This window comes from Thioalkalivibrio sp. ALD1 (genome assembly GCF_000381245.1).
GTDB lineage: Bacteria > Pseudomonadota > Gammaproteobacteria > Ectothiorhodospirales > Ectothiorhodospiraceae > Thioalkalivibrio.
Genome location: NZ_KB906243.1, coordinates 224,213 through 273,055 on the forward strand (window position 1 = coordinate 224,213; position 48,843 = coordinate 273,055).

Annotated in this window: 58 protein-coding genes (1 of these 58 running past the window's edge); 11 read left to right on the top strand and 47 right to left on the bottom strand. The window is 66.3% G+C overall.

The window, feature by feature from the left end:
- Positions 1-833 carry the 5' portion of an LPS export ABC transporter permease LptF gene (gene lptF, locus F623_RS0108435; RefSeq protein WP_018862081.1) on the bottom strand. It extends 283 nt beyond the left edge of the window, so the window shows 833 of its 1,116 coding nt (coding positions 1-833); it begins with the start codon at positions 831-833; the stop codon falls past the left edge of the window.
- Positions 834-922: 89 nt separating this feature from the next.
- On the opposite strand from lptF, the gene F623_RS0108440 reads away from it, so the two are divergent.
- Together F623_RS0108440 and F623_RS0108445 are read left to right on the top strand one after the other, a co-directional pair.
- On the top strand, positions 923-2,401 hold the full coding sequence (locus tag F623_RS0108440; protein ID WP_018868391.1) for a leucyl aminopeptidase: 1,479 nt from the start codon (positions 923-925) through the stop codon (positions 2,399-2,401).
- Between the two features lie 16 nt (positions 2,402-2,417).
- Entirely contained in the window at positions 2,418-2,837 is a 420-nt protein-coding gene (locus F623_RS0108445; RefSeq protein ID WP_018868390.1) for a DNA polymerase III subunit chi, read from the top strand.
- Between the two features lie 30 nt (positions 2,838-2,867).
- Here F623_RS0108445 and F623_RS0108450 read toward each other — a convergent pair whose 3' ends face one another.
- On the bottom strand, positions 2,868-3,467 hold the full coding sequence (locus F623_RS0108450) for a DUF938 domain-containing protein (protein ID WP_018868389.1): 600 nt from the start codon (positions 3,465-3,467) through the stop codon (positions 2,868-2,870).
- 90 nt (positions 3,468-3,557) lie between these two features.
- Between F623_RS0108450 and F623_RS0108455 the strand changes: the two genes are divergently transcribed.
- Entirely contained in the window at positions 3,558-4,412 is an 855-nt protein-coding gene (locus F623_RS0108455) for a bifunctional nuclease domain-containing protein (protein ID WP_018862085.1), read from the top strand.
- Positions 4,413-4,433: 21 nt separating this feature from the next.
- Here the strand turns inward: F623_RS0108455 and pgi are convergent, their stop codons facing one another.
- Entirely contained in the window at positions 4,434-6,092 is a 1,659-nt protein-coding gene (gene pgi / locus F623_RS0108460; protein WP_018868388.1) for a glucose-6-phosphate isomerase, read from the bottom strand.
- A 168-nt stretch (positions 6,093-6,260) separates the two neighbouring features.
- Between pgi and glgA the strand changes: the two genes are divergently transcribed.
- From glgA to F623_RS0108485, 5 genes are all read left to right on the top strand, one after another.
- Positions 6,261-7,736: a glycogen synthase GlgA gene (glgA, locus tag F623_RS0108465; RefSeq protein WP_018868387.1), complete on the top strand. Its 1,476-nt coding sequence runs from the start codon at positions 6,261-6,263 to the stop codon at positions 7,734-7,736.
- Between the two features lie 96 nt (positions 7,737-7,832).
- Positions 7,833-10,673: a phosphoenolpyruvate carboxylase gene (gene ppc, locus F623_RS0108470; RefSeq protein WP_018868386.1), complete on the top strand. Its 2,841-nt coding sequence runs from the start codon at positions 7,833-7,835 to the stop codon at positions 10,671-10,673.
- A gap of 65 nt (positions 10,674-10,738) precedes the next feature.
- A complete protein-coding gene (locus tag F623_RS0108475; RefSeq protein ID WP_018862089.1) occupies positions 10,739-11,020 on the top strand; it encodes a PP0621 family protein in 282 nt (93 codons plus the stop codon).
- A 21-nt stretch (positions 11,021-11,041) separates the two neighbouring features.
- On the top strand, positions 11,042-12,691 hold the full coding sequence (locus tag F623_RS0108480) for a PAS domain-containing sensor histidine kinase (protein ID WP_018862090.1): 1,650 nt from the start codon (positions 11,042-11,044) through the stop codon (positions 12,689-12,691).
- The gene (locus F623_RS0108485) at positions 12,688-14,112 is read left to right on the top strand and encodes a sigma-54 dependent transcriptional regulator (protein ID WP_018868385.1); all 1,425 of its coding nucleotides are present in this window, start codon (positions 12,688-12,690) and stop codon (positions 14,110-14,112) included. The genes F623_RS0108480 and F623_RS0108485 overlap by 4 nt, the downstream gene beginning before the upstream one ends.
- 10 nt (positions 14,113-14,122) lie before the next feature.
- Here the strand turns inward: F623_RS0108485 and F623_RS0108490 are convergent, their stop codons facing one another.
- The 8 genes from F623_RS0108490 to leuS form a co-directional block, all read right to left on the bottom strand.
- Positions 14,123-14,716 (bottom strand): nucleoside triphosphate pyrophosphatase, encoded by a 594-nt coding sequence (locus F623_RS0108490; RefSeq protein ID WP_018868384.1) that lies wholly within the window; start codon positions 14,714-14,716, stop codon positions 14,123-14,125.
- The gene (rlmH, locus tag F623_RS0108495; RefSeq protein WP_018862093.1) at positions 14,716-15,186 is read right to left on the bottom strand and encodes a 23S rRNA (pseudouridine(1915)-N(3))-methyltransferase RlmH; all 471 of its coding nucleotides are present in this window, start codon (positions 15,184-15,186) and stop codon (positions 14,716-14,718) included. The genes F623_RS0108490 and rlmH overlap by 1 nt, the downstream gene beginning before the upstream one ends.
- Positions 15,187-15,201: 15 nt before the next feature.
- Entirely contained in the window at positions 15,202-15,594 is a 393-nt protein-coding gene (gene rsfS, locus F623_RS0108500; RefSeq protein ID WP_018862094.1) for a ribosome silencing factor, read from the bottom strand.
- A 7-nt stretch (positions 15,595-15,601) separates the two neighbouring features.
- Positions 15,602-16,252: a nicotinate-nucleotide adenylyltransferase gene (gene nadD, locus F623_RS0108505; protein WP_018868383.1), complete on the bottom strand. Its 651-nt coding sequence runs from the start codon at positions 16,250-16,252 to the stop codon at positions 15,602-15,604.
- Between the two features lie 69 nt (positions 16,253-16,321).
- On the bottom strand, positions 16,322-17,626 hold the full coding sequence (locus F623_RS0108510) for a glutamate-5-semialdehyde dehydrogenase (RefSeq protein WP_018868382.1): 1,305 nt from the start codon (positions 17,624-17,626) through the stop codon (positions 16,322-16,324).
- A gap of 4 nt (positions 17,627-17,630) precedes the next feature.
- Positions 17,631-18,668, bottom strand: a complete 1,038-nt coding sequence (holA, locus tag F623_RS0108515; RefSeq protein WP_018868381.1) for a DNA polymerase III subunit delta — start codon at positions 18,666-18,668, stop codon at positions 17,631-17,633.
- Positions 18,668-19,234, bottom strand: a complete 567-nt coding sequence (lptE, locus tag F623_RS0108520) for an LPS assembly lipoprotein LptE (RefSeq protein ID WP_018862098.1) — start codon at positions 19,232-19,234, stop codon at positions 18,668-18,670. Before lptE ends, holA begins: the two co-directional genes overlap by 1 nt.
- Positions 19,231-21,822 carry a leucine--tRNA ligase gene (gene leuS, locus F623_RS0108525; RefSeq protein WP_018868380.1) on the bottom strand — a complete coding sequence of 864 codons (2,592 nt, stop codon included), beginning with the start codon at positions 21,820-21,822 and terminating at the stop codon, positions 19,231-19,233. Before leuS ends, lptE begins: the two co-directional genes overlap by 4 nt.
- 205 nt (positions 21,823-22,027) lie before the next feature.
- Between leuS and F623_RS0108530 the strand changes: the two genes are divergently transcribed.
- Both F623_RS0108530 and F623_RS0108535 read left to right on the top strand, forming a co-directional pair.
- A complete protein-coding gene (locus F623_RS0108530) occupies positions 22,028-22,882 on the top strand; it encodes a DUF2189 domain-containing protein (protein WP_018862100.1) in 855 nt (284 codons plus the stop codon).
- A gap of 61 nt (positions 22,883-22,943) precedes the next feature.
- Positions 22,944-23,489: a zinc ribbon-containing protein gene (locus F623_RS0108535; protein ID WP_018862101.1), complete on the top strand. Its 546-nt coding sequence runs from the start codon at positions 22,944-22,946 to the stop codon at positions 23,487-23,489.
- Between the two features lie 16 nt (positions 23,490-23,505).
- Here the strand turns inward: F623_RS0108535 and lnt are convergent, their stop codons facing one another.
- The 7 genes from lnt to F623_RS0108570 form a co-directional block, all read right to left on the bottom strand.
- Positions 23,506-25,008: an apolipoprotein N-acyltransferase gene (gene lnt, locus F623_RS0108540; protein WP_018862102.1), complete on the bottom strand. Its 1,503-nt coding sequence runs from the start codon at positions 25,006-25,008 to the stop codon at positions 23,506-23,508.
- Positions 25,008-25,940 (bottom strand): HlyC/CorC family transporter, encoded by a 933-nt coding sequence (locus tag F623_RS0108545; RefSeq protein ID WP_018868379.1) that lies wholly within the window; start codon positions 25,938-25,940, stop codon positions 25,008-25,010. The genes lnt and F623_RS0108545 overlap by 1 nt, the downstream gene beginning before the upstream one ends.
- Positions 25,933-26,448, bottom strand: a complete 516-nt coding sequence (ybeY, locus tag F623_RS0108550; RefSeq protein ID WP_018868378.1) for an rRNA maturation RNase YbeY — start codon at positions 26,446-26,448, stop codon at positions 25,933-25,935. The genes F623_RS0108545 and ybeY overlap by 8 nt, the downstream gene beginning before the upstream one ends.
- On the bottom strand, positions 26,435-27,430 hold the full coding sequence (locus tag F623_RS0108555; RefSeq protein ID WP_018868377.1) for a PhoH family protein: 996 nt from the start codon (positions 27,428-27,430) through the stop codon (positions 26,435-26,437). The genes ybeY and F623_RS0108555 overlap by 14 nt, the downstream gene beginning before the upstream one ends.
- 3 nt (positions 27,431-27,433) lie before the next feature.
- Positions 27,434-28,786, bottom strand: coding sequence for a tRNA (N6-isopentenyl adenosine(37)-C2)-methylthiotransferase MiaB (miaB, locus tag F623_RS0108560; protein ID WP_018868376.1), 1,353 nt, complete (start codon positions 28,784-28,786; stop codon positions 27,434-27,436).
- Positions 28,787-28,833: 47 nt separating this feature from the next.
- A complete protein-coding gene (gene ssb, locus F623_RS0108565; RefSeq protein ID WP_018868375.1) occupies positions 28,834-29,298 on the bottom strand; it encodes a single-stranded DNA-binding protein in 465 nt (154 codons plus the stop codon).
- A 406-nt stretch (positions 29,299-29,704) separates the two neighbouring features.
- The gene (locus F623_RS0108570) at positions 29,705-31,093 is read right to left on the bottom strand and encodes an MFS transporter (RefSeq protein WP_018868374.1); all 1,389 of its coding nucleotides are present in this window, start codon (positions 31,091-31,093) and stop codon (positions 29,705-29,707) included.
- A 169-nt stretch (positions 31,094-31,262) separates the two neighbouring features.
- Between F623_RS0108570 and uvrA the strand changes: the two genes are divergently transcribed.
- A complete protein-coding gene (gene uvrA / locus F623_RS0108575; protein WP_018868373.1) occupies positions 31,263-34,112 on the top strand; it encodes an excinuclease ABC subunit UvrA in 2,850 nt (949 codons plus the stop codon).
- Between the two features lie 87 nt (positions 34,113-34,199).
- Here the strand turns inward: uvrA and rplQ are convergent, their stop codons facing one another.
- The 29 genes from rplQ to tuf all read right to left on the bottom strand — a co-directional run.
- The gene (gene rplQ, locus F623_RS0108580) at positions 34,200-34,595 is read right to left on the bottom strand and encodes a 50S ribosomal protein L17 (protein ID WP_018862110.1); all 396 of its coding nucleotides are present in this window, start codon (positions 34,593-34,595) and stop codon (positions 34,200-34,202) included.
- Positions 34,596-34,637: 42 nt separating this feature from the next.
- The gene (rpoA, locus tag F623_RS0108585; RefSeq protein WP_018862111.1) at positions 34,638-35,624 is read right to left on the bottom strand and encodes a DNA-directed RNA polymerase subunit alpha; all 987 of its coding nucleotides are present in this window, start codon (positions 35,622-35,624) and stop codon (positions 34,638-34,640) included.
- 30 nt (positions 35,625-35,654) lie between these two features.
- Positions 35,655-36,275 (bottom strand): 30S ribosomal protein S4, encoded by a 621-nt coding sequence (gene rpsD / locus F623_RS0108590; RefSeq protein WP_012983508.1) that lies wholly within the window; start codon positions 36,273-36,275, stop codon positions 35,655-35,657.
- 15 nt (positions 36,276-36,290) lie between these two features.
- Complete coding sequence (gene rpsK, locus F623_RS0108595) at positions 36,291-36,680, bottom strand: 30S ribosomal protein S11 (protein WP_018862112.1); 390 nt, start codon at positions 36,678-36,680, stop codon at positions 36,291-36,293.
- A gap of 21 nt (positions 36,681-36,701) precedes the next feature.
- The gene (gene rpsM / locus F623_RS0108600; protein WP_012983510.1) at positions 36,702-37,058 is read right to left on the bottom strand and encodes a 30S ribosomal protein S13; all 357 of its coding nucleotides are present in this window, start codon (positions 37,056-37,058) and stop codon (positions 36,702-36,704) included.
- 66 nt (positions 37,059-37,124) lie between these two features.
- On the bottom strand, positions 37,125-37,238 hold the full coding sequence (gene rpmJ, locus F623_RS0108605; protein ID WP_012983511.1) for a 50S ribosomal protein L36: 114 nt from the start codon (positions 37,236-37,238) through the stop codon (positions 37,125-37,127).
- 15 nt (positions 37,239-37,253) lie between these two features.
- Positions 37,254-38,600, bottom strand: a complete 1,347-nt coding sequence (gene secY / locus F623_RS0108610; protein WP_012983512.1) for a preprotein translocase subunit SecY — start codon at positions 38,598-38,600, stop codon at positions 37,254-37,256.
- Positions 38,600-39,034 carry a 50S ribosomal protein L15 gene (gene rplO, locus F623_RS0108615; RefSeq protein WP_018862114.1) on the bottom strand — a complete coding sequence of 145 codons (435 nt, stop codon included), beginning with the start codon at positions 39,032-39,034 and terminating at the stop codon, positions 38,600-38,602. The genes secY and rplO overlap by 1 nt, the downstream gene beginning before the upstream one ends.
- A 3-nt stretch (positions 39,035-39,037) precedes the next feature.
- Positions 39,038-39,217 carry a 50S ribosomal protein L30 gene (gene rpmD / locus F623_RS0108620; protein WP_018138193.1) on the bottom strand — a complete coding sequence of 60 codons (180 nt, stop codon included), beginning with the start codon at positions 39,215-39,217 and terminating at the stop codon, positions 39,038-39,040.
- Between the two features lie 2 nt (positions 39,218-39,219).
- Positions 39,220-39,726, bottom strand: coding sequence for a 30S ribosomal protein S5 (gene rpsE / locus F623_RS0108625; protein WP_018862115.1), 507 nt, complete (start codon positions 39,724-39,726; stop codon positions 39,220-39,222).
- Positions 39,727-39,753: 27 nt separating this feature from the next.
- Positions 39,754-40,104, bottom strand: a complete 351-nt coding sequence (gene rplR / locus F623_RS0108630; protein ID WP_018862116.1) for a 50S ribosomal protein L18 — start codon at positions 40,102-40,104, stop codon at positions 39,754-39,756.
- Positions 40,105-40,114: 10 nt separating this feature from the next.
- A complete protein-coding gene (rplF, locus tag F623_RS0108635; RefSeq protein ID WP_018862117.1) occupies positions 40,115-40,645 on the bottom strand; it encodes a 50S ribosomal protein L6 in 531 nt (176 codons plus the stop codon).
- Between the two features lie 10 nt (positions 40,646-40,655).
- Positions 40,656-41,048, bottom strand: coding sequence for a 30S ribosomal protein S8 (rpsH, locus tag F623_RS0108640; RefSeq protein WP_018868372.1), 393 nt, complete (start codon positions 41,046-41,048; stop codon positions 40,656-40,658).
- 13 nt (positions 41,049-41,061) lie between these two features.
- Positions 41,062-41,367, bottom strand: a complete 306-nt coding sequence (gene rpsN, locus F623_RS0108645; RefSeq protein WP_026278735.1) for a 30S ribosomal protein S14 — start codon at positions 41,365-41,367, stop codon at positions 41,062-41,064.
- A 13-nt stretch (positions 41,368-41,380) separates the two neighbouring features.
- Entirely contained in the window at positions 41,381-41,920 is a 540-nt protein-coding gene (gene rplE, locus F623_RS0108650) for a 50S ribosomal protein L5 (protein WP_018862120.1), read from the bottom strand.
- 16 nt (positions 41,921-41,936) lie between these two features.
- A complete protein-coding gene (rplX, locus tag F623_RS0108655; protein ID WP_018138199.1) occupies positions 41,937-42,251 on the bottom strand; it encodes a 50S ribosomal protein L24 in 315 nt (104 codons plus the stop codon).
- A gap of 7 nt (positions 42,252-42,258) precedes the next feature.
- The gene (gene rplN, locus F623_RS0108660) at positions 42,259-42,627 is read right to left on the bottom strand and encodes a 50S ribosomal protein L14 (protein ID WP_018862121.1); all 369 of its coding nucleotides are present in this window, start codon (positions 42,625-42,627) and stop codon (positions 42,259-42,261) included.
- A gap of 21 nt (positions 42,628-42,648) precedes the next feature.
- Positions 42,649-42,915: a 30S ribosomal protein S17 gene (gene rpsQ, locus F623_RS0108665; protein WP_018138200.1), complete on the bottom strand. Its 267-nt coding sequence runs from the start codon at positions 42,913-42,915 to the stop codon at positions 42,649-42,651.
- A gap of 4 nt (positions 42,916-42,919) precedes the next feature.
- Positions 42,920-43,111, bottom strand: a complete 192-nt coding sequence (rpmC, locus tag F623_RS0108670; RefSeq protein ID WP_017926380.1) for a 50S ribosomal protein L29 — start codon at positions 43,109-43,111, stop codon at positions 42,920-42,922.
- Positions 43,111-43,524 (bottom strand): 50S ribosomal protein L16, encoded by a 414-nt coding sequence (gene rplP, locus F623_RS0108675; RefSeq protein WP_018862122.1) that lies wholly within the window; start codon positions 43,522-43,524, stop codon positions 43,111-43,113. Before rplP ends, rpmC begins: the two co-directional genes overlap by 1 nt.
- Positions 43,525-43,536: 12 nt before the next feature.
- Positions 43,537-44,217 (bottom strand): 30S ribosomal protein S3, encoded by a 681-nt coding sequence (rpsC, locus tag F623_RS0108680; RefSeq protein ID WP_018862123.1) that lies wholly within the window; start codon positions 44,215-44,217, stop codon positions 43,537-43,539.
- A 2-nt stretch (positions 44,218-44,219) separates the two neighbouring features.
- Positions 44,220-44,558, bottom strand: coding sequence for a 50S ribosomal protein L22 (gene rplV / locus F623_RS0108685; RefSeq protein WP_018868371.1), 339 nt, complete (start codon positions 44,556-44,558; stop codon positions 44,220-44,222).
- A 9-nt stretch (positions 44,559-44,567) separates the two neighbouring features.
- The gene (rpsS, locus tag F623_RS0108690; protein ID WP_018862125.1) at positions 44,568-44,840 is read right to left on the bottom strand and encodes a 30S ribosomal protein S19; all 273 of its coding nucleotides are present in this window, start codon (positions 44,838-44,840) and stop codon (positions 44,568-44,570) included.
- 12 nt (positions 44,841-44,852) lie between these two features.
- Positions 44,853-45,674, bottom strand: a complete 822-nt coding sequence (gene rplB, locus F623_RS0108695; RefSeq protein ID WP_018862126.1) for a 50S ribosomal protein L2 — start codon at positions 45,672-45,674, stop codon at positions 44,853-44,855.
- A gap of 2 nt (positions 45,675-45,676) precedes the next feature.
- On the bottom strand, positions 45,677-45,973 hold the full coding sequence (gene rplW, locus F623_RS0108700) for a 50S ribosomal protein L23 (RefSeq protein WP_018862127.1): 297 nt from the start codon (positions 45,971-45,973) through the stop codon (positions 45,677-45,679).
- Complete coding sequence (rplD, locus tag F623_RS0108705; RefSeq protein ID WP_018862128.1) at positions 45,970-46,575, bottom strand: 50S ribosomal protein L4; 606 nt, start codon at positions 46,573-46,575, stop codon at positions 45,970-45,972. The genes rplW and rplD overlap by 4 nt, the downstream gene beginning before the upstream one ends.
- A 5-nt stretch (positions 46,576-46,580) precedes the next feature.
- Positions 46,581-47,225: a 50S ribosomal protein L3 gene (gene rplC, locus F623_RS0108710; RefSeq protein ID WP_018862129.1), complete on the bottom strand. Its 645-nt coding sequence runs from the start codon at positions 47,223-47,225 to the stop codon at positions 46,581-46,583.
- Between the two features lie 111 nt (positions 47,226-47,336).
- On the bottom strand, positions 47,337-47,648 hold the full coding sequence (gene rpsJ / locus F623_RS0108715; protein ID WP_012983533.1) for a 30S ribosomal protein S10: 312 nt from the start codon (positions 47,646-47,648) through the stop codon (positions 47,337-47,339).
- Positions 47,649-47,653: 5 nt separating this feature from the next.
- Positions 47,654-48,843, bottom strand: a 1,190-nt coding sequence (gene tuf, locus F623_RS0108720) for an elongation factor Tu (RefSeq protein WP_018862130.1), incomplete at its 5' end; no start/stop codon positions are given.

The window sequence follows — 48,843 nt, forward strand, 5'->3', positions numbered from 1 at the left end:
GAAAGCGGCATCGCCAGACGCCATTCCAGCTCGGCGCGCGCCTCGGGATCGTCGCGCTGCGCCCACAGCGCGGAGGTCGGCAGCGCATCCAGGCTGGCGCGCCGCGTGGTTGGGTCGGGCTCGGTAATCTGGGTGCGCAGGCGCTCGAACTCCAGCATGCGGAAGCTCGCGGTACCCGGCTCGCCGACATAGCGATAGCCGTTCTCCAGCATGAGGAAGCCGCTACCCTCGGCGTCGGGATCCGGTACCGCGCGCTCGGCCACGGTAATCTGCGACTCGCCATCCACCTCGCGATAGATGAAGACCTCCAGCAAGGCCTCGCGGTCCGCACTCATGCGCTCGGCGAAAAAGACCTGATCCCCCACCCGCGAGCGCAGGAACCGGCCCGGGGCAACCCCCACCAGGTCGGAACGCTGCTCGGCCAGGTCGCGCAACTGGTCGATCTGCGCCTCGGTGCGGGGCACGACCATGGTCATCAGCACCAGCAACAGGATCGCGGCCGGCGCAGCCACCCAGAACAGCGCACGGTAAAGGGCCGCGAACGACATCCCGCTGGCCTGCAGCGCGGTCATCTCGCTGTCGCGCTGCATGCGCCCGAAGACCAGCATGAACGCCAGAAACAGGGCGACCGGCCAGAGGAAGACGATGCCCTTGAACGCCCCGAACGCAACCATGCCGGGGAGGAAATCGACCGGCAGGCTGCCCTCAGCGACATCGCGCAGCACCCGCGCCAGCACGCCGCCGATAATGACCAGCAGCAGCACCACACTGACCGCGGCCTGGGTCAGCCACAGCTCGCGGGCAATGAAGCGCTCGGCGCGACGCAGGATCACGCGCGCATCACCCCGCGCCGGACGCGACGCGTGGTCGGGCGCCGCTCGGCGCTGGTAACATGATCGGACTCATTTTCGGGAGGCATTTGATGCAATTCTCCGTCACCACCTCGACCCTCGACAAACCCCGCGTCGGCATCCGCGCCGCCGGGATCGCCCACAAGCGCAAGCCGGCCGCGGGCGCCAGCGCCCTGGATGCCGCGCGCGACGGCGAGATCGCGGCCCTGCTGAAGGCCGGCGAGATGGATGGCGAGGCCGGCAGCCGGCTGTTGCTGCCAGGCGGTGGAACCAAGGGTAGCGCACTCCTGATCGGCCTGGGGGCGAAGAAGGACTTCGACGCCCGTGCCGCGCGCAAGGCGGCGCAGGCCCTGGCCGCCGCACTGGTCGAGCGCCCGGCCACCAGCGCCGCGATCGCGGTCGCCGACTTCCAGCCGCGCGGCAAGGACATCGCCTGGGTGGTGCACACCCTGGTCGCGGCGATCTCGGATGCCGCCTACCGCTTCACCCCGTTCAAGGGCAAGGAGAAGACCACCCCGGTGAAGCTGGACAAAATCCAGCTGTGCGTAGAGCGCAAGGACGCCGAGGCCGCGAAGAAGGCCTGCACCGAGGCCGCGGCGATCGCCACCGGCGTGAACCGCGCGAAGGACCTGGGCAACACCCCGCCGAATGTCTGCTACCCGGAGAGCCTGGCCGACACCGCCCGCGAGATGGCGAAACAGCACAAGAAGCTGAAGGCCACGGTGCTGGACGAGAAGGACCTGGAGAAGCTCGGCGCCGGGGCCATCCTGGCGGTAGGCAAGGGTTCCGAGCGCCCGCCGCGCCTGATCGCGATGGAATACTCCGGCGGCAAGAAGGGCGACGCCCCGGTGGTGCTGGTCGGCAAGGGCATCACCTTCGACACCGGCGGGATCTCGCTGAAGCCCGGCGCCGAGATGGACGAGATGAAGTACGACATGTGCGGGGCCGCCAGCGTGTTCGGGGTCATCGAGGCCTGCTGCGAACTGGGGCTGCCGATTAACGTGGTCGGCGTGGTCACCAGTGCCGAGAACATGCCCGACGGCCGCGCGACCCGCCCCGGCGACATCGTCACCACGCTGTCCGGGCAGACGGTAGAGATCCTGAACACCGACGCCGAAGGCCGCCTGGTGCTGGCCGATGCGCTGACCTGGGTCGAGCGCTACAAACCAAAGGCAGTGATCGATATCGCCACCCTGACCGGGGCCTGCATCGTCGCACTGGGCCATCAGGGCGCGGCGATCCTGGGCAACAACGAGCGCCTGGCGAAGAGCCTGCTGGCTGCCGGCGAGGAGACCGGCGACCGCGGCTGGCAGCTCCCCCTGTGGCCGGAGTATCAGGAACAGCTGAAGAGCAATTTCGCCGACATGGCCAATATCGGCGGGCGCCCGGCCGGCACGATCACCGCCGCCTGCTTCCTGTCGCGCTATACCGAGGACTACACCTGGGCGCATGTCGACATCGCCGGCGTGGCCTGGAAGAGCGGCAAGGAAAAGGGCGCGACCGGCCGCCCGGTGCCGATGCTGATGCGCTACCTGCTCGACCAGGCCTGACCCGGGTCGGGCGCGGATGACCCACGTCAGCTTCTACCTGCTGCAGGACCCGGCCCCGGAGGCACGCCTGCGCTTCACCTGCCGCCTGGCGAAGAAGGCCAGCGGCCAGGGCCATCGCGTGCACATCCACACCGGCTCGCCGGAGCTGACGCGGACCCTGGACGAGTGGCTGTGGACCTTCGAGGACACCGCCTTCCTGCCGCACAGCACCGACGTACGCGATGCGGACGTCCCGGTCTCCCTGCACGAGGCCCACGCCCCGTCGGATCGCTGCGACGTGCTGATCAACCTGGCGCCGGAGGTGCCGGAATACTGTGGACGCTTCGAGCGCGTCGCGGATATCGTCGGTGGGGAGGAATCGGAACGCGAGGCGGGCCGCGCCCGCTATCGCTACTTCAAGGAACGCGGCTACCCGCTTGAGCACCACAACATCTGACACGCACCACGCCAGGGAAACACGGACTCTTCAGGCCTTGTGCCAGATCAGCACCTGATTGTTGACCGGCATCTCCACCACCTCGGCCCGGCCAAGTCCATGCTGCCCGGCCAGCGCGTCCAGATCGGCGCGGTCGCGCACACCCATGCCCAGTTTCTGCTGACGCAGCATCGCGTCGAAGCGCGCATTCGACGGCGCCGTGTGCGCGCCATCATGTGCGAACGGGCCGTACAGCGCGAATAACCCGCCTGGCGCCAGCACCCGCCCCACACCCGCGAAAAAGGCCTCGACCGCCAGCCAGCGCATGATGTGCACGGTATTCGCGCTGTAGACATAGTCGAACGGCCCCTCGGGCCAGCGGTCGCTCAGCACGTCCAGCGCCACCGCTGCCCGCAGGTTCGGCAGCGCCGCGTCCCTGCGCCAGGCCTCCACCCCCGGGAGATTCTCCGCAACATCGCTCGGAAGCCAGTCGAGGTGTGGCAGGGCACCGGCGAAATACACCGCGTGCTGTCCCGTGCCCGCCCCGACCTCCAATACCCGGCCGGGTGCGGCAAAACGCTCGCGCAGCACGGACAGGATGGGGTCGCGATTCTCCTCCGCGGCCGAGGCGTGGGGCTTGTGGCGCGACATAATCTCTCCTGCACCTGAATTCGGGTCATTCTGGACGCACCTGGAGCGGACTGCCATGATCGAGGGACACCCCGAACACAGGCCCACCCCATGTCGCATCGCCACCGGTTTGCCTGGCCCCTGGTCCTGGCACTCACCCTGGTGCTCGCCGCCAGTGACGCCCTCGCCCGCGAAGTCGACCCGGAGGCGCTGGAGCGCGTGCTACCGGTGGAACTGGCAACCGTTGGCATGGATGCCCAGACCGGCGCCCCGATCGCCCTTTTACGCGACCCCGACTCCCGCGAGGTGGTCCCGATCGTGATTGGCCCCGATCAAGCGCAGTCCATCCTGCTGGCGATGCACGACGTTCAGCTGTCGCGCCCCCAGACGCACGACTTGATGATCAACCTACTGGACGAACTGGATGCAACTCTGGAACGCGTGATCGTCGACGGCCTGGTCGACGGCACGTACCTCGGCTGGCTGGAGCTGCGCGTGGAGGGCGAGGACGAGCCGCGCTACATCGACACCCGCCCCAGCGACGGTCTGGCTCTGGCTGTGCGCACCGGCGCCACGATTGCGGTCTCGCCCGACGTCCTCGAGGCCGATGTGCCGTTCGAATACAGCCCGCCCGGCGACGACGAGGTGGTGACCGCGCTCGGCATCACCGTAATCGCGGTGCGCGACGACCTGCGCGAGGCGCTGGAACTGCCGGACGAACCCGGCGTGCTGGTGAGCCGCGCTGAGGGCGCGGCCGCAGCCGCCGGCCTGGCGCAGGGCGCGCTGATCCTGGAGGTGAACGGGCAAACTCCCGAGACCCCGATCGAGTTCCTGGATGCAGTCTCCGAGACCCCGGATGGCGAAGAGGCGGAGATCCGCTTCTGGCTGGACGGCGAGGAACAGACCATCACCCTGCCCACCGACGTCCCGCAGATCGAGGAATCGGACGACGCCCTGGCCGTGTAGCGGATCGGACCAGGAACGGACTCAGTCGGCAGTCGGCAGCCGCGGGCGCAGCCAGTCCAGCGTCGCGGCCGTGGCCGCATCCGGCTGTCCACCCTCGCCGCGCAGGGCCTGCAGGGCCTCGCCGGCCAGCTGCTTGCCAAGCTCCACACCCCACTGGTCGAAAGCATTGATGCCCCAGAGCGTCGCGAGCACATAGATTTTGTGCTCGTACAGCGCGATCAGGGCCCCCAGCGTGGCCGGATCGAGCTGCTCCAGCAGGATTACGGTGCTGGGCCGGTTGCCCGGGAAGGTGCGGTGCGGGGCCAGGGCATCGATCTGCTCGGGCGCGATACCGGCCGCAGCCATCTCCGCGCGCACCGTCCCTTCGTCCTTGCCCAGCGCCAGGGCCTGTGCCTGCGCCACTAGATTCGCCAGCAGCAGCGGGTGCTGGGCCGGGAGGTCGTGCTCCGGCCGGGCCACGCCGATGAATTCCGCCGGGATCACCCGCGTGCCCTGATGCAGCAGCTGGAAGAACGCGTGCTGGCCATCGGTGCCGACGGCCCCCCAGACGATGCTGCCGGTATCCTCGTCCACCGGGCGGCCATCCAGCCGCACCTGCTTGCCGAGACTCTCCATCTCCGCTTGCTGCAGATAGGCGGGCAGCAGGGCCAGACGTTCGTCATAGGGCAGGACCGCGCGGGCGCAGCCCCCCAGCAGATTCTGGTTCCAGTAGTCGACCAGGGCCATGCGTACGGCGGCATTGTCGGCGAGGATCGTGCCGCGCACGTGCTCGTCCATCATGTGCGCCCCGCCAAGGAAGGCGCGGAAGCCATCCATGCCCAGAAGCAGCGCCACCGGCAGACCGATCACCGACCACACCGAATAACGCCCGCCGACCCAGTCCCAGAAGCCGAACATGTTGGCCGGGTCGATCCCGAACTCCACCACCCGCTCGCGCGCGGTGGACACCGCGACGAAATGGCGGGCAACCGCCTCCGCGGGAAAGTGGCCAAGCAGCCAGTCGCGCGCGGCGCGGGCGTTGGTCAGGGTCTCCTGCGTGCCGAAGGTCTTGGAGGCGACGATGAACAGGGTCGTCTCGGGGTCGGCCTCGCGCAGTTCGGTGGACAGCGCGGCACCATCCACGTTGGAGACAAAGCGCACGGTCAGCGGATCGCCCTCGGCGGTCGGCCGGGCATGTGCGGCCAGGGCACGGCAGACCATGCGCGGGCCCAGGTCGGAGCCGCCAATGCCGATATTGATCACCCGCCGGATCGGTCGGCCCGTATGGCCCGTATGTTCGCCCGCGTGGACCCGGCGCACGAAGGCCTCCATGCGCTCGAGTTCCGCGTGCACCGGCCCGGCCAGGTCCTCGCCTGCGACCTCGCAGCGCGTGCCGGGCGGCAGGCGCAGCGCCGAGTGCAGGGCCGCTCGGTCCTCGGTGATGTTCACACGCTCGCCCGCGAACAAGCGCTCCAGCGCCCCGGCCACACCGCAATGCTCCGCATGCGCCGTCAGGGCCTGCCAGCCCGGGCCGTCCAGCCGCTGGCGCGTCCAGTCCAGGCGCAGCCCCGCGATCTCCTGCACATCCCGCTGCACCCGGCCCGGGTCCTCTTCCAACAAGTTTCGCAGGGGACGCTCGTTCAGCCGCGCTCTATGTGCAGCCAGATCATCATTCCGTGCCGGTTCGTTCCCTGAGATCATCCGTGTGCCCCTCGCGATGGTGACTCCAGATTGCAGCGCTCCGTCCAACCGTTCAATGCCCCGGCGTTCCATGTCGTCCCGTTCCATATCGCTCCGGGCGCCTGAGTTACACTCTTGGAAACGCAACCGGGGCTCCCGGTTCCACCAGTGTTTCCCCAGGGAATTGTTATGCGCATCCTTTTTGCCAGCAGCGAGGCGTACGGCCTGACCAAGACCGGGGGCCTCGCCGACGTCAGCGCCAGCCTGCCCGTTGCCCTGCGCCGTCGTCGGCAGGACGTACGGCTGGTCGTGCCCGGCTATCCGGAGGCCTGCAGCCAGCTGGCCCACGCGCAACCCTTGCCCGGCCCCCCGGATGCGCCCTGGCAGTTGATCGAAGGCCACCTGCCCGGCACCAAACTGCCGGTCTACCTGGTCGACTGGCCGGAGTACTTCCAGCGGGCCGGCAACCCCTACAGCGCCAGCAATGGCATGGACTGGCCGGACAACGCCCAGCGTTTCGCCGGGTTCGCGCGGGCGATCACGGCGATTGCCCGCGACAAGGCCGGGCTCGACTGGGCACCGGAACTCGTGCACCTGAACGACTGGCAGACCGGTCTCGTTCCCGTATTCCTGGACCCCGAGCGCAGCGGTCTCCCGCGCCCGCGCACGATCTTCACGATCCACAACCTCGCCTATCAGGGGCTGTTCCCGGCGAAGGCGATGGACGATCTGGGCCTGCCGTCCGATCTGTGGACCCCGGACGCCCTGGAGTTTCACGACCACCTGTCCTTCATGAAGGCCGGGCTGGTCTTCGCCGACGCCATCACCACGGTCTCGCCCACCTACGCCCGGGAGATCCAGGAGCCGGAATCGGGCATGGGCCTGGATGGCGTGCTGCGCGCCCGCACCAAGGACCTCTACGGCATCCTGAACGGAGTGGACTACCGTGCCTGGGATCCCTCCCGCGATCGCCACATCGCCCGGACCTACTCGGCGGAGGACCTGTCAGGCAAGGCCGAGAACAAGGCCGCCCTGCAAAAACGCATGGGACTGGAGGTCGATCCCGACGTACCGCTCCTCGGTCATGTCGGCCGCATGGTCGAACAAAAGGGCGTGGACCTGATCCATGCGGCCTGCACCCCCTTGCTGGAGTCCGGACGCGTGCAACTCGCCCTGGTCGGTTCCGGACAGAAGGACCTGGAACACGCGACCGGCGCCCTGGCGCGGACCTACACCGGCCGCGTCGGGGTGCACATCGGCTACGACGAGCCGCTGGCGCACCAGATCGAGGCCGGGGCCGACCTGTTCCTGATGCCCTCTCGCTTCGAGCCCTGCGGCCTGAACCAGATGTACAGCCTGCGCTACGGCACACCGCCGGTGGTACATGCCACGGGTGGGCTGGCGGATACCGTCGTCGACGCCACCCCCGAACACCTGGCCGACGGCACCGCCAACGGATTCAGTTTCACGCCCGACACGGTCAGCGCGCTGACGCAGGCCCTGGAAAGCGCCCTGGACCTCTACCACAGGCGCGCCGACGGGCGCTGGGAACAGCTCCTGCGCACCGGTATGGGCCAGGAGTTCGACTGGTCCACCAGCGCCGAACACTACCTCTCCCTGTATCGCCAGCTGGCGCCCCGCAAGCGACAGACTGCAACAACCTGATCTGCGCTATAATCCGTGACCGTTTCGCGCACGCAGTGAATGCAACGATCCCCACAAGGCCGGCCCAGCGCCGGCCTTGTGCTTGCAGAAGGGCTTATGACTCATAGCGACCAAGACGACCGATTCCTGCCCAAGGACAAGGAACTGCGGGCCCGTGTGCGCCTGTTCGGCGAACTGCTGGGCAATGTGATCCGCAAGCTCGAAGGCCAGACCGTGTTCGACGCCGTGGAGAAACTCCGCCGCGGTTTTGTGAGCCTGCGCAAGGAAGAGGATTCCCAGCTGCGCCAGCGCCTGATGGCGGACATCACCCATTTCGACGCTGCCCTGACCGAACGCGTGATCCGCGCGTTCAGCATCTACTTCAGCCTGGTCAACATCGCCGAGGAGGACCTGTTCTATCGCTGGCGCCGCGCGCAGGTTTCCAGTGGCGAACCGCTGTGGACCGGCTCTTTCGATCAGACGCTGCGTGAGCTGCATGACGAGGGCGTGACCGCCGCCGAGCTGGAGCGCCTGCTCGCGGAACTGCACTACCAGCCGGTATTCACCGCGCATCCGACCGAGGCCCGCCGCCGAACCACGATGGAAAACCAGCGCCGCGTGTTCGAGACGGCCGACCGCCTCAACCAGCCAGGGCTGGGAGAAGAGGAACGCCGCCTGATCATCGAGGAGCTGGAAACCCAGATCCAGCTGCTGTGGCGCACCAACGAGGTGCGAGTGAAGAAGCCGCAGGTCCAGGACGAGATCAAGTACGGGCTCTTCTACTTCGAGGAGAGTCTGTTCGAGGCGATACCGCAGTCCTATCGCTTCCTGGAGAAGGCGATCCGGCGCATCTACGGCGTGCACCCCGACGGCAGTCTGCCAATGCGCATCCCGGCCTTTCTGCACTTCGGTTCCTGGATCGGCGGTGACCGCGACGGCAACCCGAACGTCACCCCGGAAGTCACCGAACTGGCCTGCCGCCTGGCGATGGAACAGGTCCTGCGTGAATACATCAAGCGGGTCAACCACCTGCGCAATGTACTTACCCATTCGGCCTACATGTGTCAGCCGTCGCAGGAATTCCTCGACAGCCTGGACGCCGACAGCAACATCGCCAACGCGGTGTTCCACGGCGCCTCCGACCGTTTCGAGAGCGAACCCTACCGGCGCAAGCTGTACATCATGCGCTACCGCCTGCGCGAGACGCTGGAGACGGTCTGCCGACGCATCCAGGGTGAGGCGGCCGTGCTGCCGACCAACAGCGCCTACGCCGACGCCGAGGCGTTTCTGCAGGATCTGAACCTGATCCGCGACTCGCTGGTCAGCCATGGCGATCGCAACATCGCCTCGGGCGCGCTGACCGACCTGATCCGCCTGGTCGAGACCTGCGGCTTCCACCTGCATCACCTGGATGTACGCCAGGAGTCCACGGTCCACAGCGAGGCCATCGCCCAGCTGCTGCAGCAACTGGCCCCGGAGGTCGACTACAACACGCTGGACGAATCCGGCCGCCAGAAAGTCCTGAGCGATCTGATCGCGGCGCCAGCGCTGTCCGATCTGAATCGCGAGGCCCTGGACGAGGGCGCGCTGGAGACCCTGCGCGTATTCGACGTCATCCATGCAATGCGCCGCGAGATCGGTCCGGATGGCATCGGCACCTACGTGATCTCGATGACCCACGCCGCCTCGCATGTGCTGGAGGTCCTGCTGCTGGGCCGCCTGGCAGGCCTGGCCGGCGAGGACGAGAACGGCGAGCCGTTCTGCCACCTGCGCATCTCGCCGCTGTTCGAGACCATCGAGGACCTGCTGCATGTCGAGGACGTGCTGGAAGGCCTGCTGTCCAACCCCGTGTATGCCCGCCTGCTGTCCGCCTCCGGCAACGTCCAGGACGTGATGCTCGGCTACTCCGACTCCTGCAAGGATGGCGGCATCCTCGCCTCCAGCTGGAACCTCTACGAGGCGCAGAAGAAGATCGTCGGGATCACCGACCGCTTTGGCGTGCGCTGCCAGCTGTTCCACGGCCGCGGTGGCACCGTTGGCCGCGGCGGCGGCCCGACGCATGAATCCATCCTCGCCCAACCTCCGGCCACCGTGCAGGGGCGGATCAAGTTCACCGAGCAGGGCGAGGTGCTGTCGTACAAGTACTCCAACGCGGAGACGGCGGTCTACGAACTGGGCATGGGGGCGACCGGTCTGATGCTCGCCTCGCGCAGCCTGATCCGCCCGGCCCGCCAGGATCGCGACGAGTACCGCGCCACCATGGACGAGCTGGCGCGCGCGGGCGAGGATGCCTATCGCGACCTGATCGACCGCACACCGGGTGTCCTGGACTACTTCTACGAGATCACCCCGGTACAGGAGATCGGTTTCCTGAATATCGGCTCGCGTCCCTCGCACCGGCGCAAGACGGATCGCTCCAAGAGTTCCATCCGTGCGATCCCCTGGGTGTTCGGCTGGGCGCAGTCACGCCACACCCTCCCTGCCTGGTACGGGATCGGGTCGGCCCTGGAACAGTGGCGCAGCAACGATCCCGGGCGGCTGGAGCAGCTACAGCGGATGTATCAGGAATGGCCGTTCTTTCGCTCTCTGCTGTCGAACTGCCAGATGGCGCTCACCAAGGCCGACATGCGCACGGCCGCCGAGTACGCGCGCCTTTGCAGCGACGCGGAGCTGGCCGAGCGCCTGTACTCACTGGTGCGCGAGGAGCACACGCGAACAGTTAACGAGGTGCTGCGCGTTGCGCGGCTGGACAACCTGATGGACGAGACGCCGCTGCTGGCGCGCTCGTTGCAACGGCGCAACCCGTATCTGGACCCCCTCAACAGTATCCAGATCCACCTGCTGCGCGAGTCGCGCCAATTTGATGCCGAGGCCGACGACGACGCGGACAATCCCTGGCTGTCGCCACTGCTGCGTTCGATCAACGCAATTGCGGCAGGCATGCGCAACACCGGCTGAGCGCAATCATCCGTCCCCACGCGGGCCCGGGGGCGGTACCCATCTCCTTGCGTTAGAATCGCGGCATGCGCCTGCTCCTGCTCATCGTTGCCATCGTCGCGATCTTTCTCGCGGTCCGAACCCTGGTGCGTTCCTCCGGCGCGCGCAAGGAGCCCGTGTCCCGCGACGCCCGCCCCGAGCGCCTCAAGGAAGGAGGCGCAGTGATTCGTTGCGCCTTCTGTGGCGTACACGTCCCGGAGGCCGAGGCCTACCGCGATGGCGATCGCCTCTACTGCTCCCCGCAACACGCCGAGATCGACCGCAAACGGCAAAACGCCGGGCCCGGCTCCGATTCGGGCGCCGACTGATCCGCCGGGAGGCCGGCATCCATGGGGGCCCCCATCACGCTTGATGCCGACACACGCCGTTCGGCTTGGCTGTTCGCGCTCTACCGGGTCTTTGTTGCCAGCGTCCTGCTGATCCTGGGACTGGTCCCGGAGGGTCCGGTGGGGCTGCAGGCCGCGGCCCCGGAAATGTATCCAGCGCTCGCCGGCGGCTATCTGGTCTTTGCGCTGTTCGTCGCGGCCATGACCTGGCGCCCCAGCCGCGATCCCGATACCACCAGTCTGGCGGCCCTGGCACTGCTGGGCGGGATTGGCGACACCATCGGCCTGGTCGCGCTGGTGCTGGTCGCCGGTGGCGTGGGCACCGGCATTGGCCTGCTTCTGATCCCTGCAGTGGTCGCCGCCACGCTGCTTTCCGGCGGACGGCTGAGCTTGTCGCTGGCGGCCGTGGCCACGCTGGGCCTGCTGACGGCCGAAGCAGCCGCAATTGTCCTGCTGGTCCAGGACGGCTCCGGCCTGACCCAGGCCGGACTGCTCGGTGCCACGTTGTTTGCTGCCGGGCTCCTGGCACGCCATGTAGCACGCCGCGCGGGTGCAACACGCGCCCAGGTCGAACGCCAGGAAGAAGATCTTGCCAGTCTCGCCGAGCTTAACGCCCAGATCATCGCGCGCATGAGCGCCGGGGTCATTGCCGTCGCCCCGGATGGCAACATCCGTTCGATCAACGAAGCCGCACGCCGCCTGCTCCCGCCCCGCCCCGGGCGCCAGCTGTCCGCAATCTCGCCCTCGCTGGCCCAGCTGGTCGATCAATGGCAGAACGCGGGCATGCGCACCGACACACACCAGTTGCCGGGCGATCGCGACCAGCCCGCCCTGCAGGTCCGTCTGACCCCGTTGGGCGACCGCGGGACACTACTGATCCTCGAGGATCTGGCCGAGATCCAGCGCCAGGCGCAGGCTAGCAAGCTGCAGGCGCTGGGTCGCCTGACCGCGAGCATCGCCCACGAGATCCGCAACCCGCTGGGCGCAATCAGCCACAGCGCCCAACTGCTCGCCGAGTCTCCACAACTGACCAGGGCCGACCAGCGTCTGCTGACCATCATCAACAAGCAGAGCAAGCGCGTGAACGAACTGATCTCCAATGTGCTGAGCCTGTCGCGACGCGATACCGGACAACGTGAACGCCTGAACCTGCAGGAATTCCTCGACCGCTTTGTCGACGAGTTCTGCGGCGCGATGCAGATCCCTCGCGTCGCGCTGCACGCCAAGGTCGAGCCATATGATTCCGAAGTGCTGTTCGATCCGTCGCAGCTGAACCAGGTCCTGTGGAATCTGTGCACCAATGCACGCGTGCACGGGGGACACGACCAACCGGGCGCACCACCGATCGTGCTGCGTGGCGGGGCGGGTCAGGTCGCCCGCGTGGTCAGCCTCGATGTCCTCGACGCCGGCCCCGGCATTGCCCCCGAACAACGCTCCGACCTTTTCGAGCCGTTTGTCTCGGGCAACCGCGGAGGGACCGGACTGGGCCTGTACATCTCGCGCATGTTGTGCGAGAACAACGGGGCAACCCTGGAGTATGTCAGCACACCCACCGGCGGATGCTTCCGCATCCTGTTCGCCCCGACGGATGTCGACACGGGCGAGGCGGACACGAAAGCGTCGTCGACGGAGCCCGCGAGGGAACGCGCATGAGCATTCGCCACGTCCTGGTCGTGGACGACGAGCCGGACATCTGCGAACTCCTCGAGATCACACTGTCCCGCATGGGGATCGAGGCCACCACGACGGAACGCCTGACCGGGGCGCGCGAACTGATCGCGCGGCAGGACTTTGACCTCTGCCTGACCGACATGCGTCTGCCCGATGGCGACGGGCTGGATCTGGTGCGCCACATCCAGGGGCAACGTCCGGATCTTCCGGTAGCCGTGATCACCGCCCACGGGAGCGTGGACACCGCGGTCCAGGCCCTGAAGCTGGGCGCATTCGACTTTGTCAGCAAGCCCGTGGACCTGCAGCAACTGCGCGAACTGATCGACACCGCGCTGCGGCTGGAACCCGCCCCCGACCTGCCCGGCGCGCTGAATGCCGACACGGTCCCGGACGCCGAAACCACCCACATCGACAGCCCGCTGCTCGGACAGGCACCGCCGATGCAGACCCTGCGCGCGACGATCCACAAACTGGCACGCAGCCAGGCACCGGTGTTCATCCGCGGCGAATCCGGCTCCGGCAAGGAGCTGGTGGCGCGCGAGATCCATCGCCTGGGGCCGCGTAGTGACCGCCCGTTCGTGCCGGTCAATTGCGGGGCGATCCCGAGCGAGCTGATGGAGAGCGAGTTCTTCGGCCACCGCAAGGGGGCCTTCACCGGTGCCACGCAGGATCACACCGGGCTGTTCCAGGCGGCCAGCGGTGGCACGCTGTTTCTCGACGAGGTCGCCGACCTGCCGCTGCCCATGCAGGTCAAGCTGCTGCGCGCGATCCAGGAACGCGCGATCAAGCCCGTGGGGGGCACGCGCGAGATCCCGGTGGACGTGCGCCTGCTGTCGGCCACGCACCACGACCTGGAACGCGCGGTGGCCGAGGCGCGCTTCCGCCAGGACCTCTATTACCGCCTGAACGTGATCGAGCTGAAGGTCCCTGCGCTACGCGAACGACGCGAGGACATCCCCGTGCTCGCCCAGTGCGTACTGACCCGGATCAGCGAGCAGTGGGGTACCGAACCGCTGGAACTGGCGCCAGACGCCATCGAGACCCTCGCCCGGCATCCATTCCCGGGGAACGTCCGCGAACTGGAGAACATCCTCGAACGCGCCGCCACCCTCAGCGAGGGCCCCACGATCCACGCCGACAGCATCGACCTGCCCCGTTCTACGCATGGCGAACCCATGCCATCGGCCGAGGCCCCGGGCTTTGTGCCACCCGCGCCACAGCGCGAGATACCAACCGCCTCAGCGGACGACGTCGCCCTGGACCAGCGCCTGGCCGAGCAGGAACGCCAGGCCATCGCGACGGCGTTGCAGCAGACCGGCGGCAACCGTACGGCCGCGGCACGCCTGCTCGGGCTCAGTTTTCGCCAGCTGCGCTACCGGCTCAAGAAGCTCGGGATCGAGTGAGAGGGACGTATCAGGCGCTGCGTGGCGGCGGGTCGGGGATCTCCGCCAGCCATTGCTCCAGCTCGAACAGCGGAAGCCCCACCACGTTGGTATAGGAACCGGCGATCCACTCGACAAAGGCAGCACCGCGCCCCTGGATCGCATAGGCCCCGGCCTTGCCGCGCGGCTCGCCCGTCGCCCAGTAGTACTCGATGTCGGATGGCATCAGCGGCCGCATGCGCACGCGGGTCGTAACAGTGCATGCCCGCATGGATTCACCGGGCCGACAAAGGGCCATGCCGGACACCACCCGGTGCTCCCCGCCGGAGAGGCGTTGCAGCATAGCCTCGGCGTCGGCGAAATCTACGGGCTTTCCCATGGCCTCGCCGCCCACAGCGACCACCGTATCCGCGGCCAGCACCCACTGCCCCGGGATGCCGCGTTCGAGGGCTGCCTCCGCCTTGGCGATCGCGAGGCGCTCGACCAACACCTCCGGTGGCTCGCCCGGTAGTGCGGCCTCGTCCACGTCCATCGGGGCCACCTCGAAGACGAGCTGGATCTGCTCCAGCAGTTCGCGGCGGCGCGGGGAGGCGGAGGCCAGCAACAGCGGATGCGCCACGGGCATCACGCGCGATGGTAGGGGTGGTTGTTCAGCAGCGACCAGGCACGGTAGAGCTGCTCGGCGACCAGCACCCGCACCAGCATGTGCGGGAAGGTCAGCGGCGACAACGACCAGGCCCATTCCGCGCGGGCACGCACGGTGTCATCGAGGCCGGCGGCCCCGCCGATCACCAGTGCGACATCGCGCCCGTCCTGCTGCCAATCCGCCAGGCGCCGCGCGACGCCCTTCGTGTCCACGCCCTTGCCGCGCTCGTCCAGCAGGATCACGCGGGCGCCATCGGGAATCGCCTTCAGCAGGATCTCGCCCTCGCGCCGTAGCAGCGTAGCCGTATCCATGGACTTGGCCCCGGACGGGCCGGCCAGGGCCTGCAGGTTCAGGTTCAGCTCGCGCGGCAGGCGTCCGGCGTACTCGTCGAACCCGGCGGCCACCCAGTCGGGCATGCGCTTGCCGATCGCGATCAGGTCCAGGCGCATGGCGGCGTGCGGCGGTCAGCCGCGCAGGCGGCGGACGCGCTCCAGGCTGGGGTCTTCCGGGGCGGCCTTTTCGGCATCCGCGGCCTCCTCGGCCAGCCAGAGCTTTTCCAGGTTGTAGAAGTCGCGGGTCTCCGGGAGCATCACGTGGACGATCACGTCATTCAGGTCCACCAGCACCCACTCCTGGCTCTCCTGGCCCTCGACCCCCAGCGGCTGGATGCCGGCCTTCTTCGCCTCGAGCGCGACCGATTCGGCCGCCGACTGCACATGCCGCCCGGAGGTCCCGGAGGCGATCACCATGAAGTCGGCCAGTGTGGTCTTGCCACGCACATCAAGGGTGCGGATGTTCTGCGCCTTGATGTCTTCCAGCGCGGTGGTCACGAGTTCAAGCAGTTGTTCACTGTTCATGTGTCGATCAAGTTCCGTGATGTCGTTGGGCCCCGGCCCGGTACAGGCCGTGGTCCTGAATGTAGCGGTTGACAGCTCCGGGGAGCAGAAAGCGCGGGCTGCGCCCGGCAAGCAGTTCGTCGCGGATCGCCGTCGCGGAGATATCGAGCTGAGTCACTGCCTGGAAATACACTTGACCCGCCGGGCCGGAGCGCAGCGCGGCCGGATCATGCGTGACCGCATTGCCCAGCCAGCCGCCCAGTTCCTGCGAGGCGGGACTGCCCGGCCGGTGCGAGACCACGATATGGGTCAATTCGAACAGCTGTTCCCAGCGGTTCCACGACGGCAGCCCGGCGAAGGCGTCCATGCCCATGATCAGCACCAGCGGGGCCTGCGGCCCCAGCTCTTCGCGGAAGCTCAGCAGGGTATCGACCGTGTAGGAGGGCCCTTCGCGGTCCAGCTCGCGGCGGTCGGCCACGAAGCCCGGCACATCGCGGATCGCCCGCTCCACCATTGCCAGGCGGTCGTCGCTGCCGGTGCCCGGGCTCGCGCGATGCGGCGGGACATGGCAGGGGATGAAATGTACCTGCTCCAGCCCCAGGTGCTGCTGGATCTCCAGCGCGGGCCGCAGGTGGCCGAAGTGGATCGGGTCGAAGGTGCCGCCGAGAATCCCGATCACGCCGGGGCTGCCTCAGGGAGATGCTGGTTCAATCGCGCGTAGCGGACCAGCCCCAAACCCGACAGGCTCCTAGCTACGCACATGACCGTCGCCGAACACCACGTACTTGAGGGTAGTCAGGCCGTGCAGGCCCACCGGACCGCGCGCGTGCAGCTTGTCGGTGGAGATGCCGATCTCCGCACCCAGGCCGTACTCGAAGCCGTCGGCGAAGCGGGTGGAGGCATTCACCATCACCGAGCTGGAGTCCACAGCGCGCAGGAAACGCCGGGCCCGGGTGTAGTCCTCGGTCACAATGCTGTCGGTGTGGTGCGAGCCATAGGTATTGATATGGTCGATCGCCGCGTCCAGGTCGTCGACCACGCGGATCGCGAGGATCGGTCCCAGGTACTCGGCCACCCAGTCGTCCTCGGTGGCCTCGGCGATGTCCGTCCCGCTGCCGGCGAGGATGGCGCGGGTGCGCGCACAGCCACGCAGGCTCACCTGGTGTTCCCCCAGGGCCGCCGCCAGGCGCGGCAGGAAAGCCTCGGCCTGGTCGGCGTGCACCAGCAGCGTCTCCATGGTGTTGCAGGTGCCGTAGCGCTGGGTCTTGGCGTTCACCGCCACGGCCAGCGCCTTGTCGAGATCGGCCCCGCCATCCACGTACACGTGGCAGACGCCGTCCAGGTGCTTGATCACCGGGATCTGCGACTCGTTGCTGACACGCTCGATCAGGCCCTTGCCGCCGCGCGGGACGATTACGTCCACGTACTGCGGCATGCGCAGCAGCGCGCCCACCGCCGCGCGGTCGGTGGTCGGCACCACCTGCACCGCTTCGCGCGGCAGCCCGGCCTGCTCCAGCCCGGCCTGAATGATCGCGGCCAGGGCCTGGTTGGAGTGCAGGGCCTCGGAGCCGCCACGCAGGATCGCGGCGTTTCCGGACTTCAGGCACAGGGCGGCGGCGTCGATGGTCACGTTCGGACGCGACTCGTAGATAATGCCGATCACGCCCAGCGGCACGCGCATCTGGCCCACCTGGATGCCGCTCGGCTGGTAGGCCATATCGGATATCGTGCCCACCGGATCGGGCAGCCCGGCCACCTGGCGGCAGCCCTCGATCATGGTGTCGATGCGTGCGTCGGTCAGCGCCAGGCGGTCCAGCATCGCGGTGTCCAGGCCGCGCGCGCGCCCGGCCTCCAGATCGCGGCCGTTGGCCTCCACCAGCTCCGCACGCCGCGCGGCGATACCCTCGGCGATCGCGTGCAGTGCCGCGTTCTTCGCACCAGGCTCGGCCTCGGCCATGCGCCGCGAGGCCACGCGGGCGGCACGCCCTAGGGCTTCGACCTGCGCGATCACGTCAGCGGCAGCGGATTCGGTCGGGTGTACGGCAGCGTTCATGCAGTCAGACTCGTTCGGTGTTCAATGCGGGCAATGGCCGGGACAACCGGCGTCCCGCCATTCGGGCTACCAAGTCTAGCAACCCCTGTCGTGCGTTGCCGTTTTCCTGACCCTTGATGACCCGATCCGCACGCGCGGCCTCGCCCAGCAACCCGCGCGCCGCCGGCAGGCTCAGCCGCGACATCGCCTGGCGCAGGGCCTTCTGACCGTCCCCGAAGCTGCCCTGGAAGGCCTCGCGATCCGGCGCCCCGGCCGCCTTGCGCTCCATCGCCTGCACCAGCAGGCGGCATTCGCGCGCCAGCGCCCAGAGGATCAGGGGCTCCGGCTGCCCCTCGTCCAGCAGCCCCTCCAGCATGCGTAGGGCATGGCGGGCATCGCCGCGCAGTGCCGTCGGGGCCAGTGCAAACAGCTCGAAGCGCGCGGCGTCGGTGGTGGCCTCCGCCAGCACGGCCTCGTCGATCTCGGTCACGCCCGCCAGCGCCAGCTTCTCGATCTCCTGGCGCGCGGCCAGCAGATTGCCCTCGATACGCGAGACCAGCAGCGCCAGCGCCGGCTCCGTGATCGTCAGGCCGTGGCGCTGGAGACGGGCGCGGACCCACGGACCCAGCTGGGATGGCGGGATCGGGCGCGCGTGGAGCACCACCGCACGGTTCTCCAGCGCCTTGAACCAGGCCGCCCGGCGCATGTCCCGATCCGGCCGCGGGAGCTGCAACAGCAGTACGAGGTCGTCCTGGGGATCGGCCGCATAGGCCTTCAGGTGATCACCACCTACCTTGCCCGGCTTCCCGGTGGCCAGGCGCAGGTCCAGCACGCTGCGCTCGGCGAACAGGGACCGGTCACGGATCGCGGACTCGAACGGCCCCCAGTCGGACTGCGCGGTCATGTCCAGCACGGTCCGTTCCAGATAGCCCTGATCGCGGGCCGCCGCGCGGATCGCATCGGCCGCCTCGATCGCCTGCAGTGGCTCCTCGGCCAGCAGCAGGTAGATCGGCGCCACGCCGCGCGCCAGATCCTGTTCCAGGCGGGCGAGATCCTGGGCCATCAGTCGGTGGCCTCTCCGGTTATCGGCTCGTCGTCTTCGAACTCTACGTCCTTGCGCAACTGGCCGTCGGGGCCGATCACCGCCTCGATGCGGCGTTGCAACTGGCTGACGATGTCGCGGTTCATCGCCTCGCGCAGGGTCTCCTCACGCTCAGAACGGCTGAGCACCGCCGAGCCGTCGAACAGGTAGATCCGGCTTGCGTGCAACGTGCCCAGATCCACAGCCTCACCGCCCACCGGGCGCAGGCGCACCTCCACCGACCGGATCAGCTCGTACTCCGCGACCCGTGCCGCGTCGGTCACCGACAGCGTGCGCCGGCGGTCGCGCACGGAGCGCACGTCCAGGGTGGCCCCCTGCCCCTCGGGGCGCTGATCGACAACCTCGACCCCGGCCGAGCCGAAGGCCACCGCCAGCTCGCGGTACAGGGAGTCCCGCGGATTTACACCGGTGATCTGCACCGGGGCCAGGGCCTCCGGCCAGTCCATGCTGCCGCGCAGCTGGAAGCCGCAGGCGGCCACGGCAACCGCCAGCCATACGACCAGCACCGCGCGCAGCACCGCGCTCATTGCGGCTTCACCACGAAGTTCACCAAGCGGCCGGGCACCACGATCACCTTCACCACATTCTGCCCCTCGATGTGCCGCTGCACGTTCTCGTCACCCCGCGCGGTGGCCTCGATCGCGTCGCGGTCGGCACCGGCGGGGACCGCGATCTCGGCGCGGCGCTTGCCATTCACCTGCACCCCCAGGGTCTCCTGCGCGGCCTGGCGCGCGGCCTCGTCGACCGTCGGCCAAGCGGTGGTCGCGACCAGCCCGTCATGGCCCAGCGCGCGCCACAGGGTCTCGGTCACGTGCGGGATGATCGGGGCCAGCATGCGCACGATGCCCTCCAGGGCCTCCTGGCGCACGACTGCAGCCAGGGGCGCATCCTTCGGGAATTTGCCGAGGTCGTTCAGCAGCTCCATGTTCGCGGCCACGGCCGTGTTGAAGGTCTGGCGCCGGCCGATGTCGTCGGTGACCTTGGCGATGGTGTCGTGCAGCTTGCGCCGCAGTTCGCGCCCGGCGTCGTCCAGCGCGTCCACGTTAAGCGTCCCCGGGGCATCGCCGTTCACGTGCTCGTGCACCGCCCGCCACAGGCGCTTGATGAAGCGCTGCGCGCCCTCGACGCCGGAGTCGGACCACTCCAGCGACAGGTCCGGCGGCGCGGCGAACATGGTGAAGAGCCGCGCGGTGTCGGCGCCGAAGCGCTCGATCAGGGCCTGCGGGTCCACGCCGTTGTTCTTCGACTTGGACATCTTCTCCATACCGCCCACGACGACCGGCTGGCCGTCCTCGCGATGGCGCGCGGCCTTCACCGAGCCGTCCTCCGCGCGTTCCAGCTCGACATCGGCCGGGTTGATCCAGTCCTTCCCGCCGTCACCGCGTTCGCGGTAGAAGGTCGGCGCGATCACCATGCCCTGGGTCAGCAGCCGGGTGAACGGCTCGTCGGAGGCCACCAGGCCCTCGTCACGCAGCAGCTTGTGGAAGAAGCGCGCATACAGCAGATGCAGCACCGCATGCTCGATACCGCCGACGTACTGGTCCACCGGCAACCAGTGATCGGCGCGCGGGTCCAGCATCGCACTGTCATTGTCCGCGCAGGCATAGCGGGCGAAGTACCAGCTGGATTCGAAGAAGGTGTCGAAGGTGTCGGTCTCGCGCCGCGCCGACTTGCCGCATTCCGGGCAGGTCGCCTCGAAGAACTCCGGCATGCGCGCCAGGGGCGAGCCAGCGCCGTCCGGGATCACGTCCTCCGGCAGGCGCACCGGCAGATCGGCTTCCGGCACCGGCACTGCCCCGCAGGCCTCGCAGTGGATCACCGGGATCGGGCAGCCCCAGTAGCGCTGGCGCGAGATGCCCCAGTCGCGCAGGCGGTAGTTGCGACGGCGCCGGCCAAGCCCGGCCCGTTCCAGGTGCTCGGCGATCGCGGCCTTGGCCGCCTCGGATGCCTGCCCGTCGAAGTCGCCGGAGTTCACCAGCACGCCGGGATCGGTGAAGGCCGCGGCCTGCACATCGCACTCGGCGCCGTCGGCCGGGGCGATCACCTGCCGGATCGGCAGACCGTATTGCGTCGCGAACTCGTGGTCGCGTTCGTCGTGTGCCGGCACCGCCATCACCGCGCCGGTGCCGTATTCCATCAGCACGAAGTTGGCGACCCAGACCGGGACCTCCGCTCCGGTTAACGGGTGGCGGGCGGTAAAGCCCAGCGACCGGCCCTTCTTCTCCATGGTCGCCAGATCGGCCTCGGCCACTCCGCCCTGCGCGCAGTCGGCTACGAACGCGGCCAGTTCGGCATCGTTCTCCGCCAGCGCCTGCACCCGCGGGTGCTCCGGCGCGAGCGCCATGTAAGAGACGCCGAACAGGGTGTCCGGGCGCGTGGTGTAGACGGTCAGCGGCTCGCCGCCGTCCACCGCGAATTCGAGCTCCACGCCCTCGGAACGGCCAATCCAGTTGCGCTGCATGGTGCGCACCTGGTCCGGCCAGCCGTCCAGCCCGTCCAGGGCCTCCAGCAGCTCGTCGGCGTAGTCAGTGATGCGCAGGAACCACTGCGGCATCTCGCGGCGCTCGACCAGCGCGCCGGAGCGCCAGCCGCGGCCCTCGATCACCTGCTCGTTGGCGAGCACGGTCTGGTCCACCGGGTCCCAGTTCACGGTCGCCTTTTTACGGTAGACCAGGCCCTTCTTCAGCAGGCGCACGAACAGCCACTGTTCCCAGCGGTAGTAGTCGGCATCGCAGGTCGCGAACTCGCGTGACCAGTCGTAGGCGAATCCCAGACGCTTGAGCTGGGTGCGCATCTGCTCGATGTTCTGGCGCGTCCATGCGGCCGGCGGGACGTGGTTCTGCATCGCCGCGTTCTCCGCCGGCAGGCCGAAGGCATCCCAGCCCATCGGCTGCAGTACGCTCCGGCCCTGCATGCGCTGGAAGCGGGCGATCACGTCGCCGATCGTGTAGTTGCGCACATGCCCCATGTGCAGCTTGCCCGAGGGGTAAGGGAACATGGACAGGCAGTAGAACGGCTCGCCGGGGGCGTCCTCGCGCGCGCGGAAGCAGTCGGCCTCCTCCCACTGGCGCTGTACCTGCGCCTCGATCACCTCCGGGGAATACTGCTCCTGCATGCGCCTCACCTGTGCCTTTATCGCGGGAAACAAAGAACTGCGCAGAATACCAGCCACCCCGACCCCCTCCAAGCAAGGAGGGCGCGCGCGACGCCCGCCCCACCACCCCGGTTTTCGGAATCGCCTTCCAAAATCCACAGGAACCACTCCGCATTTCCATGGACGGAATAAGTGAGTCCACGAAAAGTCCGAAGGAGCCGAGGACATGAGTGAGGAAAAGGACGAAATCCCCGTTGTAAAGCGCGCCTACCCCGAAGACCTGGGCGAAGTCGCAGACGAACACACCCCCGAGACCGAGGGCCCCTCGATCCGCACCATCGAGCCTGACCACCTCGGGACATGGCTGGGCAAGGGCTGGCGAGACCTCTGGAAGACGCCAGTTGCGCTGATCCACGGGTTGGTGATTGCCTTTGTCGGCCTGGTGGTCATGGGTCTGTCGTGGAACCAGCCGTGGATGGCCTTTTCCTTCCTGGCCGGTTTGCTGTTCCTGGGGCCGGTGCTCGCGGTTGGCGTGAACTATCTGGCAATGGAGCGTGAGCAGGGGCACTCCACAGGCGCGGGCCTGGGCTGGCTCACCCATCTGGGGGGGTCAGTATGGGTGTTCGCCCTGCTCCTGGCCCTGATCTTCACCATCTGGGCGAGCTTTGTCTGGATGTGGATCGCCGTGCTGAATATCGGCGAACTCGGTGTGACCGGGCAATTGCACCACCTGGTAGGCACGATGCTGACCACCGGCTCCGGGATCATCTCGCTGATCGGGGTGATCGTGGCCGCAGTGGTTTTCGGACTCATCGTGTTCGCGCTGAGTCTTGTCACGCTGCCGGCCATGATCGATCACCGCGCCCGCGAGGAGGCCCCGCAGACCACGCTGATCGACGCGATCGGCATGAGCCTGAAGGCCTTCAACCACAACCGCGGCACACTGATCCTGTGGGGCCTGATCATTACCGCGCTGTTTACGGTATCGGTGGCCACCGCGCTGCTGGCCCTGATCGTGATCTTCCCGTGGCTCGGCTTCGCGATGTGGCATGGCTATCGGGATCTGGTCGAAACTCCGTAAAAAGGCTCTAATCTACGGGGAGGGACGCCTGTCCCTCCCCTTGTAATCGACGGAGGAATCGATGAGCGAAGAACGCAGGGACGAGGAACGGGAGAACCGACTGAGCAGCGCCTATCATCGGATGCTGCACGAGGTCACAGAGGATCTCGACAAGCTGGAAGACAAGACCAGCAAGGCCATCACCGAGACACTGGAGAACGCACGCGACCGCGTGCAGAAAGCCAGCGACCTCACGCGCGAGGAGGCCCACGAGGTCATGGACTATCTGCGCCGCGACCTGCAGGATCTGGGGGCCTATCTGGACAGCCGCAGCGAGGACTGGCGCGGCTGGCTGCGGATCGACCTGGGGTTAATCGAGGCCAGCATCCTCAATGCACTGGAACGTATTGCCGACAGGACCCGGATCGAGATCACCGAGTTGACCGCTCGCGCTCAGGTCATGGGCGAATGGCACACAGGCGAGATCACCGGCCCGGGTGAATTGCTGTGCAAGAAATGCGGCCACGCACTGCACATGACCAAGGTCGCGCGCATCCCGCCCTGCTCCAACTGCCACAACACGACCTTCCGCCGTGGCCCGGGCGGCCCCGAGGCCACAGAGGCCTAGGGAGACGGACGGGTCGTCAGACCGACTGTGACCGGGTGTGGCGGCGACCCACCGCCGCACCCAGCACCAACAGGACCAGCGCGGCCAGCACAGCCGGGCCCTCGCCCAGCGCGGCGGCGGGGGTCAGCCCGGTGCGCGGCTCCAGCGTTCCGCGGACCACCTCGCGGGTAAACAGACCCGAGCGTTCCAGGATGCGACCATCGGCGTCGATCAGCGCCGAGATGCCGGTGTTGGTCGAGCGCACCATCGGGCGCCCGGTCTCCACCGCCCGCACCCGGGCGATCTGCAGGTGCTGGGCCGGGGCCAGGCTGTCGCCGAACCAGGCGTCGTTGGAGACGTTGACCAGGAATCCGGCCTCCGGCAGTGCCGCGCGGATGTGACGGGCATAGGCGGACTCGTAGCAGATACTGACCCCGGCAGTCGTCCCGGCCATCTCCATGCGGCCATCGCCCGTACCCGGGGAGAGGTCCGACATCGGGATCTGCAGCAGCCGGTCCAGCCAGGCCAGGCGGTCGCGCAGCGGGATGTACTCGCCAAAAGGCACCAGCTGGCGCTTATTGTAGCCCGCGCCACTGCCGACGTGCACCACCGAGTTGAAGACATCCCGCCCCTCGGCCTCGTAGTCGAAGATGCCGACCACCAGCTCGCCACCGGCCTCGGCCAGCTCGCTCGCAATGCCTTCCAGGGGATCATGCACCTCGGTGTAGAACGCCGGGATCGCGGTCTCCGGCCAGACGATCAGGGTGTCCCCGACGGCCTCGCGGGTCAGCTCCCGGTAGATACCCAGCGAATACTCGATGCCGTCCGGGGCCCACTTGCGGGCCTGGTCGACGTTGCCCTGCACCATCGCCACCGGGATCTCCTCGCCGGTGGGCTCCACCCAGCGCACGAGCCCCAGTGCCAGCGACGCGATCACCACCGCTACGGCCAACCCGGCCCCCACCCAGCGCTGCCCCGCAAGGAACACGCTGACCACCGCCACCGCGAGCAGCGCCACCATCAGGCCGGCACCCAGCTCCCCGGCCAGTGGCAGCCAGCCCTGCAGCGGGGTATCCAGCACCGTATGCCCGAACAACAGCCACGGGAAGCCCGAGAACAGCCAGGACCGGGCGAGCTCCATCAGCACAACGCCCCCGGCCAGGGCCAGCAGCCCGGCCGGGCGCGTCAACGGCAGAAAACGAGCAGCCAGCCCCGCGAGCAGGGCCGGATAAAGGGCCATGATCAGCACGAAGAGTACGGTGATGAACGAGGCCACCACTAGGGGCGCCTGCCCGAACACCAGCAGGCTGTTGAAGATCCAGGTAACACCAGTCCCGAAAAATCCGAGCCCGAAGGCATAGCCGGTCAACGCGGCCTGCCGCGTCGGCGCGCCAATCAGCAGGCCGAACCAGACGGCCAGGGCCAGAGGTGCGGCCAGAAACCAGCCCACCGGGGCAAAGGCGAGGGTCGCCCCCGCGCCCGCGACCAGGGCCAGCACGACGATGGCCCAGGCGGGCAGACGCTCGGCCAGTGGCTGCATCAGGTTCCCTTGCGCTCGCCGCCGTCGGCCGGCTGGCCTTCGAAGGTCTGGCCGGGTTCATCCGTGGCCGGGGACAGGTCGGGTTCCGGCAGACGCATCTCCAGCAGATGCAGGCGGCGATTGTCCGCACGCAGCACACGAAAACGCATGCCGTCGATCACGATCTGCTCGCCGCGGCGCGGCACATGACCAAAGTGCGACAGTACCAGTCCGCCGATGGTGTCGAAGTCGTCCTCGCTATAGGCGGTCTGGAAGTAGGCGTTGAACTCCTCCATCGGCGTCAACGCCTTGATGGTGTAGCGCCCGCCGGGGTGCTGCATGATCTGGGTCAGGTAGTCCTCGACATCGTGCTCGTCCTCGATCTCGCCGACGATCTGCTCCAGCACGTCCTCGATGGTCACCAGCCCGGCCACGCCACCGTATTCGTCTACAACAATGGCCATATGGTTGCGGCTCAGGCGGAATTCCTTCAGCAGCACGTTCAGGCGCTTGCTCTCCGGCACGAACACCGCGGGGCGCAGAATCTCCTGCATGTCGAAGGCCGCATCCTCCGGATCACCGAAGAAGCGCAGCAGGTCCTTGGCCAGCAGGACGCCGACCACCTCGTCGCGATGGTCCCCGACCACCGGCAGGCGCGAGTGGGCAGAGGCGACCACGTCGGGCAGGAACTCGGACAGCCGGGCATCGCGGCGCACCACCTCCATCTGCGCCCGCGGGATCATGATGTCGCGCACCTGCATGTCGGCCACGTTGAGCACGCCCTCGAGCATGGTCAGGGCCTCCGGGTCGACCAGTTCGCGACCATGCGCATCGCGCAGGGTCTCGATCAGTTCGCGGCGGGTGACAGGATCGCGGCGCGGCCAAAGGCGCGTCTTCGCACGCTCCAGCCAGCGCCGCCAGGCAGGTTGCTCGTCGGGTACGGGTTCAGGCATCGGGGACGGTTCCGGTGGCGGGCGCGTTCGGGTCACGGGCCGGAGAGCCGGTCTGATAGGGGTCGGGATAGCCTAACCCGGCCAGGATCGAGCGCTCAACGGTTTCCATCGCCTCGGCCTCGCCGGGATCCTGATGGTCCATACCCTGCAGATGCAGCAGGCCATGCACCACCATGTGACTGTAATGGGCCCGCAGGGACTTGCCCTGCTCGGCCGCCTCGCGCGCCAGTACCGGTGCACAGAGCACGATATCGCCGAGATAACGCGGCTCGCCCGTCGCCATCGCGGGCAGATCGGGGGCGGGGAAGGACAGTACGTTGGTGGCGTAGTCGCGTTCGCGAAAGCCCCGGTTCAGCTCCAGGCCCTCGTCGGCATCCACCACGCGCAGGGTCACGCCGGCACGGCCACCCCCCCGCCATGCGGCGCGGGCGGCCCGGTGCAGGCTGCCCGCGGACGGGAGCCCCCGGCGCGGCAGGGCGTACTGGACCACGACCTCAAGCGTCGTCATCGCCCCGGGATCCGCCCTCCTGTGCTGCGTCACCCTCGCGGGCGTCATAGGCCTCGACGATGCGCTGCACCAGCGGGTGGCGCACGACATCACCAGCCTGGAACCGCGTAATGCTCACACCCTCCACGCCTTGCAGGATCTGCATCGCGTGTTTCAGGCCCGAGCGCTGGCCGCGCGGCAGATCCACCTGGGTGATATCGCCGTTGACGACCGCCGTGGAACCAAAGCCGATGCGGGTGAGGAACATCTTCATCTGCTCGACGGTGGTGTTCTGTGCCTCGTCGAGGATGATGAATGCCTCGTTCAGCGTGCGCCCGCGCATGTAGGCCAGCGGGGCGACCTCGATCACCTGGCGCTCCATCAGGCGCGCGGTCTGGTCGAAGCCCATCAGTTCATACAGCGCGTCGTACATCGGGCGCAGGTAGGGGTCGATCTTCTGCGCGAGATCGCCGGGCAGGAAGCCCAGGCGCTCGCCCGCCTCCACCGCCGGACGCACCAGCACCAGGCGCTGCACCCGATCCTGTTCCAGCGCCGCGACAGCAGCGGCTACCGCGAGAAAAGTCTTGCCGGTCCCGGCGGGACCGATCCCGAAGCTCAGGTCGTGCTCCTGGATCGAGGCCAGGTAGCCGCTCTGGCGCGGACCACGGCCCCGGATCACCGCACGCTTAAGCCGCAGGGCGGGATCGGCGGCGGCTGGCTCGGCATCCGCCAACCCCTCCATGTGCGCAGTCTGCAGCGCAGTATGCACCTGCTCCAGGCTGACCGGCTCCTCCTGCGCCATGCGGTGCAGATCGTGGATCAGGGCGCCGGCGGCCCGCACCGCATTCTTGGGTCCGGTCAGGTTGAAACGCGGCCCGCGGTTGTGCACGGCCACGCCCAGGCGCGACTCGATCAGTCGCAGATGGGAATCCAGCGGACCGGAAAGACGCGTCAGCGTTTCCTGGTCCCCCGGCTCCAGGGTGAAATCCAGACGATTGCTCATCAATCAGGCGCCGACGGCGGCGGGCATTGCCCGCTCCACCGCGCGGCCGCGCAGGGAGTGCGCCAGGGCCTCGGTGATCTCGACCGGGATCATCTGTCCGATCAGGCTGGGATCGCCCGCAAAGTTCACGATGCGGTTGTTTGCCGTGCGCCCGGCCAGCTCGCCCGGATTGCGCTTGGCCGGGCCCTCGATCAGGACCGACTCGATGTTGCCGACCATGGCCTGATTGCGTTCGCGCCCATGCTGTTCGATCAGGGCCTGCAGCTCGGCCAGGCGGGCCTTCTTGGTGGCCAGCGGCACGTCGTCCGGCAGCGAGGCCGCCGGCGTACCCGGGCGGGCGCTGTAGATGAAGCTGAAGGAAAAGTCGAAGTGCAACTCCTCGATCAGCTTCATGGTCGCCGCGTGGTCGGCATCCGTCTCGCCGGGGAAGCCGACAATGAAGTCGGAGGACAGGTCCAGGTCCGGGCGCGCTTCGCGCAGCCGGCGGATCTTGGACTTGTATTCCAGAATCGTGTGGCCACGCTTCATCTGCGCCAGGATGCGGTCGGAACCGCTCTGTACCGGCAGGTGCAGGTGGCTGACCAGCTTGGGCTCGTCGGCATAGGCCTGGATCAGCGAATCGGAGAACTCCACCGGATGCGAAGTGGTGAAGCGGATTCGTTCGATACCGTCCACCGCGGCGACGTAGTGAATCAGCAGCGCGAGGTCGGCGGTATCACCGTCCTCCATCGGCCCGCGGTAGGCATTCACGTTCTGCCCCAGCAGGTTGATCTCCTTGACGCCCTGCCCGGCCAGCGCCACCACCTCGGCGATCACGTCGTCGAACGGCCGGCTGATCTCGTCACCCCGGGTATAGGGCACCACGCAGAAGCTGCAGTACTTGGAACAGCCCTCCATCACCGACACGAACGCGGTCGGGCCATCGGCCTTCGGCTCGGGCAGGCGGTCGAACTTTTCGATCTCGGGGAAGGAGATATCCACCACCGGCGCCCGCTCGCGGCGCACCGACTGGATCATCGCCGGCAGGCGGTGCAGGGTCTGCGGCCCGAACACCAGGTCCACGTACGGGGCCCGCTCGCGCAGAGCGTCTCCCTCCTGGCTGGCGACACAGCCGCCGACCCCGATGATCACCTCCGGCCGGCGCTCCTTGATCTGGCGCCAGCGCCCCAGCAGCGAGAAGACCTTCTCCTGCGCCTTTTCGCGGATGGAGCAGGTATTCATGAGCAGGACATCGGCCTGCTCGGGGTCATCGGTACGCTCCGTCCCATGCAACTCGCGCAGGGCGTCGAGCATGCGGTCGGAGTCGTACTCGTTCATCTGACACCCATGTGTCTGGATGTATACCTTGCGGATCATCGGACGTTGCTTCGCGGCTGCCTGCGTGTCGAGTTACGAATATCAGATTAAAACGGGACGTCGTCGTCATCGAATGCCCCGCTGGAGGCGGGCGCATTGGCGCGGCCGCCCTGGGCCCCACCGTAGCTGCTGCCACCACCGTAGCCGGAATCCTGGTCGAAGCCACCGCCCCCTCCGCGGCCGCCCAGCAGTTGCATCTCGTTGGCCACGATCTCGGTGGAGTAGCGGTCGTTGCCCTGCTGATCCTGCCACTTGCGAGTCTGAATCTTGCCTTCGATATAGACCTGCGAGCCCTTGGACAGGTACTGCGCGGCGATATCGGCCAGGCGCCCGAACATCACCACGCGGTGCCATTCGGTGTTTTCGCGCTTCTCGCCGGAGTTCTTGTCGGTCCACTGCTCCGAGGTCGCCAGCCGCAGATTGGTCACGGTAACCCCATTGGGGGTCTCGCGCTTTTCCGGGTCGGCCCCGAGGTTTCCGAGCAGGATGACTTTGTTGACGCCACGGGCCATGGGAACTCCTTAGTGTCTGACGCCTTTGCAGGGCGCGGGAAACGAACCGTTAAGGAAACACTGATCAATGTACACGCTCGCGTTGGCACCCCAGGTTTTCCGAGACAAGGCGCGTCGGGCAGCGGGTAGTGGTTCTACCCGCAAGCGGCGCAACGCAGGATCGGGGAACCTGGGGTGCCAACCCCGAAGGGGCTCGGCCGCCCGTTGTTATCGCAAACGGGCGCGCGCACGGCGTTGCGGCTCCCTTGTGCAGAATGACTGCACGGCAGTCGCCGCGCCTTGTTCGCACGCAAAAGCGACTCGAGCGCGAGCGCGTACATTGGTCAGTGTTTCCTTAATTGTAGCAGGGCGCCCGCCGGCCGGCAGCGCCCGTTTGCGGTATTGCCTCAAACACTGATGGCACTGTTCAACCCCCGCGCGCTGCCACCCCGTCAGGGGGCTGCGCCAGCCAGGCCACCAGGGCCTCCGTATCCGGCCCGCCGGAGTCGACCTTGAGGTACAGCGAGCGTGCATCGGGGGACAGCGCCACCTCCACGATGCCGGGCCAGCCCACCAGCGCGTAGCGTAGCTCGGCCTCGCGACCGGCCCAGTGGGCAGGAACCCCCAGCACACGGTTGGAACGGTAGCGCGGCTGCATGCGCCAGGCGATCACAAACCAGATCAGCAGCAGGGGGACGGAGGCCAGAAAGACACCGGCGGGCCCCGCCAGCGTCAGCACGCCACCCCCAACCAGCCCCCCGGCGAAGATCCCCAGGAACTGCGCGGTCGCGAAGCCGCCCATGGCCGTCCCCTTGTGCGCGACCGGCGCCGCCCGCGCGACCAGCGACGGCAGTCCCGCCTCCAGCAGATTGAAGGCGGCGAAAAACGCCACCATCAGGGCCACAAACAGCCACATGCCCATGCCATTGAAGAGGACCAACGCCAGCAGGAGCTGGACCAGCACGAGCAGGGCGATCGCCCCGCGCATCACCGTATGCACCCGTTGGCGGCGCTCGCCCAGAATGATCCCCGGCAGCATCAGGGCAAAGCCCGCCAACAGGACGGGGACGTAAAAACGCCAGTGCTCGGCGCCGGCCAGTCCCAGATATTCGACCAGCAATAGCGGGATCACGAGGAAATTGGCCGCCAGCACCAGATGCAGCACGAAGATGCCGAGGTTCAGCCGCTGCAGTTCCGGTTCACGCAGCACCTGCGGCAACGCGGACCAGATGGGGACCATGTCCGGGTGCTGCCGCGAGCGCTCCGGGTTCGGCACCCAGAACAGCAGGATCACGATCGCCAGCACCCCAAGCAGCGCGGACAGGCCGAAGACCCCGCTCAACCCGGCCGCGCGATCCACCACCGGCCCCAGCGCCATCGAGGCGGTAAAGGTCAGCCCGATGGTCAGTCCGATCACCGCGAGTGCACGCATGCGCCGCTCCTCGCTCACTAGATCCGCGGTCAGCGCCAGGATCACCGCGGCCACCGCCCCGGCACCCTGCAGCGCCCGGCCCAGGATCACCCCGTGCACGGTCTCCGCCAGGGCCGCGACCAGGCTTCCGAGCACGAACAGCGCGAGCCCGCCGAGGATCAGCGGCTTGCGGCCCAGCCGGTCGGACAACAGCCCGAACGGGATCTGCAGCAGCGCCTGGGTCAGCCCGTAGATCCCCAGTGCCAGCCCCATCAGGAACGGCGTGGCACCCGCCAGCGTGTCCAGGTGCAGCATGAACACCGGCAGGACCATAAATAGACCGGCCATGCGCACACCATAGATGGCCGCGAGCCCGGAGGTTGCGCGCAGCTCGCGGGGCGTCATGCCGGTGAAATCCGCAGGGAAGGACGGGCTGTCATGCGTGCCGAGTTTACCGGCAACAACGCCACGGAAACCATGGCGGCGTTCGCCACGGTGTTACCATGAACGGTTTGCGCCCCAGGGCAGTCTGTCGGGCGCCGCTCGCATAACCAGGTGGAGTCGATACCGATCCATGGACAGCATCAGCATCCGCGGGGCCCGCACCCACAACCTGAAGAACATCGACCTCGACCTGCCGCGCGACCGGCTGATCGTAATCACGGGCGTGTCGGGCTCCGGCAAGTCGTCGCTGGCCTTCGACACCCTGTTTGCCGAGGGGCAGCGGCGCTACGTGGAGAGCCTCTCCACTTATGCCCGGCAGTTCCTGTCGATGATGGAAAAGCCGGACGTGGACCAGATCGAGGGGCTGTCGCCGGCGATCTCCATCGAGCAGAAGAGCACCTCGCACAACCCGCGTTCCACGGTCGGCACCATCACCGAGATCTACGACTACCTGCGCCTGCTGTTCGCGCGCGCCGGCGAGCCACGCTGCCCCGAACACGGCGAGACCCTGGCTGCCCAGACCATCTCCCAGATGGTGGATCAGGTGCTCGATCTGCCCGAGGGCGAGAAGGTGATGCTGCTGGCCCCGATCGTGCGCGGACGCAAGGGCGAGCACCACAAGCTGCTGGAGTCCATGCGCGCCCAGGGCTACCTGCGCGCCCGCATCAACGGCGAGATCCACGAGCTCGACGCCGTACCCGCGCTCGATCCCAAGCGCAAGCACAACATCGAGATCGTGATCGACCGTTTCAAAGTCCGCGAGGACCTGCGCCAGCGCCTGGCCGAGTCCTTCGAGACAGCGACCGAACTGGCCGACGGGCTGGCACTGGTCACCTGGATGGACGAGCCCGAACGCGAGCCAATGATTTTTTCCGCGCGCTATGCCTGCCCCGTCTGTGGCTATGCGCTGCGCGAGCTGGAGCCCCGGCTGTTCTCGTTCAACAACCCGGCTGGCGCCTGCCCCACCTGTGATGGGCTCGGCGTGCGCCAGTACTTCGACCCGGAGCGGGTCGTCTCGCAACCCGAATTGAGCCTGGCCGGCGGCGCGGTGCGTGGCTGGGACCGGCGCAACGCCTGGTATTTCAGCCTGCTGAACAGCCTCGCCCGACATTACGGCTTTGACGTCGAGGCGCCCTGGCAGGAGCTGCCGGCCGAGGTCCGGGCCGTCGTACTGCACGGCTCCGGCAAGGAGAAGGTCAAGCTGTCGACCCCAGCCGCCAATGGCCGCCTGCGTACCGACGAGCGCGTGTTCGAAGGGGTGATCCCAAACCTGGAACGACGCTACCGCGAGACCGACTCCGCCGCCGTTCGCGAGGAGCTGGGGCGTTATCTGGCCGAACAGGCCTGCCCCGAGTGCCACGGCACGCGCCTGAACTCCGCGGCGCGTCATGTGTTCGTCAGCGACCTGACGCTCCCCGAGGTCACGCACATGAGCGTGGCCGACGCGCGGGCCTTCTTCGCCGAGCTGCGCCTGCCGGGACGCTTCGCCCAGATCGCGGAGAAGATCGTGCGCGAGATCGGCGCGCGCCTGGGATTCCTGAACGACGTCGGGCTGGACTACCTGACGCTGGACCGCTCCGCCGACACCCTCTCGGGCGGCGAGGCACAGCGGATTCGGCTAGCCTCCCAGATCGGGTCGGCCCTGGTGGGGGTGATGTACATCCTCGACGAACCGTCGATCGGCCTGCATCAGCGCGACAACGAGCGGCTCCTGAACACCCTGTGTCACCTGCGCGACCTCGGCAACACCGTCATGGTGGTGGAGCACGATGAGGACGCGATTCGCGCGGCGGATCATGTCATCGACATCGGCCCGGGAGCCGGCCGCCACGGCGGCCAGATCGTGGCGGCCGGCACACCGGACGAGGTGGCCCGAAACCCCGATTCCCTGACCGGCGCCTATCTCAACGGGACGCGGGCGATTGCGGTGCCGGATCAGCGTATCGAGCCGGACCCCGAACGCGAGATCCGCGTGATCGGGGCGCGCGGCAACAACCTGAAGGGTGGCGACTTCGCATTTCCCACGGGCCTGCTGACCTGCGTAACTGGCGTCTCCGGCTCCGGCAAGTCGACGCTGGTCAACAACACGCTTTACCCCGCCGTCGCCGTGGCCCTGCATGGCGGTCGCCACACGATCGCACCGCACGAGCGCATCGACGGGCTCGAGTTGATCGACAAGGTCGTCGACATCGACCAGAGCCCGATCGGCCGCACGCCGCGCTCGAACCCGGCGACCTACACCGGGCTGTTCACCCCGATCCGCGAGCTGTTCGCCGCCACGGCCGAGGCCCGCTCGCGCGGCTACAAGCCAGGCCGGTTTTCGTTCAACGTCCGCGGCGGCCGCTGCGAGGCCTGCCAGGGCGATGGCGTGATCAAGGTGGAGATGCACTTCCTGCCGGATGTCTTCGTCCCCTGCGACGTCTGCAAGGGCAGGCGCTACAACCGCGAGACCCTGGAAGTCCGCTACAAGGGCAAGAGCATCCACGAGGTGCTGGAGATGACCGTCGAGGAGGCCCTGGAGTTCTTCCAGCCGGTCCCCGTGATCCATCGCAAGCTCGAGATGCTGATGGAGGTCGGGCTCTCCTATATCCAGCTCGGCCAGAACGCCACCACCCTGTCTGGCGGCGAGGCCCAGCGCATCAAGCTGGCGCGGGAGCTGTCCAAACGGGATACCGGCCGCACCCTGTACATCCTCGATGAGCCGACCACCGGCCTGCATTTCGAGGACATCGCCCAGCTCTTGCGAGTGCTCCACCGCCTCCGCGACCACGGCAACACGATCGTCGTGATCGAGCACAACCTCGACGTGATCAAGACCGCCGACTGGCTGATCGACATCGGCCCGGAGGGTGGCAGTGGCGGCGGCGAGCTGCTCGTCGCCGGCACGCCCGAGACAGTGGCTGGCACCCCGCGCAGCCACACGGGGCGCTTCCTCGCGCCCTTGCTCGAGACACGCCAGAATCAAGTCGCATCCGCCTGACGGACGACCGCGGCGGAGTCTGGCTTCCCCAGACGTAAAAAAGCCGGCCAACAGGCCGGCTCTTTCTAATCCACGAGCAGTGTTCGATCAGGCGGCTTCGCCGTTCCCCTGATCTTCACTCGGCTCCGGACGATCGACCAGTTCGACATAGGCCATCGGGGCATTGTCACCCGCCCGGTAGCCACACTTCAGGATGCGCAGATAGCCACCCGGACGACCGTCGTAGCGCGGACCCAGCTCGTTGAACAGTTTGCCCACGATCTCCTTGTCACGCAGACGGGCGAACGCGGTCCGGCGGCCGTGCACGCTGTCTTCCTTCGCGAGGGTGATCAGCGGCTCGGCCACGCGGCGCAGTTCCTTGGCCTTCGGCAGCGTGGTCTTGATCAGTTCGTGCCGGAACAGGGCCACGGACAGGGCCTGAAAAGTGGCCTTGCGGTGCGAGCTGTTACGGCCCAGCTGACGGCCGGAATGACGATGACGCATGAGAGATTTCCTCTGAAATACGGTTGGCGCGAAGCGCCGTGATTACTCGTTGTCGTCGCGCAGACCCGGCGGCGGCCAGTTCTCGAGACGCATCCCGAGCGACAGACCGTGAGTGGCCAGCGTGTCCTTGATCTCGGTCAGCGACTTCTTGCCCAGGTTGGGCGCACGCAGCAGCTCAACCTCGGTGCGCTGCACCAGATCACCGATGTAGTACAGGTTTTCGGCCTTCAGGCAGTTCGCCGACCGCACGGTCAGTTCCAGCTCGTCCACCGGACGCAGCAGGATCGGATCGATCGCGCCCGCGGTCGTGCCCGGCACCTCGCCCGTCTCTTCCTGGAGATCGACGAACGGGGCCAACTGACCCTGCAGGATCGTCGCCGCCTGACGCACCGCGTCATCCGGCGCGATCGCACCATTGGTCTCCAGCTCGAGCACCAGGCGATCCATGTCGGTGCGCTGCGCCAGACGCGCGCTCTCGACTCGGTAGGCCACGCGGCGGATCGGGCTGAAGCTGGCATCCAGCAGGAGCCGACCAATACCGGTCTCGTCCCCTTCGGCCTGACGGCGAGTGCTCACCGGTTCGTAACCGCGCCCGGCGCGGGCGGTCAGGGTCATGTCGAGTTCGACATTCTTGGTGATCGTCGCAATCACGTGCTCGGGGTTCACGACTTCGACATCGTGATCCACGGTGATGTCACCGGCGGTGACCACGCACGGACCCTTTTTCTTCAGACTTAGCGTCGATTCTTCGCGGCTGTGCATGCGCAGCGCTACACCCTTGAGGTTCAGCAGGATATCGACCACGTCTTCCTGCACACCTTCGATCGCGGTGTATTCGTGCAGCACGCCCTCGATACGGGCCTCGACGATCGCCGCACCCGGGATCGACGACAGCAGCACGCGGCGCAGGGCGTTGCCCAGCGTATGACCGAAACCCCGCTCGAGCGGCTCCAGCGCTACCTTGGCCTGGTTCCGGTTCTCGGCCTCGACCTCGATCTGTTGTTTCTTGACCAGTTCGTTGGACTGCATGGTGTCTCCTGGCGGAAGGCCGCTATACGGTTACTTCGAGTAGAGCTCGACGACGAGCGACTCGTTGATGTCGGCGGGCAGGTCGGAGCGGTCCGGGATCGCCTTGAAGGTGCCCTCGAACTTGCTCGTGTCCACTTCCACCCAAGACGGAAAACCGCTCTGCTCGGCCAGGGTCATGGAATCCTGGATACGCACCTGCTTGCGTGCCTTCTCGCGAATGCTGACCACGTCGGACGGCTGCACCTGGTAGGCGGCGATGTTGACCACCTGACCATTGACCAGCACCGCGCGGTGCGACACCAGCTGACGTGCCTCGGAGCGGGTACTGCCGAAGCCCATGCGATACACGACATTGTCCAGACGGCCTTCCAGCAGCTTCAGCAGGTTCTCACCCGTGGAGCCCTTGCGCTGAGCGGCCTTCTTGTAATAGTTACGGAACTGCTTTTCCAGTACCCCGTAGATGCGGCGCAGCTTCTGCTTTTCGCGCAGCTGCACGGCGTAGTCGGACAGGCGGGTACGGCGTTCGCCGTGCTGCCCCGGGGCCTTGTCCAGCTTGCACTTGGTCTCCAGCGCGCGTGCCCGGCTCTTCAGCCCCAGGTCCACGCCTTCGCGGCGACTCAGTTTGCACTTCGGTCCAATGTAACGAGCCATTCTTGAACTCCAGCCTTAAACGCGGCGTTTCTTGGGCGGCCGGCAGCCGTTGTGGGGGATCGGGGTGACATCACTGATGTTGGTGATCTTGAACCCCACGTTGTTCAGCGCACGCACCGCCGACTCGCGACCCGGACCCGGACCGCGCACCATCACGTCGAGGTTCTTCACGCCGTGCTCGGCGGCCGCCGAACCGGCGCGTTCCGCGGCCACCTGGGCCGCGAACGGGGTCGACTTGCGCGAGCCACGGAAGCCGGAGCCACCCGAAGTGGCCCAGCTGATCGTGTTGCCCTGACGATCGGTGATGGTGATGATCGTGTTGTTGAACGTGGCGTATACGTGAGCCACGCCCTCAGCGATATTCTTGCGGACCTTTTTCTTGGTCCGGGTCTGCGCTTGTGCCATGTACCTGTGATCCCAGTCTGATTACTTACGAATCGGGCGACGCGGGCCCTTGCGGGTCCGGGCGTTCGTCTGCGTCTGCTGGCCGCGCAACGGCAGGCCACGGCGATGACGCACCCCGCGATAGCAGCCCAGATCCATCAACCGCTTGATGTTCATGCTGATCTCGCGGCGCAGATCCCCTTCCACCGGAATCCGATCGATCTGCGCACGCAGAGCGTCGACTTCGGCATCGGTCAGATCCCGCACCTTGATTTCCGGACGCACACCGGCGGCCTCGCAGATCTGGCGGGCCCGAGTCGGGCCAATGCCATAGATCGCGGTCAGCGCAACCACGGTGTGCTTCTGGTCAGGAATATTGATTCCAGCGACGCGAGCCATCCAACATCTCCATCAGAATCCGGCAAAGCCGGCTATAGTAGCAATGAATACCAGTGACGCCAAGCCTTAGCCCTGGCGTTGCTTGTGGCGCTTGTCCGAGCAAATCACGCGGACCACGCCATTACGCCGGATCACCTTGCAGTTGCGGCAGATCGGCTTTACGGATGCCCGTACCTTCATGGTCTTTCTCCTGGTCTAGCGGATCCCGGTCCCGCCGAAACCCTTCAGATTCGCCTTTTTCATCAGTCCTTCGTACTGGTGCGACACCAGATGCGATTGCAACTGGGCCATGAAGTCCATCACCACGATCACGATGATCAACAACGACGTCCCACCAAAGTAGAAGGGCACGTTCCAGTACAGGATCAGGAATTCCGGCAGCAGACACACGGCGGTAATGTACACCGCACCCACCGCGGTCAACCGGGTCATGACCCCGTCGATAAACCGTTCCGTCTGGACGCCCGGCCGGATCCCCGGGATAAAGGCGCCCTGCTTCTTCAGGTTTTCCGCCGTATCGCGCGAGTTGAACACCAGCGCGGTATAGAAGAAACAGAAGAAAATGATTGCCGCCGCGTAGAAGCCCACGTACAACGGCTGCCCGGGCGCAAGCGTCGTCGACAGCTCGCGCAGCCAGTCCATGCCCTCCGCCTGTCCAAACCATTGCCCCAGAGTCGAGGGGAACAGGATGATACTCGATGCGAAGATCGGCGGGATCACCCCCGCCATATTCAACTTCAGCGGCAGGTGGGAAGACTGGCCGCCTACGACCTTTCGCCCGACCTGGCGCTTCGCGTAATTGATCGTGACCCGCCTCTGTCCCCGCTCGACGAACACCACGAAGGCGGTTACCGCGAGCGCCAGCACGATCAGAATCACCACGAACGCGGCCGCCAGCTCACCGGTACGCGCCAGCTCCAGAGTGCCGCCGATCGCACCGGGCAGGCCCGCGACGATCCCGGCAAAGATGATGATCGAGATGCCGTTACCGATGCCGCGCTCGGTAATCTGTTCGCCCAGCCACATCAGGAACAGCGTCCCGGTCACCAGCGACACGACCACCGTAAAGATAAAGATCGGCCCCGGATTCAGCGCCATCGGCATGCCCTGAATGGTCTGCCCGTTCAGCGCGATCCCAATTCCGATACTCTGAAACAGCGCCAACGCCACAGTCCCGTAGCGCGTGTACTGCGTAATCTTCCGGCGGCCCTGCTCGCCTTCCTTTTTCAGCTGCTGCAGCGCCGGCACGGTGGCCGCAAGCAGCTGCATGATGATCGCCGCGGAGATATACGGCATCACCCCGAGGGCGAAGATCGACAGCCGCTCCAGCGCACCCCCGGAAAACATGTTGAACATGTCCAGGATCGTGCCGCTTTGCTGTTCGAAGAACTGCGAAACGGCCACCGGATTGATCCCCGGCACCGGGATAAACGTCCCGATGCGGTAGACGACCAGAGCGCCCAGCACGAACAGCAGGCGTTGACGCAACTCGGTAAAGCCGGTGAGCCCGCCACCGGATCGTGCTGTCGCTCCACGCGCCATTATTCGGCCTCGACGCTCCCGCCGGCCGCCTCAATGGCTGCCTTGGCCCCCTTGGTCACGCCCACGCCCTTGACGACGCAGGCTTGGGTGACTTCACCGGACGCGAAGATCTTCGCGCTCTGGGCGATCTCGGGAATCACACCGGCCTTTTTCAGACTGTCCAGCGTAACCTCACCTTCTACCTTGGCCAGCTCGCTGAGGCGAACCTCGGCTGCGTAGCGCTGCTTGCGCGAACGAAAGCCCACCTTGGGCAGACGACGCTGCAGCGGCATCTGGCCGCCTTCGAAGCCGGTCTTGGTGAAGCCGCCCGAGCGGGACTTCTGCCCCTTGTGGCCACGCCCGCCGGTCTTGCCCAGGCCGGAGCCGATACCACGACCCACGCGCTTGCCCGGCTTGCGGGCACCGGCGGGGCTGGAAATGTCGTTGAGTCGCATAGGTCAGACTTCCTCTACCTTCAGCAGGTACGACACCTTGTGGACCATGCCGAGATTCTCGGGGGTGGCCTCGATCACGGAGGTGCTGTGGGTCTTGCGCAGGCCGAGGCCGCGGACACAGGCCTTGTGGTTCTTCAGCCTTCCGGCGGTGCTGCGCACCAGGGTCAGTTTCAGCTTGCTCATGACTAGCTCGTCACTTCGTCGACAGTCTTGCCGCGCTTGGCAGCGACACGTTCCGGCGAGTTCACCTTGGTGAGCCCGTCGATCGTCGCCTGCACGACGTTGATCGGATTGCGCGAACCGACGCACTTGGCCAACACGTTGTGCACGCCCGCGACCTCAAGCACCGCGCGCATCGCACCACCTGCGATCACGCCCGTACCTTCCGAGGCTGGCTGCATGTACACCTTGGCCGCACCGTGACGGCCGTTAACCGCATAGTGCAGGGTGCCATCGTTCAGCGAGACGTCGCGCATCTCCTGACGCGCCTGCTGCATCGCCTTCTGGATGGCCTGCGGGACTTCGCGGGCCTTGCCATAGCCGAATCCAACACGGCCTTCGCCATCGCCCACGACGGTCAGTGCGGCAAAGCGGAACTGACGCCCGCCCTTGACCACCTTGGCCACGCGGTTCACGCCGATCAGCTTTTCCTGCAGGCCGTCGGTGGCTTCGCTTACATCATTACGTGCCATTCATCTTCTCCGGTGGGTCGCGTTGGTCTAGAACTGCAGGCCGTTTTCACGGGCGGCGTCGGCCAGGGCCTTCACCCGCCCGTGATAACGAAAGCCCGCACGGTCGAACGCGACCTGTTCGATTCCGGCTTTCTTCGCGCGCTCGGCGATCACCTGCCCCACACGAGCCGCCGCTTCGGCGTTCCCGGTGTTGCCGGCGCTCTTCAGCTCCTTCTCGACGGTGGAGGCCGCAGCCACCACCGCGTCGCCCGAAGGGGCAATGATCTGCGCATACATGTGGCGCGGCGTCCGGTGAATACAGAGACGATGCACCCCCAGCTCGCGGATCTTGAACCGCGCGCGACGCGCCCTCTTGAGTCTGGCCTCTTTCTTGTCCACTGGTGCCTACCTACTTCTTCTTGGCTTCTTTACGCACAATGCGCTCGTCTTTGTACTTCACGCCCTTGCCCTTGTAGGGCTCCGGCGGACGGAAGGCGCGAATATTCGCCGCCACCTGCCCCACCTTCTGGCGATCCGTTCCTTTCACCACCACCTCGGTCGCGCTGGGCGTCTCGATCGTGACCCCTTCGGGGACATCGAATTCGATCGGGTGGGAATAACCCAGCGTCAGATTGAGCTTCGCGCCCTGCATCTGCGCGCGATAGCCGACGCCGACCAACTCGAGCGTACGCTCGAAGCCCTCGCTCACACCGTGCACATGATTGCCCAGAATGGCGCGGATGGTACCGGCCAGAGCCATGTTCCTGGCGTTTTCGTCGGCCTTCACCCGGACGATGCCGTCCTCGACCGTGACCGTGACAGCCTCCGGGCAAGCCAACTGCAGCTCGCCCTTCGGGCCCTTGACCTTGATCTCGCCGTCGGCCTGCTCCACGGCCACGCCGTTGGGCAGCTTGATCGGCAGATTTGCAATGCGCGACATGGCTGATTCCTCAGTAAATCTTGCAGAGGACCTCGCCGCCCTGGCCGGCGGCCCGGGCTGCGCGATCACTCATGACACCCTGCGGCGTGGAGATCACCGCGACACCGAGCCCCTGGTTGATACGCGGGAGCTCATCCTTGCCGCGATAGATCCGCAGACCCGGGCGGGAGATCCGTTCAACGCTCTCGATGACCGGACGCCCCTCGAAATATTTCAGCTTCACCACCAGCTTCTTCTGCGCGGCCTCGCCCTCGACCTGGACGTCGCCCACAAACCCCTCGTCGGTAAACACCTTGAGGATGCGTTCCTTGGCCTTGCTGAACGGGATCGCGACCTGCTCCTTGTTCGCGCGCTGCGCATTGCGCACGCGGGTAAGCATGTCGGAAATCGGATCGGTCATCATTGCTTTTGTCTCCTTACCAGCTCGACTTGCGCAGGCCCGGGATTTCGCCCTTCATGGCGTGCTCCCGCAGCTTGTTCCGCCCAAGGCCGAACCGACGGTAATAACCCTTCGGGCGACCGGTGATGCCACAGCGATTCTTCTGTCGTACCGCCGCGGAGTCACGCGGCAGCTTCTGCAGGGCGTGCATCGCGGCCAGGCGCTCTTCGGAGGACTTGGTTTCGTCCACCAGGATCGCCTTCAGTTCCGCACGCTTCGCTGCGTATTTCTTGACCAGACGGGCACGTTTCTTTTCGCGCTCGATCATCGATGTCTTCGCCATGTGCGCCTACCTCTTAGTTGCGGAACGGGAACCGGAAGGCTTCCAGCAGGGCCTTGGCTTCCTCGTCCGTCTTCGCGCTGGTTGTAATCGTGATGTCCATGCCGCGCAGTTTGTCGACGCGATCATAGTCAATCTCGGGGAAGATGATCTGTTCCTTGATCCCCAGCGAGTAGTTCCCGCGACCATCGAACGCCTTGGGGCTGAAACCCCGGAAGTCCCGCACACGCGGCAGCGCCACGTTGATCAGGCGATCCAGGAATTCGTACATCTGGCGACTACGCAGCGTCACCTTGCAGCCAATCGGGTACCCGTCACGGATCTTGAAGCCGGCGATCGACTTCCGCGCCTTCGTCACCACGGGCTTCTGCCCGGCGATGGCCGTCATGTCACTGACCGCGTGCTCAATGATCTTCTTGTCCGCAACCGCGTCACCCAGCCCCATGTTCAGGGTCACCTTGGTGACACGCGGGATCTCCATCACGTTGGCATAGCTGAACTGCTGCTGCAGCGCCTGCTTCACGTTGGATTCGTATTCTTCTCTCAAGCGTTCCATAAACCGTCCGTCCGCGTTATGCGTCCACGACCTCGCCGTTCGATCGGAAGACACGCACCTTGCGGCCGTCTTCCAGGGTCTTGAACGACACGCGATCACCCTTGTCGGTTGCCGGGTTGAAGAGCATCACGTTGGAGACATCGATCGGCATTTCCTTCTCGATGATCCCGCCACCGATCCCCCGCTGCGGATTCGGCTTCTGATGCTTCTTCACCATGTTGATGTTCTGTACCAGAACCTTGCCGTCCAGCACCTTGATGATGGTGCCGCGCCGGCCTTTGTCCTTTCCTGCGATCACGACGACGTCGTCACCTTTGCGAATCTTATTCATCACGACCTCACAGCACTTCCGGGGCGAGGGAGATGATCTTCATGTACTTCTCCCCTCGCAGTTCACGCGTCACCGGCCCGAAGATACGAGTGCCGATCGGCTGGTGCTGATTATTCAGCAACACCGCCGCATTACGATCGAAACGAATGATCGAACCGTCGGGGCGGCGCACGCCCGACGCAGTACGCACCACGACCGCGTTGTACACGTCACCCTTTTTCACCTTCCCCCGCGGGATGGCGTCCTTGACGCTCACCTTGATCACATCGCCCACGCGCGCATAGCGACGGTGCGAGCCACCCAGCACCTTGATGCACTGGATGCGACGGGCGCCGCTGTTGTCGGCGGCCTCGAGAACGGTCTGCATTTGAATCATGACTTCTCTCCCAGCGGCCGATTAAAGCGCGTCTTGCCCGACCACTTCGATCAGGGCAAAGCGCTTCTGCTTGGACATCGGCCGGCATTCCCGGATACGCACGCGGTCACCCATGCGCGACACATTGTCCTCGTCATGGACGTGCAGCTTGGTGCTGCGCCGAATGAACTTGCCGTACAACGGATGACGCACGCGGCGCTCGACCAGGACCGTCCGGGTCTTGTCCATCTTGTCGCTGATCACGCGCCCAACGACGGATCGCTGGGTTTTGGAGACTTGCTCGGTCATCGTCTTAGCCTGCCTTTCGTTCGTTCATCAGCGTCTTGATCTGCGCGATCTCGCGCCGCACCTTGCCCACTCGATCGGGGCGCGCGAGCTGGCCGACGGCCTTCTGCATGCGCAGCCCGAACTGCTCCTTGTAGAGCGCCTCGAGCTCGGTGTTGAGCTCGTCGTCGGATTTCTTTCTCAATTCGCTCGCTTTCATCACATCACCTGCCGACGGGTAAACACCGTCTTCACCGGCAACTTGGCGGCCGCCAGACGCATCGCTTCGCGCGCCACGTCTTCCTGCACACCTTCCATTTCGTAGAGCATGCGACCGGGCTGCACCTTGCACACCCAGTATTCGACACCGCCCTTACCCTTGCCCATACGGACTTCAAGCGGCTTCTTGGTCACCGGCACGTCCGGGAACACCCGGATCCAGATCTTCCCGCCACGCTTGATGTGACGGACCATCGCGCGACGCGCGGCCTCGATCTGGCGGGCCGTAATGCGACCCCGCTCGACGGCCTGCAGGCCGTACTCACCGAAGCTGACCTTGGCGCCGGTCGAGGCCATACCCCGGTTACGGCCCTTGAACTGCTTGCGGAACTTGGTTCTTTTTGGCTGCAGCATGATCTTTCAGTCCTAGCTCGCGTTGGCGGCGGCGCGGGTCCCTTCGGTCGGCTCCAGGCCAAAGACCTCGCCCTTGAAGATCCACACCTTCACACCAATGATCCCGTAGGTGGTCCGCGCTTCCGCAAACCCGTAGTCGATGTCCGCGCGCAGCGTGTGCAGCGGCACACGGCCTTCGCGGTACCACTCCGAGCGCGCGATCTCGGCGCCGTTCAGGCGGCCGGACACATGCACCTTGATGCCCTGGGCGCCGAGACGCATCGCATTGCCAACGGCACGCTTCATCGCACGACGGAACATAATGCGGCGCTCGAGCTGCTGCGCGATCCCTTCGGCAACCAGTTGTGCCTCGATCTCGGGCTTGCGCACCTCTTCGATGTTGATCTTCACGCTGCCCTGGTCGAGCCCGGTTTCGCGGGCCACGTCCTGGCGCAGCTTTTCGATATCCTCGCCCTTCTTGCCAATCACGATCCCCGGACGCGCGGTCTGGATGGTGATGTGCGCGGCCTTGGCCGGGCGCTCGATGCTGATCCGGCTGACGGACGCGTGCGCAAGCTTCTTCTGCAGAAACTCCCGCAACTGAATGTCGTTATTCAGTGTCTCGCCAAACTCGCGACCATCGGCGTACCAGGTGGCCGACCACGGGCGAGAAATGCCCAGGCGGATGCCGGTCGGATGTACTTTCTGACCCATGCTTAGGCTCCCTTCTCGCTGACGCCGATGACGATATGGCTGGTGCGCTTCAGGATGCGGTTACCGCGACCTTTGGCGCGGGCATGCATCCTTTTGAGCACCGGCCCCTCGTCGACCTGGATGCGCGAGACGCGCAGCTCGTCGATATCGGCACCGTCGTTGTTCTCCGCGTTCGCGATCGCCGACTCCAGCACCTTCTTCACAATGGCGGCCGGCTTCTTCGCGCTGAACGTGAGCTCGTTGAGCGCATCCTCCACCCGCAGGCCACGCACCTGGTCGGCGACCAGGCGAGCCTTTTGCGGGGAGATCCGCGCGAAACGCAATTTTGCAATCGTTTCCATCGTTCGTCCTCAGCGCGACTTCTTGTTCGCGATATGACCCTTGAAGGTCCGCGTCAAGGCAAATTCGCCCAGCTTGTGCCCGACCATGTTCTCGTTGACGAGCACGGGCACGTGCTGCCGACCATTGTGGACGGCGATGGTCAGCCCGACCATCTGCGGGATGATCATCGAACGCCGGGACCAGGTCTTGATCGGTCGACGATCGTTCTTCTCGGCCGCTTCTTCCACCTTCTTGCGCAGGTGGTGGTCGACGAACGGGCCTTTCTTCAGTGAACGCGGCATGCTGGGACTCCGTTACTTCTTCCGCCGACGCACAATCATGCCGTCGGTACGCTTGTTATTGCGGGTCTTGTAACCCTTGGTCGGCCGACCCCACGGGGTCACCGGATGGCGGCCAAAGTTGCGGCCTTCACCACCACCATGCGGGTGGTCCACCGGGTTCATGGCCGTACCACGCACGGTCGGACGCACGCCCTTCCAGCGCTTGGCGCCGGCCTTGCCGAACTTCTTCAGACTGTGTTCGGAATGGCCAACTTCGCCCACCACCGCGCGGCACTCGGACTGCACACGGCGCATCTCGCCGGAGCCCAGCCGAAGCGTCGCATGCTGGCCTTCGCGAGCCACGACCTGAGCGGAGGTTCCGGCGGAGCGGACCAGCTGCGCGCCTTTGCCGGGCTTGAGCTCGACGCAATGCACGGTGGTGCCGACCGGGATCGAACGCAGCGGCATGGCGTTACCCGGACGAATCGGCGCCTGGTTCCCGCTCGCCACCTGATCGCCCTGGTTCAGACCCTTCGGCGCGATGATGTAGCGACGCTCACCATCGGCGTACAGCAGCAGGGCCAGATGGGCGCTGCGGTTCGGATCGTATTCGAGGCGCTCCACACGGGCAGGGACGTTGTCCTTGTTGCGCTTGAAGTCGACCACGCGGTAACGCTGCTTGTGGCCACCACCCACGTGCCGGGTGGTGATCCGGCCCGTATTGTTACGACCACCGGAACGGGTCTTCTTTTCGACCAGCGCGGGATGCGGCGCACCCTTGTACAGGTTGTCGCCACGGATCTGTACCGCGTGGCGCCGCCCGGCCGAGGTCGGATTCGTCTTGATAATCGCCATGACTAGACCTGGTCTCCTTCACCCATGTCGATGCTTTCGCCTTCGGCGAGCGACACATAGGCCTTCTTCCAGTGGTTACGGCGACCAAAGAGACGCCCGAAGCGCTTCTGCTTGCCTTGCTGATTCAGAGTGCGCACGTTCTCCACACGCACCTCGAACAGCTGTTCGACCGCCGCCTTGATCTCGTCCTTGCTCGCATCGGGCAGCACGCGAAAAACGTACTGACCAATCTCGCCGGCCATGGTGGACTTTTCCGAGACCACCGGCCCCTGAATTACCTGCATCAGACGCGCATTCATGCCAGCCACTCCTCAACCTTCCGGATCGCCGCTTCGGTCATTACGACCGTCTCCGCGCCGACCAGATTGGCCGGGTTGATGCCGGCCACGCCAACGACGTCGATGTGCGGCACATTACCCAGCGCACGGGCCGTCGTGTCATCCGCCTCGGCGAGAACGACCAGCCCCTTCGCGAGACCGAGCTCCTTGAGCTTGGCAACGCCATCGCGGGTCTTGCCCGATGCCACGGCGAAGTCGGCCACCACCTTCAGCCGTTCCTGACGGACCAGCTCGGAGAGAATCGACGCCATCGCGGCGCGATACATTTTCTTGTTCAGCTTCTGCGAGAAGTCGCGAGTACGGGCGGCGAACACCTTGCCGCCACCGGTCCACAGCGGGCTGCGGATCGTACCCGCACGGGCACGTCCAGTGCCCTTCTGGCGAAACGGCTTGGCGCCGCCGCCGCTTACGTCCGAACGCGTCTTCTGAGCACGGGTGCCCTGACGCTGGCCGGCGAGAAACGCGACCACGCTCTGATGCACCAGCGACTCGTTAAAGTCGCGTTCGAAGCACACGGACGACAACTCCACGCTGGCGCCGGTATCGGCTGTCGTTACTTGCATTGTCTTCAACCCTTCGCCTTGACGGCCGGACGAATCATGACGTCGGTGCTCGGCGCACCCGGCACCGCGCCCTGGATCAGCACCAGGCTTCGATCCGCGTCCACCCGAACCACCTTCAGGTTCTGGATGGTCTTGCGTTCGGCACCCATATGGCCGGCCATCTTCTTGCCCTTGAACACGCGACCCGGGCTCTGGTTCTGCCCGATCGACCCCGGGGCGCGATGCGCCAGCGAGTTGCCGTGGGTCGCATCCTGGGTGCGGAAATTGTGACGCTTGACCGCACCCTGAAAACCCTTGCCCTTGCTCTGCGAGGTCACGTCAACCACCTGACCTTCTTCAAAGCGATCAACCGTGATGGCATCGCCCGGGGCCAGCCCGTCGAGCTCGGCCTCCTCGACCCGGAATTCCCACAGGCCGCGACCCGGCTCGACCGACGCCGCGGCGTAGTGCCCGGCTTCGGGCTTGCTGACGCGAGACGGCTTGCGGCTGCCCGCCGTCACCTGGACCGCGTTGTAACCGTCGCCCTCAGTGCGCTTGATCTGGACCACGCGATTGTTGTCCACCTGCAGCACAGTCACCGGCACGGAGACACCGTCGTCAGTGAAGACGCGGCTCATGCCTAGTTTGCGACCGATGAGTCCAATGGCCATTGCAAAACCCCTTCCGTATCGAACGGCGCTGGCAAGCGCCCTAAAGCCGTGGCCCGGCGAACAATCCCGCCGGGCCACGGAAAGCCCAATAGTATGGCAGAAAGTTACGAGTTAGTTAAGTCGAATCTGAACATTCACGCCGGCAGCGAGATCCAGCTTCATCAGGGCATCCACGGTCTTGTCGGTCGGATCGAGGATGTCCATCAAACGCTTGTGCGTACGCAGCTCGTACTGGTCGCGCGCGTCCTTGTTGACATGCGGCGAAATCAGCACGGTGTACGATTCACGCTTGGTCGGAAGCGGGATCGGACCCTTGACGCGAGCGCCAGTGCGCTTCGCGGTTTCGACAATCTCGGCCGCCGAGCGGTCGATCAGTCGATGGTCAAAGGCCTTCAGGCGAATTCGAATACGCTGGTTTGCCATCTCGCTCACTCAATAATCTTGGATACGACGCCGGCGCCGACGGTGCGGCCGCCTTCACGGATCGCAAAGCGCAGACCATCTTCCATCGCGATCGGGCTGATCAGCGACACGGTCATCTTCACGTTGTCACCCGGCATCACCATCTCGGTGCCTTCCGGCAGCTCCACCGAGCCCGTCACGTCCGTCGTCCGGAAATAGAACTGCGGGCGATAGCCATTGAAGAACGGGGTATGACGGCCGCCCTCGTCCTTGCCCAGGATGTACACCTCGGCTTCGAAGTGCGTGTGCGGGGTGATCGAACCCGGCTTGCACAGCACCTGGCCACGCTGCACCTCGTCGCGCTTGGTACCACGCAGCAGCACGCCCACGTTGTCGCCCGCTTCGCCCTGGTCCAGCAGCTTGCGGAACATCTCCACACCGGTAACGGTGGTCTTCTGGGTGTCGCGGATCCCGACAATCTCGATCTCCTCGCCCACCTTGACCACACCGCGCTCGATACGACCCGTCACCACCGTGCCGCGACCAGAGATCGAGAACACGTCTTCCACCGGCATCAGGAAGTCACCGTCCACCGCGCGCTCCGGCTCCGGAATCCAGCTGTCCATCGCCTCGACCAGCTTGTAAATGGCCTGCGCGCCCACTTCGCTGTCGTCCCCTTCCAGCGCCTTCAGCGCGGAACCGGTGACCACCGGAGTGTCGTCACCCGGGAAATCATACGAGGACAGCAGATCGCGCACTTCCATCTCGACCAGCTCAAGCAGCTCGGGGTCGTCCACCATGTCGGCCTTGTTCAGGAACACCACGATGTACGGCACGCCCACCTGACGCGCCAGCAGAATGTGCTCGCGCGTCTGCGGCATCGGGCCGTCGGCCGCCGACACCACCAGGATCGCGCCGTCCATCTGCGCCGCACCCGTGATCATGTTCTTCACGTAGTCCGCGTGCCCGGGGCAGTCCACATGCGCGTAGTGACGAACGTCAGACTCGTATTCCACGTGCGCGGTCGCAATCGTAATCCCGCGCGCCTTCTCTTCCGGCGCATTGTCGATCTGGTCAAACGCACGGGCCTCACTGCCGTACTTCTTGCCCAGCACCGCCGTCATCGCCGCCGTCAGCGTGGTCTTGCCATGGTCCACATGACCAATCGTCCCCACATTCACATGCGGCTTCTTACGCTCGAACTTTTCCTTGGACA

Bases quoted from the DNA above. Each gene is read 5' to 3' on its own strand.
- F623_RS0108440 (WP_018868391.1), top strand. From the start codon at position 923: ATGCAATTCTCCGTCACCACCTCGACCCTCGACAAACCCCGCGTCGGC.
- F623_RS0108445 (WP_018868390.1), top strand. From the start codon at position 2,418: ATGACCCACGTCAGCTTCTACCTGCTGCAGGACCCGGCCCCGGAGGCA.
- F623_RS0108450 (WP_018868389.1), bottom strand. From the start codon at position 3,467: ATGTCGCGCCACAAGCCCCACGCCTCGGCCGCGGAGGAGAATCGCGAC.
- F623_RS0108455 (WP_018862085.1), top strand. From the start codon at position 3,558: ATGTCGCATCGCCACCGGTTTGCCTGGCCCCTGGTCCTGGCACTCACC.
- pgi (WP_018868388.1), bottom strand. From the start codon at position 6,092: ATGATCTCAGGGAACGAACCGGCACGGAATGATGATCTGGCTGCACAT.
- glgA (WP_018868387.1), top strand. From the start codon at position 6,261: ATGCGCATCCTTTTTGCCAGCAGCGAGGCGTACGGCCTGACCAAGACC.
- ppc (WP_018868386.1), top strand. From the start codon at position 7,833: ATGACTCATAGCGACCAAGACGACCGATTCCTGCCCAAGGACAAGGAA.
- F623_RS0108475 (WP_018862089.1), top strand. From the start codon at position 10,739: ATGCGCCTGCTCCTGCTCATCGTTGCCATCGTCGCGATCTTTCTCGCG.
- F623_RS0108480 (WP_018862090.1), top strand. From the start codon at position 11,042: ATGGGGGCCCCCATCACGCTTGATGCCGACACACGCCGTTCGGCTTGG.
- F623_RS0108485 (WP_018868385.1), top strand. From the start codon at position 12,688: ATGAGCATTCGCCACGTCCTGGTCGTGGACGACGAGCCGGACATCTGC.
- F623_RS0108490 (WP_018868384.1), bottom strand. From the start codon at position 14,716: ATGCCCGTGGCGCATCCGCTGTTGCTGGCCTCCGCCTCCCCGCGCCGC.
- rlmH (WP_018862093.1), bottom strand. From the start codon at position 15,186: ATGCGCCTGGACCTGATCGCGATCGGCAAGCGCATGCCCGACTGGGTG.
- rsfS (WP_018862094.1), bottom strand. From the start codon at position 15,594: ATGAACAGTGAACAACTGCTTGAACTCGTGACCACCGCGCTGGAAGAC.
- F623_RS0108510 (WP_018868382.1), bottom strand. From the start codon at position 17,626: ATGAACGCTGCCGTACACCCGACCGAATCCGCTGCCGCTGACGTGATC.
- holA (WP_018868381.1), bottom strand. From the start codon at position 18,668: ATGGCCCAGGATCTCGCCCGCCTGGAACAGGATCTGGCGCGCGGCGTG.
- lptE (WP_018862098.1), bottom strand. From the start codon at position 19,234: ATGAGCGCGGTGCTGCGCGCGGTGCTGGTCGTATGGCTGGCGGTTGCC.
- leuS (WP_018868380.1), bottom strand. From the start codon at position 21,822: ATGCAGGAGCAGTATTCCCCGGAGGTGATCGAGGCGCAGGTACAGCGC.
- F623_RS0108530 (WP_018862100.1), top strand. From the start codon at position 22,028: ATGAGTGAGGAAAAGGACGAAATCCCCGTTGTAAAGCGCGCCTACCCC.
- F623_RS0108535 (WP_018862101.1), top strand. From the start codon at position 22,944: ATGAGCGAAGAACGCAGGGACGAGGAACGGGAGAACCGACTGAGCAGC.
- lnt (WP_018862102.1), bottom strand. From the start codon at position 25,008: ATGCAGCCACTGGCCGAGCGTCTGCCCGCCTGGGCCATCGTCGTGCTG.
- F623_RS0108545 (WP_018868379.1), bottom strand. From the start codon at position 25,940: ATGCCTGAACCCGTACCCGACGAGCAACCTGCCTGGCGGCGCTGGCTG.
- ybeY (WP_018868378.1), bottom strand. From the start codon at position 26,448: ATGACGACGCTTGAGGTCGTGGTCCAGTACGCCCTGCCGCGCCGGGGG.
- F623_RS0108555 (WP_018868377.1), bottom strand. From the start codon at position 27,430: ATGAGCAATCGTCTGGATTTCACCCTGGAGCCGGGGGACCAGGAAACG.
- miaB (WP_018868376.1), bottom strand. From the start codon at position 28,786: ATGATCCGCAAGGTATACATCCAGACACATGGGTGTCAGATGAACGAG.
- ssb (WP_018868375.1), bottom strand. From the start codon at position 29,298: ATGGCCCGTGGCGTCAACAAAGTCATCCTGCTCGGAAACCTCGGGGCC.
- F623_RS0108570 (WP_018868374.1), bottom strand. From the start codon at position 31,093: ATGACGCCCCGCGAGCTGCGCGCAACCTCCGGGCTCGCGGCCATCTAT.
- uvrA (WP_018868373.1), top strand. From the start codon at position 31,263: ATGGACAGCATCAGCATCCGCGGGGCCCGCACCCACAACCTGAAGAAC.
- rplQ (WP_018862110.1), bottom strand. From the start codon at position 34,595: ATGCGTCATCGTCATTCCGGCCGTCAGCTGGGCCGTAACAGCTCGCAC.
- rpoA (WP_018862111.1), bottom strand. From the start codon at position 35,624: ATGCAGTCCAACGAACTGGTCAAGAAACAACAGATCGAGGTCGAGGCC.
- rpsD (WP_012983508.1), bottom strand. From the start codon at position 36,275: ATGGCTCGTTACATTGGACCGAAGTGCAAACTGAGTCGCCGCGAAGGC.
- rpsK (WP_018862112.1), bottom strand. From the start codon at position 36,680: ATGGCACAAGCGCAGACCCGGACCAAGAAAAAGGTCCGCAAGAATATC.
- rpsM (WP_012983510.1), bottom strand. From the start codon at position 37,058: ATGGCTCGCGTCGCTGGAATCAATATTCCTGACCAGAAGCACACCGTG.
- rpmJ (WP_012983511.1), bottom strand. From the start codon at position 37,238: ATGAAGGTACGGGCATCCGTAAAGCCGATCTGCCGCAACTGCAAGGTG.
- secY (WP_012983512.1), bottom strand. From the start codon at position 38,600: ATGGCGCGTGGAGCGACAGCACGATCCGGTGGCGGGCTCACCGGCTTT.
- rplO (WP_018862114.1), bottom strand. From the start codon at position 39,034: ATGCGACTCAACGACATTTCCAGCCCCGCCGGTGCCCGCAAGCCGGGC.
- rpmD (WP_018138193.1), bottom strand. From the start codon at position 39,217: ATGAGCAAGCTGAAACTGACCCTGGTGCGCAGCACCGCCGGAAGGCTG.
- rpsE (WP_018862115.1), bottom strand. From the start codon at position 39,726: ATGGCACGTAATGATGTAAGCGAAGCCACCGACGGCCTGCAGGAAAAG.
- rplF (WP_018862117.1), bottom strand. From the start codon at position 40,645: ATGTCGCGCATTGCAAATCTGCCGATCAAGCTGCCCAACGGCGTGGCC.
- rpsH (WP_018868372.1), bottom strand. From the start codon at position 41,048: ATGATGACCGATCCGATTTCCGACATGCTTACCCGCGTGCGCAATGCG.
- rpsN (WP_026278735.1), bottom strand. From the start codon at position 41,367: ATGGCGAAGACATCGATGATCGAGCGCGAAAAGAAACGTGCCCGTCTG.
- rplE (WP_018862120.1), bottom strand. From the start codon at position 41,920: ATGGAACGCTTGAGAGAAGAATACGAATCCAACGTGAAGCAGGCGCTG.
- rplX (WP_018138199.1), bottom strand. From the start codon at position 42,251: ATGAATAAGATTCGCAAAGGTGACGACGTCGTCGTGATCGCAGGAAAG.
- rplN (WP_018862121.1), bottom strand. From the start codon at position 42,627: ATGATTCAAATGCAGACCGTTCTCGAGGCCGCCGACAACAGCGGCGCC.
- rpsQ (WP_018138200.1), bottom strand. From the start codon at position 42,915: ATGACCGAGCAAGTCTCCAAAACCCAGCGATCCGTCGTTGGGCGCGTG.
- rpmC (WP_017926380.1), bottom strand. From the start codon at position 43,111: ATGAAAGCGAGCGAATTGAGAAAGAAATCCGACGACGAGCTCAACACC.
- rplP (WP_018862122.1), bottom strand. From the start codon at position 43,524: ATGCTGCAGCCAAAAAGAACCAAGTTCCGCAAGCAGTTCAAGGGCCGT.
- rpsC (WP_018862123.1), bottom strand. From the start codon at position 44,217: ATGGGTCAGAAAGTACATCCGACCGGCATCCGCCTGGGCATTTCTCGC.
- rplV (WP_018868371.1), bottom strand. From the start codon at position 44,558: ATGGAAACGATTGCAAAATTGCGTTTCGCGCGGATCTCCCCGCAAAAG.
- rpsS (WP_018862125.1), bottom strand. From the start codon at position 44,840: ATGCCGCGTTCACTGAAGAAAGGCCCGTTCGTCGACCACCACCTGCGC.
- rplB (WP_018862126.1), bottom strand. From the start codon at position 45,674: ATGGCGATTATCAAGACGAATCCGACCTCGGCCGGGCGGCGCCACGCG.
- rplW (WP_018862127.1), bottom strand. From the start codon at position 45,973: ATGAATGCGCGTCTGATGCAGGTAATTCAGGGGCCGGTGGTCTCGGAA.
- rplD (WP_018862128.1), bottom strand. From the start codon at position 46,575: ATGCAAGTAACGACAGCCGATACCGGCGCCAGCGTGGAGTTGTCGTCC.
- rplC (WP_018862129.1), bottom strand. From the start codon at position 47,225: ATGGCCATTGGACTCATCGGTCGCAAACTAGGCATGAGCCGCGTCTTC.
- rpsJ (WP_012983533.1), bottom strand. From the start codon at position 47,648: ATGGCAAACCAGCGTATTCGAATTCGCCTGAAGGCCTTTGACCATCGA.